This is a genomic window from Pedobacter jamesrossensis (genome assembly GCF_042650905.1).
Lineage (GTDB): Bacteria > Bacteroidota > Bacteroidia > Sphingobacteriales > Sphingobacteriaceae > Pedobacter > Pedobacter jamesrossensis.
This window is the reverse complement of record NZ_JBHSBY010000030.1, coordinates 115,343-172,591: the sequence shown is the minus strand read 5'-3', so window position 1 is coordinate 172,591 and position 57,249 is coordinate 115,343. Positions and strand designations below refer to the sequence as shown.

Here is a 57,249-nt window from a genome sequence, read left to right as displayed (position 1 = left end):
CCATAAAAGATCGCCTGTTGTACCATTATTTAGCGTTAGTGTTAAAGTTCCAGTACCTGTTTTCCCTCCAAAGCCACCGAATAATACTGCTGAAGCAATAGCACCAGCTTCCGATTTTGTTTGTTCCGTTTCAAAACTGCCACCTAGCACCCCATCTACACCAAGGATTTTAGCGATTTCATCTTTTGTCGTTTCATCTAATTTATCAGAAATACCAGCCTTTTTTAATAAAATATTCGTCTTATCTACATCCTGAAATTCTACCGTATAATCTTTGCCTTTCCTCAACAAGAAAGTATACATGCTAGACTGAATAGACTTTGACATTGTTTTTTCTTGATCTCGGTTTGCTTCTGCGTTAAATCCTTTGGGTTGTTTTTTGTAAGTAATTTTAGTGTTAAACGGTAAGATTGCAACAGTTTTGTGGTTTTTAATTTCCGATGATAGCTTCGGGCTTTCGAAAATTTGTTTTTGTGCATTGGCACTGAATCCTAATGCTATGATTAGGAGTGAGAGAATTGTTTTTTTCATTTTTACAGTTATATAATTTGATTTAAGCAGACAATATACATAAAATAGTAAACGATAGAGGTTGCTCCTGTTCTTCATTGTTGTTCAATAAAATAAAAAACAAATAAAAATTGGCAACATATAAGTTATCTAAAAACATAGAGGCCTTTTTACTTTCTACTTACCAAGCTTAATTTAGAACCGCTTAATTTTACACCATGAAAGTAGAAATCTGGTCGGATGTAATGTGTCCGTTTTGCTATATCGGTAAACGTCATTTTGAACAGGCAATTGAAAAATTGCCGTTTAAGAATGAAATTGAGGTGGATTGGAAAAGTTATCAGCTTAATCCAGAATATCATAATACCAATAACGAAACGGTTTATGATTACTTATCAAGAAGCAAGGGAATGCCAATTGAGCAAGCTAAACAGATGACGAAGCAGGTTTCGGATATGGCCGCTAATGCTGGCTTAACAATCAATTTCGATACAAATATTCCTGCCAATACTTTCAATGCACACCGTTTGATTCATTTAGCAGCAAAACATGGTTTGCAAGATTTAGCCGAAGAAAAATTTTTCGAAGCGCACTTCGTAAGAAGTCTAAATATTGGCGAAGAGTCTGCTTTATTAGATATTGCCGTAGAAATTGGGTTGGACAAAGCTGAAGCAGTGCATGTTTTAAAAGGGAACGAATTTGCAGAAGCGGTTCGCTATGATATTTATGAAAGCCAGAATTTAGGCATTCGTGGTGTTCCCTATTTTGTTATGGATAGAAAGTTTGGTGTTTCGGGCGCTCAACCCGTTCAGGCTTTTACGGATGCTTTAACACAAAGTTTTACCGAATGGAAAGAAGCTCAACCAAAAACAACATTAACTTCATTAAACAAAAATAATGATGCTATTTGTGATGAAAGTGGTTGTGAAATATAACTTTTACCAATCATTTCGAAGTTATATCGAAATCATTTCCCCTTCAGCGGCGTTAGCAAATATTCTAATCCGTTAACCCGGATTTCGAACATAGTTGCCATTAAATCGCCTAATTTTCCTTTTGGGAAACCTTTATCCTTATACCAAAGCAAATAACTTTCGGGGATATTGCAAATTAAATAGCCTTTATACTTACCATAAGGCATTTGCATTTTAACTAAGTCGAGGAGTAAAGTTGGATCGAGCATTAAATAATAAAATCTAAATAATTTTCTTTGTTAACTATGGTAAACACAGCATTAGGATAATTTTTTGCAAAAAAACCAGGAATTTTCTTTTTTTGATTTCCCCACTTAAAATCTACTGCATTAATTTGTTCGTTTTTAACTTCTATTAAATCAATATCTTGTTGATCGTAGGTTCTCCAAAAATAATATCTTGAGTTTTACTGTTGGTAGTTCATTTTTTTTATACGCTCACTAAAACAATAATTTTCCCACAAAAGACCTTGATCGTTACGAAGTACTAAAAGCCTAAAATCATTTATAATAGCGTTACGAATGCCGTTATCATAAAAATACCATTTAGATGATTTGGTTACTTCTTTTCGCGAATTATTGCTATATCCGCCAACTTTATAAATGATAAATACTTTCGAGAGTAAATCTAAATAACAATCGACCGTATTTTTGCTAATTCCTAGCTTTCGCGAAAGTTCATCAATAGAAACTTCTGAGCCTACCTGAAAAGCAATTAATTTTAAAAGCTCGAAAAGTTTTGCGCTATTTTGTATGTTTTCATACATCAAAATATCTTTTAGCAAGTACGTTTTACCAATTCCGTTAAGTATTGTGCTTTTTCTATTGTTGTATCCAAATGAAACAATTCTGGGTAAGATCCAAAAATCAATCTATCTTCAAGACTTTGAACGGTTTGCAAACCGTTTTCAACCTCTTTTAATTCTAATTGCGCTATCGGATAAAGATAATACGTTAAACTTCTTCCTGTTAATGGTTCTCCCGTTTGATTGGAAAGATCGAAAGCTGATGATCCGCTAGCAATGATGGTTAAATTTTTAAAAGAGTCGATTAATAACTTTAAAATTTTACCAATTTCTGGAATAACCTGTGCTTCATCAATAATTAAAAGTTGGGCGTTGCCTAAAACTCTTTTGTAGTTGGCTACAGTTCTTGTAGCAAGCAAAGCTTGTATGTCTTGGTCTTCTCCGTTTAAAAATAGATGTTCAATATTGGTTTCTTTAACAATATCTTCTATGAACCAGGTTTTTCCAACTCGCCTTGTTCCAAAAAGTAAAATAACTTTGTTTTTACCAATTTTACTTTTGATAGCTGAACTTAAATATCTTGGTATTTGATTTTCCATCTTTGTCAAATATAAGATAAATGGTTAATTCGGTCAATCAACTGACTGAATTAACTATTTTTAATCGATTAGCTCTAAAGTTTCAATTGCTTCTTCAACCGTATTTATATTTTCGAAAGCGATACGTAAGGTATTTTTAACTTCTTTAAGGTTACACATACGTGGATGATTTTGAGCAAAAGTTAAAATTTTGGTGAACGTGTTGGAGTCGAAATAAGCTGATTGTTTATCGCTTAAGAAATAACCACGTAAACTATTTTTCTTAAAACTGATTTTCTCAAATCCTAATTTCTTCCCTAACCATTGTAAACGCACAACACTCAACATCGTTTTTACCTGGGGTGGAACCGGACCAAACCTATCTGCTAAGTGCTTTTCGAAAACGGCTAATTCCGTTTCATCACTTAGTTTTGAAAGTTCTGTATATAAGTTGTAACGCTCTGTAATATTGGTTATATAAGCATCAGGAATGTACAACTCTAAATCGGTGTCTACCTGCGTAAAACCAACAAATGGGCGAGCAGTTTCGTTTTCAAACAAACCTTTAAACTCAGCTTCTTTCAATTCCTGAATGGCTTCATCTAAAATTTTATGGTACATTTCGAAACCAATTTCGGCAATGAAACCGCTTTGCTCTGCCCCTAATAAGTTTCCGCTTCCGCGGATATCTAAATCTCGCATCGCTACATTAAATCCACTACCTAAATCAGAAAATTCTTCAATCGCACTTAATCTTTTTCTTGCTTCTGATGTTAAGGTAGAAAGTGGAGGAGATAATAAATAACAGAAAGCTTTCTTATTACTTCGCCCAACTCTACCACGCATTTGGTGCAAATCGCTTAAGCCAAACATGTGTGCATGATTGATGATAATTGTATTGGCATTAGGAATATCTAAACCAGCTTCGATAATCGTCGTTGCAACTAAAACATCTTTTTCGCCGTTGATAAAATCAAGCATTACGTCTTCCAAAGCATCCCCATCTAACTGACCATGAGCCAAACCAATTCTTGCTTTTGGAACTAATTTTTGTATCAATCCACCCAATTGCATTAAATCGTTAACTCTGTTGTGCACAAAGAAAACCTGTCCTCCTCTGTCCAATTCGAATTGAACCGCTTCTTGAATTAATTTATCATTAAAAACATGAAGCTCTGTATTTACAGGCTGGCGATTTGGTGGAGGTGTACTAATAATAGATAAATCTCTTGCACCCATTAACGAAAAGTGTAACGTTCTCGGAATCGGCGTTGCAGTTAAAGTAAGCGTATCAACATTTACGCGAACGGCTTTTAAGCGTTCTTTTGCAGTAACACCAAATTTTTGCTCCTCATCAATAATCATGATGCCGAGGTCTTTAAACTTAACATCTTTGCTTAGCAAACGATGTGTTCCAATTAGAATATCAACTTTTCCGGCGGCAGCTTCTGCAAGTGTATCTTTAATTTGTTTATTGGTTTTGAAACGATTAATGTAATCTACCGTAACCGGGAAATCTTTTAATCGCGAAGAAAAAGTTTTAAAATGCTGAAGTGCTAAAATTGTTGTCGGGACTAAAATTGCTGCTTGTTTACCTTCGGCAACCGCTTTAAATGCTGCTCGAACAGCAATTTCTGTTTTCCCGAAACCAACATCACCGCAAACCAACCTGTCCATTGGGTGTGGCGATTCCATGTCCTTTTTAACATCCTGCGTAGCTTTCAGCTGGTCTGGCGTATCTTCATAAATAAAGGAAGCTTCTAACTCTGTTTGCAGGTAACCATCGGGAGAAAATGCAGTTCCCGCTTGAGTTTTACGTATGGCGTAAAGCTTAATTAAATCGCGGGCAATGTCTTTAACTTTTTTTTTTGTTGTCTTTTTTAGCTTATCCCAGGCATCGGTTCCAAGTTTGTTCATTTTTGGAACACCACTCTCTTTACCGCTGTATTTCGCAATTCGATTAAGCGAGTTAATGTTTACGTAAAGCAAATCATTATCTGCATAAATCAGGCGTATCATTTCTTGGGTTTTACCGTTCACTTCAACCTTTTCAAGGCCGGCGTATTTGCCAATTCCATGATCGATATGCGTAACATAATCGCCCGATTTTAATTCACGCAAATCTTTAAGCGTAATCGCCTGGCTTTTTTGATAACCTTTTTTAAGCTTGTATTTGTAGTAACGATCGAAGATCTGATGATCGGTATAAAACGCTGTTTGAATTTGAGGATCTACAAAACCCTCACGCAACATGCTATTAATTGGGGTAAACTTAGCTGTTTTATCAATATCATCCAAAATGGCGTATAAACGTTCAATCTGTTTTGGCGAATCGGTAAAAATAAAGTTAACAACCCCTATCTTTTCATTCTCTTTTAAGTTGTGAATGAGTAGGTTAAAGTCTTTATTAAAGGATGGCTGCGGTTTGGTTTCGAATTCGAAACGGTTTTCTGTTTGATAAAAAAACTGTTTGCCAAATTCTATAATCGGGAAATCCTGAAGATGATCGCCAAGTAATTTCTCATCGGTGAAAGCAAACTTAGGGTCAATCCATTCTGGATTTTGTGTTTTATCGGCAAGCGATAAAGCTTTCCAAAGTTCTACAGCTTTTTTATAGCCGGCTTTGATGATATCAAGCGTAAACTCAACATCTTTAAACCAAAGCTGTGTATCCTGATCGATATAATCTAGAATACTGATGTTGCTTTCCGTTAAAAACTTTGCCTGTACGTTAGGTACAATGGTTAAAGATTTTACATCCGCAACCGAAAGCTGACTTTCAATTTCAAAACTGCGAATACTTTCAACCTCATCGCCAAAAAACTCAATCCGGTAAGGTAAATCAGAAGAGAAAGAAAAAATATCTACAATGCCTCCACGGATAGAAAACTGCCCAGGTTCGTAGACAAAATCCCTTCTGTCGAAATCGTAATCAATTAAAAACTCATTTATAAAATCAATACCTAGTTTTGCACCAAGACTAATCTCTAGTGTATTTTTCTCTAAAGCGGAGCGATCGATAACCTTTTCAGCAATAGCTTCCGGGTAAGAAACAACAATTTTTCCATATTCCGAATCGTGATTTAGTTCGTTTAAAACTTCGGCACGAGCCAGTACATTTGCAGTATCTACTTGAGTAAAATCGAAAGATTTTCGGTAAGAAGAGGGAAACAGTAAAACCTGTTTGTCTAGAATGCCCTCCAAATCAGATTGAAAATACGCTGCTTCCTCCCTATCTGGCAGAACGAAAAACAAAGGTTTATGCAATAGAAAGTATGATGAAAGGGCTACAATGGCATCTGCAGAGCCCACCAATCCCTTTAATTGTATTTTCGGGTTTTTGGTGCTGTTTAACGCTTTGGTAAATTCGGTTACCCTATCGTCGGTTTTGTATCGGTTTATTAAATCGCGAATATTCAAGGTGTAAAAATAAGCTTATCTTTTAATATTAACCTGCAATTTGTGTAAAGGTTTTTTTAAGTTTTACACCCCATTGAAACTTAAATGTTAAATGCTTTTGTTTGGCTACCTTAGCAGTAATTAATTCAATATTATTATTTGTTGGATTTATAAAGCTGCTTGGTCGAAATATTTGTGCCTTTCGTCGAGTAAAAGCATATTTGCGTAACAAAGGTTTGTTTATGGCCTCTAATCAATATAAAAAGCAAAACGATGAAATACATTAAAAGCTTTCCACTAGAACTATTCTTCTGGGTTACGGCTTTAGTGTTGTTGGCAACTTCTAATGCTCACGAACATCATTTTACACTTTGCCCGCTAGCCAATTTAGGTTTTGAGAGTTGGTGTCCGGGATGTGGTTTGGGAAGGTCGATAACCTACATTTTTCATGGCGAATTTGCCGAAAGTTTTTCAGCACATTGGTTCGGTTTTCCGGCTTTGCTAGTTATAGGATATAGAATAATTACGTTAATAAAATACAGAACAAATAAAAAGTACACAACAATAAACACATAAAATCATGGATATATTTCAATCACCTCTTATGTCGTTACCAGGTATAACGCCAGAAGAATACTCATACTTACAACAAGCAACAACAGGTTTAACTGAGCAACAACTGCGTAATTTCTTAATGGTTTACAGCAGTAAAAGAAAAAACCCTTCAGATATGTTAATCTTTTGTTTAATCGGGTTATTTATCGTTCCGGGTTTGCAAAGATTTATCATCGGTCAGGTTGGAATGGGTATATTATATCTTTTTACAATAGGTCTTTGTTTTATCGGTTCCATCATGGATATTGTTAATCATAAAAATCTTGCCTTCGAGCATAACCAGAAAATGGTTTTCGAGAGCTTGCAAATGGTAAGAATGGGTGGGTTTCAATAATTAAACATATTGGTAACATCAAAACTTACAAAGTCTAAAAAAGCTAAGCGCCGGAGGAAGACTTTGTAAACACTAACATTTTTAGAAAAGCAAAGACAGAACCTTTTTTATCGTTCTTCCCGCTATACATTAGAAGTCCGCACCCGATGAAAAATCGGGTTTGCGGGCTTTTTCATTTTTATCGGGTTTAGTCACCAAGTTTATACAATTTTAAGATAGACTTTACCAGCGCAGCTCAAATGTCAAACTATTTTCTACAGTTCCTTGCCTCTGGTTTCTTAAACGGAGTTAAACCTCCAATGACGAGACTTCAAACCCTCGTGAAAATCGAGCTTTCATTTTCAAGTCAAAATGTGCAATAAAATTCCTTAAATTGCATTAACCTAATCCCAAAACCAACCATGAAACGTATCTTACCATCGCTGATTTTGCTTGGCGCAATTTCGGCCTGCAACAATCCCCAAAAAGACAAAATGGAACCGATAAAATGGCCAGACGCAAAGCCACCAGTGGCGGAAATTATACCGCATAAAAGAATAATTCACGGCGATACCGTAGTAGATAATTACTACTGGATGATTGATTATTTTAAAAAAGGACCCGATAGTACTAAGGTTGTTGATTATTTAAAAGCCGAAAACAAATACTTAGATAAGATGATGAGTGGGACTGATAAGTTTCAGGCAGATCTGTTTAAGGAAATGAAAGGACGGATTAAAGAAAAAGATGAATCTGTTCCTGTTTTTAGAAACGGATTTTTTTACTACACCAGAACTGAAGATGGCAAACAATACTTTAAATATTGCCGAAAAAAGGGAAGTTTAACTGCTCCCGAAGAGGTTCTTTTAGATGTCGACGAAATGGCTAAGGGTCACGCTTATTATAGCGCAACTGGTTTTAGCATTAGTCCTGACAACAAATTGCTGGCCTTTGGTGTGGATAAAGTTTCTCGCCGACAATACACCATTAACATTAAAAACTTAGAAACAGGAGAGATTTATAAAGATGCAATTACCAATACACAAGGCGCTGTAGCTTGGGCCAATGATAACAAAACATTCTTTTATACTTCAAAAAACCCGATCACTTTATTAAGCGAAAAGATTAAAAAACATATACTTGGTACCGACGCTAAAGCTGATGTTGTAGTTTACAATGAGAAAGATAACACTAATTATATTGGTGTAGGTAAATCTAAGAATGATAAATACATCTTCATTTCATCAGCGGGAACATTAACCAATGAATTTAGAATGATTGATGCAGATAAACCAGAATCACCATTTAAAGTTTTCTCAGCACGTTCCAAAGATGTTTTGTACGATGTTTTACCTGTTGATGATAAGTTTTACATTAAAACCAATTGGAATGCAAAAAATTTCCGTTTGATGGAATGTCCGTTAGATAAAACGGAAAAGGAAAACTGGAAAGAAGTGATTCCAAACCGTAAGGATGTTTTATTAGAATCTGGCGAGGAATATAAAGATTTTCTGGTACTAACCGAACGTAAAAATGGCTTAACAGAAATGCATGTGCTGAAAAAAGATGGTACAGATTACTACATAAAATTCGATGAGCCTGTTTATGCCGCAGGCATTGGTGCCAACCCTGAATATAGCAGCAAAACCCTTCGTTATTCTTACACATCTTTAACCACTCCAATTTCTACTTACGATTACGACCTGGATAAAAAAGATAAAAAACTGATGAAACAGCAGGAAGTTGTTGGCGGTTACGACCCGAAAGATTATGTTTCGGAACGTGTTTTCGCTACAGCTAAAGATGGCACTAAAATTCCAGTTGCTTTGGTATATAAAAAAGGATTAGAGAAAAACGGAAAAGCACCTTTATTACTTTATGCTTATGGGTCTTATGGTTCGAGCACAGATGCAACTTTCTCATCTCCCCGCTTAAGTTTATTAAATCGTGGCTTTGTTTTCGCAATTGCTAATATTCGTGGTGGTGAAGAAATGGGGCGGCAATGGTATGAAGACGGCAAATTGATGAAAAAGAAAAATACTTTTACCGATTTTATTGCTGCGGGCGAATATTTGATTGAGCAAAAATTCACATCGAAAAACCATTTATATGCCCATGGTGGCAGTGCTGGCGGTTTATTAATGGGGGCGGTTGTTAATATGGCTCCCGATTTATGGAATGGCGTGATTGCCGATGTTCCTTTTGTTGATGTGGTAAATACCATGCTGGACGAAAGTATACCGCTGACCACAAATGAATTTGATGAATGGGGAAATCCAAAGCAAAAAGGTGCTTATGATTATATGAAAAGCTATTCTCCTTACGAAAATGTAGAGAAAAAAGCCTATCCGAATATGTTGGTTACAACAGGTTTGCATGATAGTCAGGTACAGTATTTTGAGCCTGCTAAATGGGTTGCCAAATTACGGGCGATGAAAACCGATAAAAACGTTCTGTTGCTAAAAACAAATATGGAATTTGGTCATGGAGGCGCATCCGGGCGTTTCGATTATTTGAAGGACGTATCGTTAAGATGGGCATTTTTGTTTGCACTTGAGGGTATAAATAAATAATTATACTAAAACGGGTTAAGTTTGAAAAACTTAACCCGTTTTATTCATATAAATTGATTTCCGTTTTACAATTGCAATATTCTAATACGGGGCTTTATAATCAATTAGCTGTATCTTTGCCTCCCAATGGAATACAATGTTCATACTTTACCCAACGGCATTCGCATACTGCATGTGCCATCGGCCTCAGCTATATCACACGCTTGCATTATCGTTAATACGGGCTCTCGAGATGAACCTGAAAATAAAGCTGGTTTAGCGCATTTTATAGAGCACTTAATTTTTAAGCGTACCAAAAAGCGTAGTACAAATCAAATTTTAAATCGCCTGGAAAGTGTAGGGGCAGATTTAAATGCTTACACAACCAAAGAATACACCTGTGTTCACGCTTCTTTCTTAAATCCCTATTTGGATAGAACTTTAGAGCTTTTTAATGATATTATTTTTCATTCTACTTTCCCGGAAGAAGAAATGGATAAAGAAAAAAGCGTCATTTTGGATGAAATTGCATCTTATTTAGACCAACCGGAAGAGGCCATAAATGATGATTTCGAGGATATGCTTTTTGCAGGGAATCCGCTTGGTAATAACATTTTAGGCACAACAGATTCGGTTCAGAATTTTACCCGTGAGGATGTAATTAATTTTAGAAAAGACAATTACCGCACAAATGAAATCGTAATTGCTGTTTTAGGAAACTACACCTTAAATAGTGTTGTAAGCAAAGGCACCAAGCATTTTGCAGGTGTTGAAGAAAACACGCCAAGCAGGGAACGTGTAAAACCTAAGGTTCTAAAACAATCTAGCACCACAATTTATAAACCAATTACACAGGCACATTGCATTTTAGGCACACAAGCTTATTCAACTTATCAACAAGAAAAAGTAGCTTTAATGCTGTTGAATAACTATTTCGGCGGTAACGGAATGAGTTCGGTTTTAAATCTTCAAATCAGAGAAAAATACGGAATTGCCTACACTATTGAGTCTAACTTTTCGCCCCTAAGCGATACCGGAACTTTTTCCATCTACTTCGGTACAGATAAAGAAAAGCAAAACAAGGCGCTTTCATTAATCTTTAAAGAGATTAAAAAACTAAAAGAAAAACCATTGAACGAACTTCAATTACAGAAAGTAAAAAACAAATTTATTGGTCAGATTGCTTTAGGCGAGGAGAATAGAATAGGACTGATTATTTCGATGGCAAAAAGCTTAATCGACCATAATAAAATTGATTCTTTAGAAACCGTTTTCGAGAAAATTAATCGCGTAACTACAACTCAAATGATAAACGTTGCCAACGAAGTTTTAGACATAGAAAAGCTAAATATCTTTACATTCTCCCCAATAGAGGAATAATTCTTATTTTTGCACCAAAATACTTATCGTTAATTTGCGATTCTATATGCTTTCGTCATTGCTTGTTACCTCGCAATGACGGCCGAAATAAAAACATACAACACAATGAAATTACCAATAGTTGCTTACGGAGACCCTGTTTTAAAGAAAGTAGGAGCCGATATAGATAAAGATTACCCTGAATTGAAACAGTTGATTAACGACATGTTCGATACTATGTATTATGCAAATGGTGTTGGCTTGGCAGCTCCGCAAATTGGCCTTCCAATTCGTTTATTTATTGTTGATACAGGTGAAGATGAGGATGGAAACCCGGGCTATAAAAAAGTTTTTATAAATGCAAAAATTTTAGAAGAAACTGGCGAGCCCTGGAGTTTCAACGAAGGCTGTTTAAGTATCCCTGATATCCGTGAAAATATCATGCGCAAACCAAACATCAAGGTTAATTATTTTGATGAAAACTGGATAGAGCATACAGATGATGTTGATGGAATGTCTGCCCGTGTTATTCAGCATGAATACGACCACATTGAAGGCAAATTATTTACGGATAAAGTAAGTGTTTTACGTAAAACAATGCTTAAAAGTAAGCTTGATGCAATCTCTAAAGGAAATATTAAAACAGATTACAAAATGAAATTTCCAAATAAGAGTAAGAAAAGATAGTGGTTGATGGAAAATGTAAGGGGGAAAATGGAAACGTTTTCCCTTTTTTCTCTATCATTATTGAGAAGAGGCACGAAAAATGTCAGGCTAATTATCGCTTCGCTGTTTATCGCCATCAAAAATTTGCTGCATTAGTTTACCCCAAGCAAAAGGATTTAACAATGGGTTTGTTTGAACCATATTTTTGTTAATCATCCTATCGAAATTATATCGATAATTCTGACTTCCGATTTCTCCGGCATCGCGTGGAAGCGCTTGAATTAGGCCATTAATGGACGAGCGTGAAAGATTCTTTTTTGCAATAGCTAAATCATCATCGGCCAGCTTCATAGAAAGAAACTCACGGGTAAACTCTTCGGTAGTTGCCCAAGGAAAAACACGCACAGTAGGCAAATTAATTACTTCTGCCCTTAACTTAACCATAATAGTATATTTACTATCTGGAGTACTAGTTGGAATAATGGTAGAAAATTTCTTGTAACCAATTGCGGTAAACAGAATTGTATCACCAGGATTTACAATAAAAGTAAAGTAGCCACGGTAATCGGCGCCTACTCTTTTACTTTTGGCCGAAAGATTAGTAATGGTGACATATGGAATCACATTGCCACTATCAATATCGGTAATAATACCCGAAAATTGGATAAGTTTTTCCTTATCGGTTTTTTGTTGGCCAAAAGCGGTTACTGATAGTATAAGAAAAAATAAGGCAACACAATATCTCATTAAGACAAAAGTAATTTTAATAATAAAACTTCGGTGTTAAATATTGTTAAAGCTAATCTTGCTCAGCCATGTTAACCGCAACTACCGATGTAATTGTTGGAACTGCCTTCATAATTGCCTGCTCAATACCCGATTTCATAGTCATGAAACTCATCGGGCAAGAACCGCAGTTACCTAAAAGCTTAAGCTTAACCACGCCTTCTGGTGTAATATCTTCAACAGAAACATCACCTCCATCAGCTTTTAAATATGGCCTTATAGTTTCCAATGCCTGTTCTACTTGCTCTGTTAAATTCATTATTTGCTTTTTAATTTATAAAAATAGTAATTTTTTAGCAATTCGCCATTTGTGCATTGTTTATGGATATCTGCTGTGCAATTTTACTTGCAATATCTCCAAAGATAACATCCAATAATGGATTTTGGTTTAGTGCTGCCGGTTTACCATTATCTCCAGCTTCTGCAATGCTTTGAATAATTGGAATTTCGCCTAAAAATGGAACATCAAATCTTTCAGCAAGCTTAGTGCCGCCACCTTTACCAAAGATGTAATATTTATTCTCGGGTAACTCTTCTGGCGTAAAATATGACATATTTTCGATTACACCTAAAATCGGAATATTGATTCCCGGCATACGGAACATAGCCAAACCTTTATGTGTATCGGCCAAAGCAACCTGCTGCGGCGTTGTAACCACAACTGCTCCAGAAATTGGAAAACTTTGCGTAATGGTGATGTGTATATCGCCTGTGCCTGGAGGTAAATCAACGATTAAATAATCTAATTCGCCCCAATTTGTATCGTTAAATAGTTGTTTTACTGCGTTAGATGCCATTGGCCCACGCCAAGGCACAGGTTGGCCTGGGTCTGCAAAAAAGCCTAATGAAAGTAGCTTAATACCATATTTCTCAATTGGTAATATTTTAGTTTTACCATCAGCTGTTTCTTCTGCTCCCGGTTTTGCATCAACCAAATCGAACATCGTTGGTACCGAAGGGCCATAAATGTCCGCATCAATTAAACCAACTTTTGCCCCATCTTTTGCTAAAACTACAGCTAAATTACTTGCCACTGTAGATTTACCAACACCACCTTTTCCTGATGAAACCAAAATGATGTTTTTGATGTTATCCAATGATGATGAGTTGGTTGGCTGCGTAACTCTCGAGGTTACATTAATGTTTACCTCTGCTTCTGCAAGCACAAAATGCTTAATTGCATTTGTGCAGGCATTTTTCAACATATCCTTCATAGGGCATGCTGGTGTAGTAAGTTCGAGTGTAAAATTTATTTTAGAATCAACTATTTGTAAATCCTTAATCATGTTTAGTGTTACCAAATCCTTTTTAAGATCTGGGTCTTCTACATTTTTTAGGGCATCTAAAACTTGTTGCGGGCTTATCTGCATTGTATTAATTTAAATTCAAAATTAACAAAACATAGCCATAAATACTTTTATTTAGGCTTTTAAACTGTAATTTTAACACGAAATAAACATTTAATTGTTACGTTTAAGCAATTAACCATTTTAACACTATATGCGAATACCCAAAATTAACGTCCCAAAAAAATATTTAAAAATAGGAGCCTGGGTTTTAGGCGTATTTTTTATTGTTTGCATTGCGCTCGGAGCGGTAGCATATAGCAAAAGGGAAGCGCTTTTAAAGAAAATGGTTGCAAAGGCAATTGCCAAAGCAAATAAAGATTACAATCTAGATGTTAAAATCGGCTCTGCCGGATTTACTGGGTTAAGTACGGTAAAAATGACCGGAATATCTGTTGTTCCTAAAGACAGAGATACACTTGCCAACATTGGAGAACTTAGCATTGGCGTTAAATTATTTCCTTTAATTTTTGGTAACGTTAAACTTGCAGAGGTTAAACTTAATGACGGCTTTGTGGGTATTGTTCTTAAAGATTCTACAACTAACATCGATTTTATTCTAAAAAGAAAGAAAAAAGATAGTACCGAAACTAAAAGTAAAGTAAACTTATCAGAAATAGCCAGCAATTTATTAAATCAGGTTTTATACAAAATCCCTGATGATATGGATATTAAGAACATGGTTTTTAAGTTGAATGATAACGATACGGCCAAACTAAGTTTTGCTACCGTAGCAACTATAGATGGTGGAGATTTAAAATCAACAATCAATGTAAACAATGGAGAATCTACCTGGCATTTTGATGGCTATGTAAATCCGGGGAGCAAAGAATTAAGCGTTACTGCTTATGCCGATGGAAAGAAATTAGAATTGCCTTATCTGAACAATAAACTTCATGCAAAGCTAAGTTTCGACACCCTACAAACCGAATTAAAAAACGCCAAATATAGTGGTGATGATTATAAGATTTCAGGCTCATGGTCGGTTAAAAATATGCTGATTAACCAGCCAAGAATTGCCAGTAATGATATTATTGTTCAGAGCGCAAAACTTGATGCTGATGTTTTAGTTGGGCCGAATTATATAGCGCTTGACAGCAGTTCTACCGCTTATTTAAAAAATGCATCTATTCATCCTTACATAAAATATACGCTGGGCAAAAACAAAGTTTACGAACTTAAGCTTAATGCAGAAGAGCAGGATGCCCAATCAATTTTCGATGCTTTTCCGCAAGGCTTATTCGAATCGTTAGAAGGTTTAAAGGTTCAGGGAAAGATAAAATACAATCTTAATTTTCATTTAGATACTGCAATCCCCGACAGTGTTCGTTTTAGCTCTACACTAACTCCAGTTGGTTTCAAAATTTTAAGGTGGGGTAAAACCGATTTACAGAAAATTAATACTCCGTTTGTTTATACGCCTTACGAATACGGTAAGCCGATGCGTGATATTACGATTGGCCCATCAAATCCAAATTTCACACCATTGAGTGCTATTTCTAAAAATTTCATTAATTCCGTTTTAACAGCAGAAGATCCATCATTTTTTACCCATAATGGTTTTGTAGAAGAATCAATAAGAAAATCTATTGCAGTTAATTATAAGGAAAAGAAATTTAAGCGTGGTGGCAGTACAATAAGTATGCAGTTAGTTAAAAACATATATTTAAGTCGCCAAAAAACCTTGGCCCGCAAAGCAGAAGAGATTTTAATTGTATGGTTAATTGAGCATAATCATTTGGTAAGCAAAAATAGAATGCTCGAAGTTTACTTTAACATAATGGAGTTAGGGCAAAATATTTATGGTATTGGTGAAGCCTCCAGATATTATTTCGGAAAACAACCTGCTGATTTAACTATAGGCGATGGACTTTTCTTAGCGAGTATTGTTCCAAAGCCCAAAGCATCGATGTACAAATTTATGGCTGATGGAAGTTTAAAGCCCTATATGTTTAACTATTTCAGATTTATGGGCAATATTATGGCTAGAAGAGGCTTAACACCTTCTGATACTTCTGGATATGGTTTTTACAATGTTCGCTTAAGAGAAGGCTTACGCCGATATTTGGCACCTGATACAGCGGTTATAGATACGGCTGTATTCGATGATGAAGATGACAATGATGGCGCACCAGTTGTTATGCAGGATAAAAGCAAAAGCTTATTTGATAGAATTTTCGGTGGCGTGAAAAAAGATACAACTAGCAAAATTTCTAAACCCAGCGATACCGCGAAAACTAAAAAGCAGTTAAGACAAGAGCGGAGAGAACAACGAAGAAAGGAAAAAGAACTCGAGAACGTACAATAATTCAGTTTTCATTCACCGTTTTCAGTTTTATATAAATAACGTACAACGACCAAGCATGCACAAAATAAAAGTAGAAGATAGAGAGTTCGAGATTTTTTTAGAAAACGAAACTATAAATAAACGAATTCGCCTTCTAGGTATTCAAATTAATGTAGATTATGAGCAAAAATGCCCATTATTTATTGGGGTACTAAATGGAAGTTTTCTGTTTATGGCCGATTTAATTAAAGAAATTGATGTGCCTTGTGAGGTTGCTTTTATGCGTGTTGCGTCTTACGAAGGAACATCAAGCTCGGGTAAAGTTAAAGAGCTAATTGGTTTGCCAGATGATATCGAAGGACGAGACATTATCATCGTTGAAGATATTGTTGATACAGGCTTAACCTTAACACACATCTTAAAAACGATAAAAGAAAAAAATCCATCATCTATAAAAGTAAGTTCTTTATTGCTGAAACCTGCAGCTTTAAAATACGAGATTGAAGAACTTGAATACATTGGCTTTGAGATTCCTAATGAATTTGTTGTTGGCTATGGTTTGGATTATAATGGCCTTGGAAGAAACTTAACTGATATTTATAGAGCAACAGAATCATAATTTTTGAACTGTATTAATTTATTTTTCGCACCTTTGCTTCATAATTTTCTAGCACAATGACCATACACAAAGAAGGCTACACAACTATAGCTTTAAGTATATTATTTATTTTCATTATTAATGCATTTGTAGATTACAAGTATTACGATGTAACCTGGTTACGTTGGTTTGTTTATATATGCTCTGCTGCACTATTTATTATTGTTTTACAATTTTTCCGTAACCCAAGCAGAACTTTTTCTTCTGGCGATAATTTAGTTATTTGCCCTGCAGATGGAAAAGTTGTTGTTATCGAAGAAACCAATGAAGGTGAATATTTTAAAGACAAACGCCTGCAAGTTTCAATTTTTATGTCGCCAGTAAATGTGCATATCAATAGAAACCCAATTTCTGGAGTTGTTAAATTTTTTAAATACCACCCCGGAAAATATCTTGCCGCTTGGAATCCAAAATCTTCTACCGAAAACGAGCGGACCACAACTGTTGTAGAACATAAAAGTGGAACGCCTGTATTATTCCGTCAAATTGCTGGTGCTTTGGCTCGCAGGATTGTTTGGTATGTAAAAGAAGGCGATCAAGTTGTTCAGGCGGAACAATTCGGATTTATTAAATTCGGTTCTAGAGTTGATGTTTTTCTTCCTATTGGAACAAAAATAAATGTCCAGCTAAATGATGTAGTTAAAGGTGGAATTACAACTTTAGCAACTTTAAGCTAAAGGTTATAAATTATAAAAAATGGCGATTTGGTTTATTCCAAATCGCCATTTTTTTGAACCATGATTATTGCGTTTAACCGTTATGGCTGAAATTTCGCTAGTCCATAGCATCATTACCAACTTCTTTATCACTTACCGAAGTAGGTTTGTCGCTTATTAATCGCTGTGTAGGATAAGCAAAATCAGATTTATTTCGCATTACGATATCCATAATCTCCAGGTTTATTTCTTGCCTAATTTTAAGATACTCACTAAAAGTAAGCGTCGTTACAAAATAATTCACCTCCACATTTAAACCAGAATCACCAAAACTTTTAAATGACGCGTTGCCATCATCGTTAGTTCCTACATGATTATTTATATAGTTTTCAATTTCAGCAATAATTTTTCTTAATGATTCTGAGTTAGTTTCGTAAGTAAGGCCAATAATGAAGGAAACTTTTCTGGAGTTTCTTAAAGATAGGTTTTCTAAAACGCCGTCAATCATTCCACGATTTGGTATCGTTGCCATTGTTTTTTCGGAAGTACGTATTCTTGTACTCCTAAATCCAACCTTTTCAACTGTTCCTTCAACGCCATCTACCTTAACCAAATCGCCAACAACAAAAGGCTTATCTAAAAAGATGGTAAAAGAGCCAATTAAATTCTCTAAACTCTCCTTGGCAGCTAAAGCAATTGCAATACCGCCGATACCCAATCCAGTTATCAGCGTTAAAACATTTACTTCGAAAACAAAGCCTAAAAGCGTAAAAAAGCCAATAAATATTACTATCGTTTTGAAGAGTTCTTTTAGAAACGGAACGAGTTGGTCATCCGATTTATTGTCCGTTAGCGATGCCTTGTGCAGTAAAACATGACTTATAAAATCGATAATTCTTAGAATAATCCAAAAAGTAGACAGGATAATCATAAATAGAAATATCCTATCGATACAATCTCCTATACTAACTGGAATTTTCTCTTTAACCTTTCCTACAAGCTTACTATAATGGAATATATCAACCTCTAAAGGATGTTTTAACTGATTAATAGAAAGATATAATGTTGTTAACAGAATAAAAATTTCTATCGGCTTTATTAATAAAGAAACAAAAGCTTCATCATGAGACTGGTTTGAAAAGCGCTTAAAAAGCTTAAATAAAAGTTTGCTTAAAAGTCTGGAAACAATTCTTTTAAAAATTAAACCGATAAGAAGTATTCCGCCGAAAAGGCAGTAGGCTCTAACCGAGTTGCCCCAAAAAATCTGTTCGAAAAATGCTGAATCTAACATAAATAACAAAATAAGATATTTATAATCTATTTACAATATTAACATAAGCATATCACAGGCTAAAATCTGTAAACAAAAAAACCTCCACGATTTAAATCGTGGAGGTTTATATCTAGTAATAAAGAATATTATTTTCTTAAAGATTTAATACGAGCAGCTTTACCAGTTAGAGCACGTAAATAGAACAATTTCGCTCTACGAACTTTACCATAGCTATTCACCTCTATCTTCTCTATATTTGGAGAGTTTACAGGGAAAATACGCTCTACACCTACACCGTTGCTCATTTTACGAACTGTGAAAGTTTCGTTAGCACCTGCACTGTTGCGTTGAATTACAACACCTTGGTAAATTTGAATACGTTCTTTATTACCTTCGCGAATTTTATAGTGTACGCTCACTGTATCGCCAGACTTGAACGCAGGAAAATCTTTTTTCGCGATGGCCTGCTCTTCAACAAATTTTACTAAATCCATGATTTTAAGCTATTAAATCGATATTTCAACCCGTGAAATTCGGATTGCAATATTAGGGATTTTTTTTTAATTAAAAAAACTAATTTTATTTTTTCCACAATCTTTTAGAAATCCACATTAAGATAATGTAAATGCTTCTATTCCAAAAGGTCAGGTCTGCGGATTTTAGTTCTTTCTAACGCCTGTTCATGGCGCCATTCGTTAACTTTCGCTTCATGTCCGCTTAATAAAATGTCGGGCACTTTATTTCCCCGCCAGTCAGCCGGGCGTGTGTAAACTGGAGCATCTAACAGCTCTCCCTGAAAACTATCAGATAATGCAGATGTTTCATCGTTTAAAACGCCTGGGATTAAACGAACCACGGCATCTACCACAATCGCAGCGGGCAGTTCTCCGCCGCTTAAAACGTAGTCGCCCACCGATATCTCTCTGGTTACAAATATGTCGCGTATGCGCTGATCTATACCTTTATAGTGGCCACACAAAATAATAATGTTCTTCTTAATTGATAATTCGTTTGCCGTACTTTGATTTAAAGTTACCCCATCTGGGCTCATAAATATAATTTCATCGTATTCTCGTTCCGCTTGAAGCTTTTCTATGCAAGCCGCAAAAGGTTCGATACTCATTACCATACCACTTCCACCGCCGTATTGATAATCATCAACACTTTTTTGTTTGTTGGTAGAGTAATCTCTTAAATTATGAACAACAATTTCAGCAATGCCTTTTTTTTGCGCCCGTTGTAAAATAGAATGGGCAAATGGGCTTTCTAGTAAAGCAGGTAGAACGGTTATAATATCGAAACGCATAAAGCAAAGATAATTTTTTATTTTTCAAGATAAACATCCAACAAACCTTCCGGCAAATCGAGCGTTAGTACTTTTTCCTCATCATCAATTTCAACAATAAAATCTTCATTTAAAGGGAAAAGGATTTCTGTTTCTTTGTACATAACCGTAGCCACAAATTGTTGTGGGTATTCGTTTACCTCCAAAATCTCTCCAAGCTCGCCTAGTTTTTCATCTACAGCTGTAAACCCTTTTAAATCAGTATAGAAAAATTCATCCTCATCACGCTCTGGTTTTTGAGCAATGGGTAAATATAATTTCTTCTTTAACAAAGGCTGGGCTTTATCAATGTGGTCAACATCATCAAAATTAAAATAACCAGTTTTATTAACTTGTAATTTTGCCGAAGCCACAAAGTAAGGCACAAGCTTACCGTTCATATCAGCAAAAACGATATCGAATTCGAGTTTTTCATAGTCATCAAATTCAAAGAATACCTGAACTTCACCTTTTAAACCCCTAGTTTTTGTAACGTAACCTACGTAAAATGCTTCTTCGTGTTTCATATAACCCCAAACCCCTAAAGGGGCTTTATTGTTGTATTGCTGTCACCCTGAATTTATTTCAGGGTCTTCATACCAAAAAGATGCTGATATAAATTCAGCATGACGAATGTATATATCCAATTCCTTTTAAATAAAAATAGCGTTCCGAAATTTCGGAACGCTATTTTTTGCAACAAAATAATTTAAATTATTCTGCGCCTTCTTCTTTAGTAGCTTCTGCTGCAGGCGCTTCTTTAGTAGCTTCTGCTGCAGGCGCTTCTTTAGTAGCTTCTGCTGCAGGCGCTTCTTTAGTAGCTTCTGCTGCAGGCGCTTCTTCAGTTGCTTCAGCCTCAACAGCTGGTGCTTCTTCTTCAGCAACTTCTTCTGCAACTGGTGCATTTTTAGCTGCGATTGCTGCTGCTCTATCTTCTTTTTTCTTAGCTTCTGCAACTAATGCTGCTTTACGGGCATCTGCTTTAGAAGTAGCTAAACCTTCTGATTTACCAGAGATTTTACCAGCTTTAGCATCAACCCAAGCAGTGAATTTCTCATCAGCTTGTTCTTGCGTTAAAGCACCTTTTTTAACACCACCCTCTAAGTGTTTTTTGTACAAAACACCTTTGTAAGATAGGATAGCACGAGCTGTATCAGTTGGCTCAGCACCACTGTTTACCCAAGCTAAAGTTTTTTCGAAATTAATTTCGATGGTAGCAGGATTGGTGTTTGGGTTATAAGAACCTAAACGCTCAATAAATTTACCATCACGTGGAGAGCGAGAATCTGCTACCACAACGTGGAAAAAAGGTTTTCCTTTTTTACCGAATCTTTGCAATCTGATTTTAGTTGCCATTTTCTTTTGTATTTATGTATTCAACATAGTTCCCGGAGCTGCATGCTGCGGGGCTGCAAAGATAACTAAAATACTGTAAATTAAAAACATAGTTTAATTTCTTTGTTTTAAAGATATTTGCGCCTTAATATTTGCAGATACAAAATGAAAAGAATTGCTATTGATATGGATGAGGTTATTGCCGATGTAATACCTAAATTTATTAACCTTTATAACCGTGATTTTGGCATTCCCCTCGATTTGGTTATCGAGCCAGGCAACGAAGTTTTTAAACAAGTGCCACAAGATGTTAACCAAAAATGGCTCGAATACATTAATGAAAAAGGCTTTTTTCGTGATTTAGCCGTAATTCCCGATAGCCAGCGGGTAATTAAAGCATTGCAAGAAAAGTACGATGTTTACATCGTTTCTGCCGCCATGGAATTTCGAAATTCTTTAGAAGATAAATACGATTGGCTGGCCGATCATTTCCCCTTTATAGATTGGCAACACATTATGTTCTGCGGAAATAAAATTGTAGAAGTAGATATATTAATAGACGACCGGATTAAAAATTTTGTAAACTTTAACGGCCGTCCGCTTTTATATACTTCGCCACATAACCTTTTAATTACAGAATACGAAAGGGTAAATAGTTGGGAGGAAATTGCTGGTTTATTACTTTAAAATATTTAGAAAGTCTGCGTTCAGCTTTTTATCTATGCTTAGCTGAACTTTTGGCTAAACTTTTTTTGCTACACTTAAAACTTCCGAAGTCTTTATCTAAAGCTTGGAGGACTTCGGAAGTTTAATTATCCTAAAAAGCCATGGTTCGTGTCTCCACGAACCAAACAGGTAAATACGGCAATTCTTCATTCAGTTTTTTGAGTTTAGTTAACCGCAAAGGTCGCCAAGTTAACCGCAAGGAACGCGAAGACTAAAAGCTTAAAAATTAAATTCGCCAACCAAGTTTCCACTTTTATTATCGGCCGACATTGGTAATACAATTACTTTTCTCTGTTGTTTTCCGGTTGCGTAACGGGTGTAAATCTCGGCGGTTACTGTAGTTGGTCCGCTGATGTTAATCTGCCTGTCGCCATAGTAATTTACTTCAATTTTGTATTTACCTTTTATTGCTTTCTTAATCATAAACTGCTCCGGACCATAGCCTTCAGTAAAGTCATTACTAATCCGACCACCAATTTTGGTCCTTGGATTACTATAATAACCTTTTTCGCCTGTTGGGTCGGTTAGCCACAAATCAATATCGGTATCATTTTTATTCCAGTTTAAAACCACCCGAACATCAACAGGTAATGGCATAATTAGCCTTCTATCAATTCCTTTTGTACTTAGCTTACTCCCGTGTTTTGTTATTAAGTTATTAATTTCTGAAATAATAATTTCTTCAATTCCCTGGTCTCTATCCGCAGTTTGATTATTGTATGTTTGGGTTAATACCTTATATAGATTATCCAAAGCTTTCTGATATTGGCCCGCATCAGCTAGTGCTAAAGCATAATCACGGTAACTTTGAGCATCCATTGGGCGCCATTGCAAAACCTTTTGCGTAATAAAAATCTCTTCGCTGTAGTTGCCGTTTTGTTTTAATTTGTAAGCTAAGGTTTTGTACAAATCGGCATTCTCCAAATCTAAATCAGCAATGCTGCTTAAAATAGTTAAAGCCCTTACGCTATCTTTTTGCTGATAAAACCAATTGGCTACATCGAAATAAAACATTGGCGTACTAATGTAGTTGGGGCGCATTTTTAGATAAGCCTGATAAGCGCTATCTGGTTTACCCGATAGGTTTTTCATGTAATCTTTATCGCTCTTAAACTCTGGAATAATTATGTCTGGCTGCTTTTCTACTAAAATTCTGTTACTTGTTAGAATTTGAACACCAGCAACTTTTCCCTGCAAAGATTTATTCATTGCCATAGATCTAACTGTTGAAATAGCAGCTGTGGTTTCTCTCCTTCTTTGTACAGTAGAGCCTACAACTACAACTTCGTTTAAAGCACTTTTATCTTCTGACTCCTTATTATTATTATTATTTGCTAAAGGTCTTGGCATTACTACCGGACTTGCTTGCGGCAGTGGCGGTGTGTTAACAGCCATTCTATCTGCTACCTGGGTAGTATTGGCAACTCTCATTTCCTCTACAACAGGTCTTGGATATTCTTCCCTTTTCTTTACCGGGTTTTTAATTGCAAAATCAGTATTCCACCAGGTTTTTAAATCTTTTGTCATATCAACCGCAGCGTTTAACAAATCTGTTTTGCGCTCTAAAATATCAATTCTACGTTGCTTTAAAACGGCATCATAAGCTTGTCGCAATTCTGTTGGAGGTGTAATATCATAGCGTAAATAATCATCCAAATTTTCTAAAACAATTAAGCTTGTATTTCGAGTTACAATACCAAATTGCTTGCTCAAAATGCTAATATCATCCTTATTAGCTTCATACTGAATATCCATTTCAGATATTTTTTTCTGTGCCCAAACCCTGCTTATATCAATACTGCTTAAGGTATGTTCTGTGGCATTTAATCGGATTGGCTGTTCTGTTACAACCGTATTTCCATAACCAAATTGGAGTACAAACTCAGTATTTAAATTATTTAATATTCCGGCTAGTGAAAAATTACCATTTACATTTACGTGCATTGATGGATAAGTTTGGCGAACATCAGCGCCATTTTTAATACCAAGAAATTGCAAATTTTCCTGACTTAATTGGTTAAAAGCATCGCTGTTAGAAATTGAATTTAAGTTTACAAACTGTCCACCAGTTTTTAAGCTTATGTATTTTAAAGTGCTGTAATCTGCCTTTAGTGAAGAATTTATGGTATGAACAGGTTTATTTATTTCAATTGAATTTCTGCCAAAAGTTGATAAACCATCGCTAAAGAAAATATATTCTTCTGCCAGAAAAGAGCGAGAGTTGACTGCATTAAAGTTTGTTCCACCATCGTAAACAATTTTCTCTAATCTATCTTTTAACGCTGTCCAATTTCCGTTAGAAATAGTGAAAGTACCAGCATTTTTAAAACCATTATTTAGCAAGCCTAATTGTATTGTTAGGTTTTGTTTTTTCTTAATGATTAAATCCAAAAGCGCTAATTCCTTTTTGATGTCGCGTTGCAAGCCACTTAATGATGAATCCCAAATTAGGCCAATTTGGTTTGACCATTGGCGAGGTCTGCTTACTGATTTTGGAAAAACATTCACTAAAAAATAATATCCGTTTGATGCTTTTTGCATTTGCACTTCGGGCAAGTCGTTTCTTTTTGGGAGATTTATAGTCAAACCAATTTTTGGTTGATAATTTGTTTTATTAAACTCGCCAACGTACGTATTTCCTTTTGCTTTTAAATCAAAACTTCCATCTGGTTGTTCGCCTAATTCTGGTTTTAAAATGCTTTCGTAAACTGTTGTTTTTAAAGAAAATTTTTCAATTGCTTGGTTATAATCTAAAGGTAAATGGTAGCGTAAAAAGTTTCCGTTATTGAAATTAAGTTCTTCTTCGTAACCTACAATTATCGTTCTGCTTCCATTTGCAGGTAATGGATATATTCTTGTTCTAAAGTTATTCCCTTCTACTTTTTCGAGCAAACCTGGGTCAATCCGGCGGCGCTCTATGCTTTCAAAAACTTCGGTGGCTTTGGCTTTTTCTACCGGAACCGCTTCACGCATTTTGCCATTAATATCTAAAGCATAACGGCTAATGCTTACGCCTTCGGGCATTGGAAAAGTTAATTCTCCTTCTAAAGTTCTACTGCTACTGTTATTAAAAGTCATCGTCATCACGGTGGTTGCAATGTTGCCTGTAATTTGCACATCGATGTTTAACTTTTTGAGCTTTACTGCATCATTTTGTTGATTACTTTCTGCTTGCTGAATTTTAAGTACTGGCATTTGCCCTTGAGCAAAATTTGCAAGTATTAATAGAGGGAGGATGAGTAAGGTTTTAAATAGTTTCATAACATTCGATTTTAATAGTGATGCAAAATTTGGAAAGATTGCATAAATTTATTTTTGACCGATGTGGGTAACGCCTCAAATAGCAAGACAAGACTGCGTTAAATAAACTGATAGAAATGAAGCCCGATTTATTGGCAGAAACGCATAGCAGGACTATAGAATTAATGGAAATACAGAACTTTATTTTTAGAAAAAAAAATTGTAACATTTTATAAAAAACACATTCTAAATATTTAAAAAAACTGAAACTATGTTAGTAACCACTACGCCTACGATTGAGGGCAGAAAAATTATAAAATATATTGGTTTGGTTACAGGCGAAACCATTATTGGCGCAAATATTTTTAAAGATTTATTTGCTGGGATAACGGATATTGTTGGTGGTAGATCGAGTTCTTACGAACGCGTTTTACGCGAAGGAAAGGACACTGCCGTTAATGAAATGCAACAGTATGCGGCCGCTTTAGGCGCTAATGCAATTGTTGGTGTAGATTTAGATTACGAAACTGTTGGCAGCGGCGGAAGCATGCTGATGGTTAGTGCAAATGGCACTGCGGTTGTTTTAGAGGATTAAGAAATTGCTTAACGCGAAAACTAAGCAAAAAAGAAAGTCATTCCGGTGCGGGAATGACTTTTCTTTTTTATAATGAATTTAGCTAAAACGAAAGAATATCGATTAGTTTTATCCAGGTAGAGCTTACTTTTTCTGCGTTAATGTGTTTAATTGCATGGTCGAAAGGCGTAAAAATCATTTCTTTATTAACCTGTCCGGCCATTGCGTTTCGCTCTCCTTTTATTAAACCTTCTACTGCCGAAACACCTAATCTGCTAGCTAAAACTCTATCCATACAAGTTGGTTTACCGCCACGCTGAATGTGCCCCAAAACTGAAACTTTTGTATCGTAATGCGGATATTTTGATTGCAGAATTTCGCCAACTTTAAATGCTCCACCTGCATCATCGCCTTCGGCAACTATAATAATTTTCGATGCTTTATCTTTACGGCTGTGTTCTAATTTATGAAGAACATCTTCTACGCCCATGTTCGCCTCTGGAATAAGAATGGCCTCGGCGCCAACACCAATTCCACTTCTTAAGGCAATAAGCCCCGAATCTCGCCCCATAACTTCTACAATGAAAAGTCTGTCGTGAGATTCTGCGGTATCTCTAATTTTATCAACAGCATCGATAACGGTGTTAATGGCAGAATCGTAACCAATTGTAAAATCGGTGCCCGCTAAATCATTATCAATTGTCCCTGGCATACCAACAATCGGGAAATCATGCTCGGTTGCGAATACATTAGCCCCGGTAAAAGTTCCATCGCCACCGATAACAATCAGCGCATCAATATTTCTACCTTTTAAATTATCGTATGCTGTTTTTCTACCTTCAACTGTTTTGAAAGCTTCACTACGGGCTGTTTTTAAAATTGTGCCCCCACGCTGAATAATGTTTGCAACGGATTTACGATCCATTGGCATACAATCATCATTAATAAGGCCTTCGTATCCGCGAATAAAGCCTGTTACTTCAATATCATAATAAATTGAGGCTCTTACAACAGCCCTTATTGCGGCATTCATGCCCGGAGAATCCCCCCCGGAGGTTAAAACACCAATGTTCTTTATCTTATTCATTTGTTTGTTTCTTAGCAAATTCTGAAAGTCCTTTATCCAGATATTGCAAATATTTTTCTATACTAAATTCCACTCCAATTGGAGGTGAAACTAATTCTTTTTCATCGGTGCCCAAAAGTACATAATATGGTTGCGAAATTGTATTAAATCTTTCGGCTTGTAAATGTTTGAATTTTTTACCTACAGTATTAACTTTAGTTTCTAAAACTTTTGAATCGAATTGCTCAGGTTCAGGCAAGGCAGTTTTATCATCAGTATATAAAGATACAACGATGTAATCTTCTTTTAATCTTTTAAGCACACGCGGATCAGACCAAACTTTAGCTTCCATTTCACGACAATTTACGCAGCCATGGCCAGTAAAATCTAAAAACAATGGCTTTTTAACTTCTTTAGCGTAAGCTAATGCTTCTTCGTAATCGAAGAAACCATCTATATTATGTGGGATATGCAGAAATTCTGAATACTTTCTTTTAGCATGAGCAGGAGCAGATACTTGATTTCCTGAACTACTTTCTTGCCCAATAACAAAATCTTGCGTAGATAATGGTGGAACTAAGGCACTAACAGCCTTTAGTGGAGCACCCCATAAACCAGGAATTAAATAAAATGCAAACACGAATGCCGCCCCACCCATAAATAATCTTGGAATTGATATATAAGGCAAATCACTATCGTGAGAGAATTTTATTTTACCCAATAAATAAAATCCTAAGATAAATGCGATTACAATCCATATAGCAATAAATACTTCTCTATCTAAAATTCCCCAGTGATAAGCCAAATCTGCCGTTGATAAAAACTTTAAAGCCAACGCGATTTCAATCAACCCTAAAACAACTTTTACTGCATTTAACCAGCCGCCTGATTTTGGAAGAGAGGTCATCCAGCTTGGGAAAATTGCAAATACAACAAATATTAATGCTAATGCCAGCGAAAAGCCAAACATGCCCATAATTGGCGCCAAAAAGCCTCCAGTTTGCCCAACGGTTACAAGAAGCGTTCCTATTAATGGTCCTGTACAAGAAAACGAAACAACAGCTAAAGTTGCTGCCATGAAAAAGATGCCGGTCAATCCTTTCGAATCAGACTTTGAATCCATTTTATTTACGAAAGAACTCGGTAACGTAATTTCAAAGGCCCCTAAAAACGATATCCCAAAAATTAAGAGGATAAGAAAGATAAATACATTAAAAAAGCCATCGGTTGCGAGTTCATTTAAAGCACTTGCCCCAAAGATTAATGTAATTAGCAGGCCTAAAACAACATAAATTACAATAATTGAAACTCCGTAAATTATTGCGCCCTGAATTCCTTTTCCTTTAGTTTCTGCTCTTTTTGTAAAATAACTTACGGTTAATGGAACCATTGGAAATATACATGGCAGTAAAAAAGCAATTAAGCCTGCAACAAAACCAGCTGCAAAAATAGAAAGTAATGTTTTTGAAGAACCTTCTGCTGGCTGAGCTTTTTCTAAAGTAGCGCTTGTTGAAACAACCTCTTTAGCAACAGAGTCTTTTATCTTACTATTCGCAGCACTATCTTGTGCAGAGCCAACTTCGGTAAATACTAGATCATCAGGAGGAGCCGTAGCTGTCGTGTCCTGAGCTACAACAGCATAGCTTTTAACAGCTGGTAATGCGATAAACATGGCCGCTATTAAGGTGAATAATAGGAATTTTTTCATTTGTGTGTTTTGAGGCGGTGAAATTAGTAATAATTTTATAAAGGCTTGGCCTTTAAAGCTGTTAACAGCATAGATTTTACTTTAAAAAGAAAGAGTCCCGAATTTTCGGGACTCTTTTAAATGTTTTAATTTCAACTACTTAACTGGGATGCTAAATTCAATCTCTTCTGGCGGAAGACATTGCCTATCATTACAAGTCATGAATTCGACTTTACCTTTTACAGCTGTAACGCCTTTATTTAACTTTATCTTTTGCTGAAAAATCACTTGATTTTCGAAATAGCTTACATTCATTTTGAAAGTATCTTCATACTTTACAATTGCTTTTGGTTCTGCAGTTTTACCAACCAAGCTAAAATCTTTTGATGGAGAAAAACTAAATGTTGTTTTAACTGGCCCACCACTTTTAACATTTTGAGAGTAAATATGCCATTTGCTATCTATAGATGCCTTTAAATATAAAACAGCTTCTGTTTTACTAGTTTTCTTTGCTACATAAGACCAAGTTACAGGCTTCTCAATTTGCGCAAATGCGCCTGCAATGGTAAATAGTACCAATGACAATACTAAAGTGATTTTTTTCATTATGTGTTTATTTTGTGTGTATGTATTCTATTTCCTTAAAATTGAATTTTACGGTTTGTTTGTCAATCGCCATTATCAATAGGCCACTATCTTCAATTCCTTTAATTATACCTTCAAAAACCTGACCATTTTGAAGGTAGCTTGCCGGAGAATTAAAGTTTAAAAGCCTGTTAAGGTAATTGCTTTGTAAAAAACTGTATCGTTCTGATTTCAAATTTAAATAGTATTTCTCCATATAAACGAATATTTTTTCCGTTACAAGCTCTAATTTTACTTGTTTGTGTAAAATTTGAAAAACAGATGTTGCCTTATTGGCCAACTCACCGTTAAACTGCTCTTGGTTAATGTTTAAGCCAATGCCAACTATCGCAGATTTTATGGTAGAACCTGTCAGGGTATTCTCTATTAGTATGCCACCAAGTTTCTTCTTATTGTAATAAATATCGTTGGGCCACTTAACTTTAACTGGCGAAGGTAGAAAATCTGATAGCGCTTCAGCAACGGCTAGGCTAACTGCCATATTTAAATAAAACTGCTTATTTAGTGGCAAGAACGATGGTTTTAAATAAATACTGGTACTAATATTCTTCCCCGATTCGGTTTGCCAAACACTTTCCTGCTGTCCTCTTCCGGCAAATTGATTGTCTGCCATAATTACAGTTCCTTCTGGTAATGGCTCGGAATTTGAAGCCAGAATCTTTAAATAGTTATTAGTAGAATCAACTTCTTTTAATTTGATGAAATTTTGACCAACAAATAGTGTCGAAAAAGTGTTATTTTGCAAGTGTTGAATTTATATTATTGTAATTCCAAAAATAAAGCATTTTAATGGTAAAAAAGAAAATAGTAGCCCTTTCTACATACCTTTCTGAGTTAGCCGTATACGGTATTCAAGAGAAAAAAGGAGAAGATATAGTGCGGTTGGATCTAAAAAATATTCATACATCTGTAGCTGATTATTTTATAATTGCGAGTGCAAATTCGGCAACGCAGGTAAAAGCTATTGCTGATAGTGTAGAAAAAGAAATATATAAAGCCACCCAAGCAGACCCACGACATAAAGAAGGTTTTGAATCTGCCGATTGGATAATTTTAGATTATTTTGATGTGGTTGTGCACATTTTTAAAACCGAAAAGCGCCACTTTTATGGCATTGAAGAATTATGGGGCGATGCTGAAAGCACAAATTATCAAAGCGCATAGCCAAACCACACCTTTTGAAAAAGACAAATGAACGATCAAAATACAAACGAAAACAAAAAACCAGGGAAAAAATTACCAAATATCCCTAAGAAGCCACTTAAAGGCTCAAAGTTTAATATTTTTTGGGTTTATGCCGCAATTATACTTGCTATTGTTGCTGGCAACTATTTCTTAACTTCCGATGGAAGTAAAGAAGTTTCTTACAGAACTTTCGAAACTCAAATGTTACTTAAAGGAGATGTAGAGAAAATTATTTCTTACAAATCCGACGATATTGTAAAGGCAGAGGTATACATAAAAAAAGATAGCCTAAACAAACCAGAATACAAAGCATACAAAAGCACTAGCAATTTTAATGCAAATACAGGACCTACTGTTTATTTTGTTGCAGGTTCGCCAGATGCGTTGGACAAGCTTTTATCTGATTCTCAAAAAAATATCCCTGAAGGTTCAAGGATTTTGGCACAGCCAACTACAAGGAACAATCCTTTAGCAAGCTGGTTTTTAAGTATCATTTTACCGGTATTACTTTTAATCGGTTTCTGGATTTTTATGATGCGTCGTATGGGCGGTGGTGCTGGTGGTGGTGGTCAGATTTTCAGTATCGGAAAATCTAAAGCAACCTTATTTGATAAAGAAAGCCAGGTAAACATTACTTTTAACGATGTTGCAGGCTTAGAAGAAGCCAAACAAGAGGTTATGGAGATTGTCGATTTCCTTAAAAACCCGAAAAAATATACAAATCTGGGTGGTAAAATTCCAAAAGGCGCATTGCTTGTTGGTTCTCCTGGTACTGGTAAAACTTTATTAGCAAAAGCTGTTGCCGGCGAAGCTCAGGTTCCTTTCTTCTCTTTATCAGGGTCTGATTTTGTGGAGATGTTTGTGGGCGTTGGTGCATCTAGAGTACGCGACTTGTTTAAACAAGCTAAAGATAAAGCACCATGTATAATCTTTATTGATGAGGTTGATGCTATCGGTCGTGCTCGTGGAAAAAACAGTGTAATGGGTGGTAACGATGAACGCGAAAACACATTGAATCAACTGTTGGTTGAAATGGATGGTTTCGGAACAGATTCTGGAATTATCATTCTTGCGGCTACTAATCGTCCGGATGTATTGGATTCAGCTCTATTGCGTCCAGGTCGTTTCGACAGACAAATTTCTATCGATAAGCCAGATTTAGTTGGACGAGAGCATATTTTCAAAGTTCACTTAAAACCAATTAAAACCTCAGAAGAGGTCGAAGCGAAAAAATTATCAGCTCAAACGCCAGGTTTTGCTGGTGCAGAAATTGCAAATGTTTGTAATGAAGCTGCGTTAATCGCCGCTCGTAAAAATAAAGAATCGGTTGATATGCAAGATTTTCAAGATGCTATCGACCGTGTAATTGGTGGTTTAGAAAAGAAAAATAAAATCATTTCACCAGAAGAAAAACGAATTGTTGCTTACCACGAAGCTGGTCATGCAATTGCTGGTTGGTTCTTAGAGCACGCAGATCCTTTGGTAAAAGTATCTATTGTGCCTCGCGGGGTTGCCGCTTTAGGTTACGCTCAATATCTACCAAAAGAGCAGTTTTTGTACACAACAGAACAGTTAATTGATGGTATGTGTATGACAATGGGTGGTCGTGTTGCAGAAGATATTACTTTCGGTAAAATCTCTACAGGAGCTCAAAACGATTTGGAACGTATTACAAAACTATCTTATGCGATGGTTAGTATTTACGGTATGAACGAAGCCGTTGGAAATGTTTCTTTCCACGATCCTCAAAACGAGTATAATTTTAACAAACCATATTCTGAGAAAACTTCAGAATTAATTGATGTTGAAGTTCGAAAATTGATTGGCGATGTTTACATCAAAACCAAACAATTATTAATAGATAAGAGAGATGGTTTAGAAAAATTAGCTCAAAAATTATTAGAGAAAGAGATTTTATTCCAAGCCGATTTAGAGGAAATCTTAGGAAAACGTCCTTTTGATACACGCACCACTTACGATGAGTTTGTTAACGGAACAGGCGATCAAGCTCCTGCTGCCGAAGGCTTAATTCACGATGGGGTTGGTAGTCCAGATATCAATAACGAAGTTACTGGTCTAAATCCTAGCTCAGAAAAAGAATAAATATTAAATGATATTAATATATTTGAAACCTCGGGTGTAAAAAATCCGGGGTTTTATTTTTTTAAGCAATGAGGGATAATACAACAGCAAAAGAACAAATGCTAAAAAAGATACGGAAAGCGCTTTTAGAGAAGCGTGAAAATCCTTATCCCAATTTAGAAGATAGTTCGTTGTATAAGAAAAATGTAGATGAGCTTGAGGTTTTATTTGCCGAGCAATTAACTGCTGTATCTGGTAATTTTATCTTCTGTGAAGATGGAATAGATTTTATTGAGAACATGCTGCAGCTTGCTGATAAGTTTAAATGGCGTAAAATCTATTGTTGGGAGCCAGAATTACAAGAATTTTTATCAAAGTACGAATTCCCTTTTTATCAAACCGACAAAGATTTTGAACAAGCCGAAGTTGGTATAACGATGTGCGAAGCATTAATTGCCAGAAACGGAAGTGTGATGGTTACTAATGAGGGAGCGGCAGGAAGAAGGTTAAGTATTTTTCCACATCATCACATCGTTATTGCCAGGACAAGTCAATTAGTATTAGATTTGAAAGATGCCTTTCAATTGCTAAAAAACAAATACGGAAATCAGATTCCTTCTATGATTAGCAATATAACAGGGCCAAGTCGTACAGCTGATATCGAAAAAACATTAGTCTTAGGAGCTCATGGTCCTAAAGAGCTTTTTGTTTTTCTTATTGACGATTTTTCTTAAATTATTTCCATTTTTAATTTATAAACCATATTTTTATACTACATACCGTTTTAGTATGCGGTATTATAATTATGAGCGCAACAATAAATACAGTTATTATCGGTACAGGAAGCTATATTCCTGAAAATATTATTTCCGGTAATGAATTTTTAAATTCAACGTTTTTCGAAAATGGAAATCGTTTAGAAAAAGAAAACTCTGAGATTATTCAGAAGTTTTCAGAAATCACTGAAATTGTTGAGAGACGTTATGTTTGTCCTGAACAGTTAAGTAATCACATCGGCGCAAAAGCTGCCGAAAAAGCCATTGAAAATTCGGGAATTGATAAAGAAACTTTAGATTATATTATCTTTTGCCACAACTTTGGTGATATTCCATTGAATAGTAACCGAAGTGATATTTTACCTTCATTGGCTTCAAAAGTTAAACAACAATTAGGCATTAATAACCCTGATTGCGTTGCATATGACATCATCTTCGGATGCCCGGGCTGGGTTCAAGGTACTATTCAAGCTGATTATTTTATAAAAAGCGGTGATGCAAAGCGTATACTGGTTATTGGTGCAGAAACGCTCTCTCGTATCATTGACCCACACGATAGAGATAGCATGATATTTTCTGATGGTGCAGGTGCTGTGATATTTGAAGGCGTTTCTTCAGAGGGTAAAAATGGTATTTTGGCACATAAAACAGAAACTCATGCGGTAAACTATGGCAATCTGTTAACTATGGGCAAAGGTTCTCATCCGGAAGAAACCACCGGTAATTATTACCTTAAAATGAATGGTCGTAAACTTTACGAGTTTGCCGTTATTCAAGTTCCTCAAGTAATCAAAAAAGCCATCGATAAAGCAGGTTTGTCCGTTGAAGATGTTAATATTGTTTTTGTTCATCAAGCCAACGGTAAAATGGATACGGCGATAATGAAGCGTTTATTTAAGCTTTATGATTTAGATACGGTTCCAGAAAACCTGGTTCCAATGACGATAAGTTGGCTTGGGAATAGCTCCGTAGCTACCGTGCCAACCCTGTTAGACTTGGTTTTAAAAGAACAAGTTAAAGGTTATAAAGTTAAAAAAGGTGATATAGCCGTTTTCGCCTCAGTTGGAGCGGGTATGCACATTAATGCTTTTGTATATAGATTTTAATTAAGGTCAGTTTATTCTTCTTAAACCCGCCTTTGCCTGGCTTTCAATACTGGTTTCGTATTCATGGTTTTTCATGCCGATAGCAGTATCGTAAGCCTCTTTAGCTTTTGACTTATTATTTTTTTTCTCATAGACCTTACCCATTTGCAACGCAGCATTGGCAGCAAAATAATATTTCAAATTTCGTCCTTGATTTATGGTCGATTGATAAAAAGCAAGCGCTTGATCGTCTTTCCCCAAATCATCATAAATTCTGCCCATGCGGTAATTAAACTCTGTTTTATCTTTATCTGAGCTATAATCTGCCGCTTTCTTATTATCCAGCAATTGAGCGGCTCTTGTTAAATAGCCGCCATCAAATAAAAGCCTGGCCTTAAGCAAATCTATAGGAGGCACTGGTGCTGATGCTTCGTTCTGAGCTTGCTTATCTTTTTCATTATAGGTGTAACCAGAATTGATAGCCTTTGTTATGTAGCTCGTATAGCCTGTTCTGTCTCCTTTTAAGAGCGAAATCCAGCCGAGGTGAAGATTTGTGTCTTTAATATAGTTGACGCCTTTATTTGTTTGCAAAAAACGGTTGAAATAAGACGATGCGCTTAAATCTAGCTTATTTAAATGTGCAATTCCTTCCAAGTAATCTAAATATGGAAATGACTGGTAGGTTGCGCCTTCTGGTTTTTTAGATAAAATATTAATTGCTTCATCATTATGAGCAGTTTTTATACAAACATAACTTTGCAAGTAGGATTTTAAAAGGCTGCTATCTGCAATTCGTTCTGTATATTTTATGGTTTTTGTATAAGCAGATGGACTATGGGCCACATCAGCTAACACATACGCATAGTAAAAAACAACTTCATCATAAAATGGCTCGTAAGTAGATTTAGGTAGATTATCTGCAAGCTTTTCGAACATATTTAATCCATTTTGAAGGTTTCCTCGAATACCAAAAGTAGATAATGTGCTTTTCAAAGCGCCGTCTGGCAGATTTCCTAGCACAGCATTTATCAGCCCAAGTCCTTTCATATTAAGCTGGAAATTCGGGAATTTTTTTACGTTATCCTGCAGCATATTATTTGCTTTTCGTATTTCCATGGCGGCATTAAAATATTCTCCGTAACGACCTCTAATCAAAGCCCACTGTAAATTTATTTCTGCCTGAGCGTATAAATAGTATGGAGAAGTTTTATCATCATTACTTATTTTATCCAATCTGGATGATTTGTTTGCCTTCAATCTATCAAAATCAGATTTACTATCCGATGTGATTAGCGTAAAGTAATCTACGTAATTCTCTAGCAAAGGAATAATAGAATTGTTAGGTCGAAGTCTTTTCTCGGTTGAGATATATGCTTTAGCGTTACCCAGCTTTAATTCGAAAATACTTCTGTAAGCATTAAGGCAGTTGGTATTGAAATCGAAATTGGCAAAAGATGACAGAGGAGATATAAGGGTGAAGAGCAGGAAGGTAGCGATAAATCGTAAGCTTTTAATCATTTTATAATCGTATCGAGGGTTTTATGTTAAAATTTACGCAAATACTGTACCTCAATTAAATAACACTCTACAATTAAGGTAAAAATAGGATGCTGGATTTAATTTCACTTAAAACAAAAAGCGGTCACGAATTTTTCGTGACCGCTTTTAAAATATTATTTAAATCTCGATTAAGCTTCTGCTACTTCTACAGTTAAAGCTTCATCAACCAAAATACGTCCACAATGTTCGCAAACGATAATTTTTTTACGTTGACGAATATCTAACTGGCGTTGTGGTGGAATCTGATTGAAACAACCAGAACAAGAATCGCGATCGATAGTTACAACAGCCAAACCGTTAACTGCATTTTTGCGTAAACGTTTGTAAGCAACTAATAAGCGTTCTTCAATTTGAGGCTCGGCTTTATCTGCTTTCTTTTGTAAATCCTGCTCTTCTTTTTCAGTTTCTGCAGTAATTACATCCAGTTCAGATTTTTTAGTTTCTAAATCTTTCTTTCTGCCATCTAGCTCCGCTTTAGCAGCTTCGTAAATTTCAGTTTTAGAAGTAATTTCAAAACCGTGCTCTTTAATTTTCTTTTCAGAAACCTGAATATCTAAACCTTGAATTTCAATTTCTTTAGTTAAAGCATCGTATTCACGGTTGTTTTTAACTTCTTTTAATTGAGTTTCGTATCTTTTGATTGCAGCTTGTGCATCTTTGATTGTGTTTTTACGGGTTACGATTGAATCCTCAAGATCATCAAGCTCAGCTTTGATTTTTGAAATTCTAGTTTCTAATCCTAAAACATCATCCTCCAAATCGGCAACTTCCATTGGTAACTCGCCACGTACCTGACGTATTTTATCAATTTTCGTGTGGATATTTTGTAATTCGTATAAAGCCTTTAGCTTTTGTTCTACGGTTTGTTCCATTAAAACAAGTAATTTATGGGGTTTGTATTTTGCTCCGTTAAACGGATTGCAAAGTTAGTAAATTTTTTCTGAATAATTTCAACCAATAAATTTGATGTAAATTGTTCAGTTTCAAAGTGTCCGATGTCTGCAATCATAATTTTTTCTTCTGCGTCGAAAAACTCATGGTATTTAAAATCGGCAGTAATAAAAGCATCAGCACCTGCAGCAATAGCTTCCTTTAACAGAAAACTTCCCGAACCACCGCAAACTGCAACTTTTTTTATTCTTTTAGGTAAAATGGAGGTGTATCGAACAACTTTAGCCTGCATTTTATCTTTTACCATGTGCAGAAAATCGTATGCTTCCATATCATATTCCAACCAGCCTAACATTCCAGAGCCAACTTGCTGATGCTTATTCTCTAAATTATAAATATCATAAGCTACTTCTTCGTAAGGATGATTTTCGAATAATGCAAGTAAGACTTTTCGTTCTTTCTGAACCGGAAAAATTACTTCTACCCTTAATTCGGCTTCGTGATGTTGCACTCCTTTTTCGCCAACGAAAGGATTAGCCCTTTCATTAGCCTTGAAAGTTCCAAAACCATCGGTATTAAAACTTGCTTCGCTATAGTTACCAATATTGCCTGCACCAGCATAAAAAAGTGCAGAACGCAGTTGCTCTGCTTGCGCATGTGGACAAAACGTAACCAATTTTTTTAATAATCCGGATTTTGGTGAAAGCACTTTTATACCACTTAAACCAAGTTTTTCGCAAATTTTTGCGTTTACACCTGTATGTACACTATCTAAATTGGTATGTATTGCATATAGCGCAACATTATTTTTAATCGCTTTTAGTACGACACGCTCAACATAATTCTTTCCGTTAAGTTTTTTTAACCCCTTAAAAACAATCGGGTGATGGGTAATTATCAGGTTACAGCCTGTCGAAATTGCTTCGTCAACTATTTTCTCTACACAATCTAAAGCAACAAGAGCAGCACTTATTTCCATATTTGGATCGCCAACTATTAAACCAGAATTGTCGTAGTCTTCCTGATAATTTAAGGGCGCAATACTTTCGAGGTAGTTTGTTATTTCTGATAATCTCATGCTATAAAGATATAGATTTTGATGTTTTTGTTTGAAGAGAAAATTTTAAGTTTTTTTTGAAAACGTAATTGCCATTGCCAAATTCTCCTACTTATTCATAAAAGGGTTTGCACCAGTTCATATTTTGAAATATTACCATTTTAGCAAAAATCTACTAAGTCTATTGATAATGATCTGAATTAAAAAAAATGATGTTAAATTGCCGCTATAAAATTGTTACAGAATAATAATGAAACTGGGTTACAAAAAAATAGTGGTTAAGGTTGGTTCGAATGTGATTACACAAACGAACGGGCTTCCAGATGATAGCCGAATTAATCACCTTGTTAATCAATTAGCCGAAATTAAAAAACAAGGTATTGAAGTAATTTTGGTTTCTTCGGGTGCGGTTGCCGCTGGAAGAAGTTTAATTAAAGTTTCAGAAAAGCAGGATGCTGTAACCACAAGGCAATTATTAGCCGCCATTGGGCAGGTAAAGCTAATTAATACCTACTCAAATTTCTTTGCCGAGCATAAAATAAAATGTGCACAGGTTTTGGTAACAAAGGAAGATTTCCGCGATAGAGCGCATTACCTGAACATGAAAAACTGTATGCAAATTTTGCTGCAGAATGATGTTATTCCGGTGGTAAATGAAAACGATGTGGTTTCTGTTACCGAGTTAATGTTTACCGATAATGATGAACTGGCAGGGTTAATTGCCTCCATGTTAAGTGCTGATGCGCTGATTATTTTATCAAACGTAAATGGTATTTATAACGGAGACCCAAAAATTGACGGCTCAGCGGTGATTGAAGAAATTTCTGGTTCGGTTGCTAATTTAGCTTCATTTATTCAAACGGGTAAATCACAATTTGGTCGTGGTGGTATGATTACAAAATCGACCATGGCACAGAAAGTGGCTAAACTTGGTATTACCGTTCACATTGCCAATGGAACAAAAGATAATGTATTAACGGAATTGTTCGATCAGGAATTAGTGCATACCCGTTTCGTTCCCGGAAAAATTAAGTCGGGCAAAAAGAAGTGGATTGCACACTCTGAAACAGCAGCTACAGGAATTGTAAAATTGAACGATGGTGCAAAAACGGTACTCACATCGGGCAGAGCAACAAGTTTACTTCCCATTGGGATTATAGAGATAAAAACCGAATTTTTAAAAGGCGATATTATTAAAATCATCGGAGAAGATAATCAGCTTATTGGTTTAGGAATTGCAGAATACGGCAGTGAGAAAGCTCGAGAAAGAATTGGACTGAAAAAGCAAAAGGCATTAGTTCATTACGATTACTTTTATTCCGCGATATAAAAGAATTAACCGCAAAGAAAGCAAAGGAAAAGGCGCAAAGAAATGCAAAGCTATTATCTTAATTTCTCTGTGAAAAACTCGGCGTTTCTGCGGTAAAAAAAACTTAAGCAAATCTGCATCTAACTTGGCGTTCTTTGCGCTATCCTTGGTGTCCTTTGCGGTAAAAAAAAACAAAAATGAACTACTTAACATACTTCGAAAACGCTAAAAAAGCTACCAGAGATTTAATCCTTCTATCAAAAGAAAAGATAAATCTGGTACTTTCTGATTTGGCTTTGGCTTTGGTCGAAAATACGACTGCAATTCTAGAGGGAAACGAAAAAGACCTGGCAAAAATGCCGATAGAAGACCCAAAATATGACAGATTAAAACTCACAGTAGAAAGAATAAAATCTATTGCTGCTGATATAGAAAGTGTAGTTGGTTTGACAAGTCCGTTGGAAGAAATTTTATCAGAAAAGACTTTAGATAACGGATTAAATCTTAAAAAAGTTCGTGTTCCACTTGGTGTAGTTGGTGTAATTTATGAGGCTCGTCCAAATGTAACGGCCGATGTTTTTTCCCTTTGTTTTAAAACAGGAAATGTTGCTGTTTTAAAAGGCGGAAGTGATGCAGAGTTTTCAAACCTAGCCATCGTTAAAGTAATTCATAAGGTTTTGCAAGAGCATGAAATTAATCCTGATGTTTTAACTTTATTGCCTGCAGATCGTGCCGCAACCGAGGCTTTGCTAAATGCCAGAGGCTTTGTAGATGTATTGATTCCTCGAGGCAGTCAATCGTTAATTAATTATGTTCGCGAGCAAAGCAAAATTCCGGTTATTGAAACCGGAGCAGGAATTGTTCATACTTACTTTGATGAAACTGGCGATTTAGAAAAAGGTAAAGCGATCATTTTTAACGCAAAAACCAGAAGAGTAAGTGTTTGTAATTCTCTGGATTGTGTGTTGGTTCATCAGGATAGATTAGGAGATTTAGCCGAACTTTTATCGCCTTTGGCATCGGGTGAAGTAGAGCTTTTTGCCGATGAAAAAAGCTATGAAATTTTAAAATCTTCTTATCCATCTGTATTGTTAAATTCGGCAAATCCACAACATTTCGGAACGGAGTTTTTATCTTTAAAACTTGCTGTAAAAGTTGTTGAAAACTTTGCTTCAGCTTTAAATCATATTGCAGAATATAGTTCGAAACATAGTGAGGCTATTATTTCTGAAGATGAAGATAACATTACTAAATTTCTAAATCAGGTAGATGCCGCTGCGGTTTATGCAAATGCTTCAACTGGTTTTACGGATGGCGCACAGTTTGGTTTAGGTGCTGAAATTGGGATCAGTACACAGAAACTTCATGCCCGTGGTCCAATGGGTTTAGAAGAATTAACAAGTTATAAATGGGTGGTGAGAGGCGATGGGCAAGTGAGAAAATAAAGCCCCACCTAAATCCTCCCGTGAGGGAGGCCTTTAAAAACAAGTTTTATAAACTTTGCTAAACCCCCTCCGGGGGTTGGGGTTTAAATCTCAAAAACTTCTCCTCGTTCCGGTATAGCTACATTAAAACCATCTTCTTGCAAAGCGGCAGCTAAAGCTTTTAAACTAACATCTTCGCCATGAACCAAAAACACCTTTTTCGGTTGGCCGGTTTGTTTAACCGTCCGTACCAAATCATTGTGGTCTCCGTGGCCACTAAGTAAATCTGTTTTGCGAATGGTGGCATAAACCATCATTTCGCGGTCTTTAATGCGCACAATTGGCGCACCGCTAAGCAATTTATAACCAAGCGTTCCTTTGGCGCAATAACCAATAAAAAGAATGGTGCAATAATAATTTTGAATGTTATAATACAAATGGTCTTGAATACGGCCACCCTCTAACATACCCGCCGAAGAAATGATGATGCAAGGGTCGAAATAGTTAGAAACATCCTTACTTTCTTTCATGGTTTGCACATAGGCCAAATGCTCAAATTCAAACTCATCGCCCATGGTTTTGTAAAAATCCTTAGCCTCCTGATTAACCAGATTATGGTGTTTTCGGTAAACATCAGTGGCATGTATCGCCATGGGGCTATCAACAAAAATCTGGATTGGCGGCAATAATTTTTTAGTGAAAATTTGGTTCAAAGCAAAAACTAGCGATTGCGTTCTGCCGATGCTAAAAGCAGGAATAATTAATCGGCCAGGGGTTTTAATACAAGCTTCTTCAATCTCCTTTACCAATCTTTCCTCCAGCGTTTGGTCTTTGGTATGGTAGCGACCGCCATAAGTAGATTCGCAAACCAAATAATCAACCTCAGGTATCGGTTCTGGTTTTACCAAAACGGGATAATTTTCTCTGCCAATATCACCTGAAAAGGCAATTTTCTTCTCCTCGCCATTATCGTTAATGGTTAAAACTGCCGCTGCGGCACCCAATAAATGCCCCACCGGAATAAAAGTTAAACTAATATCGCCATTAATCCGGAAAGGTTTGTCAAAAGCAATCGTAACGAAACGGTCGATGGTATCCATTACATGTTTGTGCAGATACAAAGGTTTTGGCCCACTGAAATTGCCGCGTTTGGTACGTGGTTTTCTACTCTGTTTGCGTAAAAAAAGCTCTACCGAATCAAATAATAATATCGAAGTTAAGTCGGCAGTTGGAGGCGTACAGAGCACTTGTCCGTCAAAACCAAAGCGAACCAACGTAGGCAAATTGCCAGAATGGTCGATATGTGCATGGGTTAAAATCACTAAATTTATACTCGCCGGGTCGAAAGGAAATTGCTGGTTTTCTTCCTGAAAGGTTTCCTTTTCATAATCCAATCCGCAATCTATCAATATCTTATAATGCCCAACTTCGAGCAGGTGCATACTTCCTGTTACCTGTTGCGCCGCACCCCAAAACGTTAACTTCATCTTCTAATCTTTCGGTAAATAGTTTGGTGTAAAGTAATACAAATGATGGGATTTTTAAGCAGTAATACGTAATTTTTTAGTTATTAGTCATTTTCATTTCTTCGTTTTGCACCGTTAATTAATTGGCTTCTGGTCTCTTCACTGTATTCCGTCAAATCTTTTTCATTTATTATTTCATCGGCCAGTAATCCAATTAGTGTTCCATAAAACCACGAATTTTTCAATCCATCATAACGCCGGGCAATATGCTTATCGAAATCTTTAACAGCGGTAAATAATTCATAATAACTATCACGGTGGTCGGTTTGTGGTTCACTTTTCCATTTTTGAAGAATTTGATTAAATACCTCCATTTCCTTTGCCAATTCTCTTTGTAAAGCGACAGCAAAAATATTTCTGGCAATCCTATTTTCAGCTTTTGTTAATTCCATAGTTAAAGTTATTTTCTTTTTTTTGGAAAGCAAAATCTGTATCCTTTTTGTTTGGACTGGTCCCGCCCCCATTGCAAGTCCGTACCTCGGCTTAGGGGCTTTTCATCGGTCGGGTTAGGTGGCCGAGATAATATCACTATTTTAGCTAATAAATCAGATTGTAGTGATCGGGGTTAAAAACCGCTATTTAATGCTGCCAATCATTTCCAAAAAACTATAAAAGTTAATTTGTGCTTTCTGGCAAAGCCTTATCTTTACAGAAAAAACAACAACGATGCAAGAACCATTCGATATAGAAGTTGGCCCGGTAAATTATTCGGTTTTTCCAGAAGGAAACGACTCATACACCATTTTTAAAGATGGAAAAGAATACATTCAGATTCAAAAAGATACCTCGTCTATTTGGCTGAAAATGGATTATAAGACTGAACTTCCAATTTTTGAGGAAGATGAAGAAGTGAATGCAATTGGACAGGCAATTGAAAAATATGTGCCTGAAGAAGAGGACGAAGAAGAAGAGGAATTGTAGAAAAAAATCAATGTTGGTTGCTTTTTAGCAACCAACATTGATTTAAATTAAATCAGTTTTAATAGTTCTTCGGCTACTTTTTCCGATGACGCTGGGTTTTGGCCCGTAATCAGTAAACCATCTACAACAGCATAGGGATTCCAATCTTCTATCTTGGTATAAAACCCACCATTTTTAACCAACATATCTTCTACCAGGAAAGGTACCACATTGGTTAATTGTACAGCCTCTTCTTCTGTATTGGTAAAGCCGGTTACGTTTTTGCCTTTTACTAAATACTCGCCATTTACTTTTACATCTTTTAACACGCCTGGTGCATGGCATACAAAAGCAACAGGTTTATTTGCTGTGTAAAAATCGACAATTAATTTTTGAGAAGTTGTGCTTTCTGCTAAATCCCAAAGTGGCCCGTGACCCCCAGGGTAAAATACGGCATCGTAATCTTCCATATTTACATCTTCCAGTGGCATTGTATTCTTCAATTTATCTAAAAGAACAGTATCTTTATCCATTCTTCTGGTGGTTTCGGTTTGGAAAGTAGGGTCTTCACTTTTAGGGTCGATAGGTGGCTGACCGCCTTTAACTGACGCCAACACAACTTCAATATTTTTATCTGTTAAAGCATAATATGGTGCAGCTAATTCTTCTGACCAAAAACCTGTTTTTAAACCTGTGTTTCCTAATTCGTCGTGACTCGTAAGCACGAATAATACTTTCTTATTCATATTTTTTATCCTAAGTGTACAACAAAATTATAGCTATTATGTTCGACAGCATAGGATCTAAATCACAGAATTTTTGTGCGCTGAATCACACTTTTACAGAAAGCCTGCTTAGTGTTTCTCTCGAAATGCCTAAGTAAGCTGCAATGATGGTTTTAGAAACTCGTTGTCCGAGTTGTGGGTATTGATTTGAAAATTGTTCAAAACGTTCTTTAGGACTGGTGGAAAGCAATGATAAAATGCGTTGCTGCAAGGCAATATATCCATAACTGTTTTTTACTCTAAAAAAGTGCTCCATTTTATGGTTTTCGCTGCAAATTTTGTTTAAGTTCTCTCTGGAGATAGAAAGGAGTTCTACGTTTTCTAAGCAGCTGATATTTGTAATCGATTTAGCATTTTGGTAGAAAGCTTTGAAATCAGAAATCCACCAGTTTTCCATGGCAAATTGGATGATGTATTCTTTCCCATTTACATCTGTAAAAGTGGCTTTTAAAAGCCCTTTGATTACGAAATACATGTATTTAACATGTTCATCTTCCTGAATTAAATATTGATGCTTTTTGAGGTGTTTGATTTTGAAATGTTCGTTAATATGTTCAAACTCATCATCGGTAAGGGAAACGATTTCTTCAATGTGTTTTCTTAATTCAGCACTCATTCGATAAAGCTAAATAAATTCGGAATGAGTTTTTTGGTTTTTCGCGGTAAATTAAAATTATAAAACAGAAAAGTCCCGATTTGGTCGGGACTTTTTCTGTTGCTTTAAAAAATATTACCTTGTACAGTTGGCCGTCCAATTACCATTCGTATTTGAAACACCAATTTTTAAGGTACTGGCATCTATCGTTATACCGATAACGCCTGTACCAACACTGATGTAAGTATTACCACTTTCTTGAAATTTTACACCCGTGATATCGGGAATATTGTTTCCAAAAAAGAAACTGTAAGTATCATTAACCTTTGTAACTGTTACTTTTCCATCTGTACTGTTGATTTGAGTTGTTCCTTTGCTGTAAGTTACTGTTCCGTTATAAGTGCCTACGAAGAAATCTCTATCTGCCGGGTCGGTATCTTTTTTGCATGAAACCATTACTGTTAATGCTATTAAAAGCATGCTGAAGATTTGAACTGTCTTTTTCATCTTGTTGTTTTTCAATTTTAAAATCTGCTGCGGTAGACAACAGATCTGGTTAGTAAATGTAACAGCCACATTACAACGACTGTGCCAGAAGACCAAATTAACTATGAAAAAGAAACCTTATGTACTACGGATAAATACGTGATTTTTTATATAAATATGCTGTAAATCAGTTAATTAATAATTAATTTGATTTTTTCCTAATCAGTTTCTTAAAAGAGTGAACCCAAGAAAAATTTAGCGGCTTTAAAAAATTAAAACTGTTTAGTTTCGAAGAATATTTATAATGATTTTCCTTGGCTTTATAGTGCAGAAACTTTTTCCGCAAGTTCTTCGGTCATTTCATCGAGTGTAAATAACCTATCCCAGGCAAGCTTTTTCCAAACTGTTTTGGGTTTATTGGTTTTATCGTCAAACATATTTCCGCCAGAGGTTTCGCTTTTTTTACGGGTAGAAAAGTTAAGGCTTATAATATCTTCTTCTCCAGAAGAACGGCTAAAACTTTTCGTATCGCAACCTATAAGTTCGAATTTTTGGTTTTGAAACCTAAAGGTATAATCCATATTAGTAACTCCGTAAGAACCACAACTTAGCCAATATTGATAGCTTAAAATTAATGCACCATTTTTTATATTTATGGCACCAGTTTCTTGCAATGGGTCGGCAAGACAAGTAGAAACTGTATCATTTTCTGTCGGAATAAATTTTGTGTTTTTAGCTTTAAGCTGATAGCCTTTTGCCATTTTAAAAAGCACCAAAATCATCCGTGGGTTAACATTTAATTGCGCTCCACCCATGCCATCATTTTTAATAATATTTTTAGGATTAGTGTTTTGGATAATTATCACTTCATCAGCCATATTATCTTTATTTAAGTCGCCTTTGGCACTATAAATTTGTTTCCATCCTTTCGGGATAAATAAATTTGCAGTGGCTCCGGTTTGTTGAATAGCTGGATTGTCACTTTGTGCAAATAAATTAAGTGATGTTAAAGAAAATAGCAGAACTAAAATTTGTTTCATTTTTTTGTATAGTTAGATTGGCCACTAATATCAACAGATTCGCCTAAAAAATGTGGTTTTCTCTTTCTGAGCACATCGAAAACAGACTTTGTAATGGCCAAATATTCGCGGAAGCCAACATATTTGTAACCTTGGTAACTTCCATTATTGGCTACATACCCAAAAGATTTTATGCCTAAATTATTGCCAATGTAAACCGCTCTGTTTAAATGATATTTTTGCGAAACCAAAATCGCCGTATCAACCTTAAAAATTTCTTTTGCTCGGTACATGGTCGAGTAACTATCGAAACCAGCATAATCTAAATAGATTTTGCTGGTATCTACCCCGTTTTGATAGCAATATACTTTCATAACGGTGAGTTCATCGTGTTCATCATCTCCGTTATCTCCGGATAAAAGCAGTTTTTGCACTTTATTGGCTTTGTATAATTTAATGCCAGCATCTAATCTATCTTTTAAATATTTACTTGGTTTATCGCCGTTTATGCCTGCACCAAAAATGATGGCAATATTGGTTTTGGGTACATCTTCAACATTGTTGTAAATAGATTTTTCGGTTAACGATTTTACCCGCAGGTTGGTAGAAAAAATTACCGCCAAGCCAAATAACCCAAAAATTAGTATGCCTTTTATAATTTTCGATTTCATTGATTTTAATTTAGGCTTAAATTAAATAATGTTTTAATACGAAAACAAACAACTTATTAATTATTCGTTTTCGAGGTTGAACTTAAATTCTTTTTAGAAGCCTATTATAGTCGCAATAGTTATTTTTTATTTGTGGTTTTCGCTATCTTATTTTCCTTTTCAGACGCTTGTAAAAATGTTTTTGCATTAAGGGGTGTTATTACCTTTTTGCCTGTTTTTTGTTCCAATGCTTTTCTGGCATCACCTGCTATAGTTCCGCCTTGTTGGGCAACTTTTGCATTTTCTTCAAAGGTTTCGGGATTTGTAGCTTGTGAAATATCTTTAGAAGAGGCTTCGGCTAGCATATTTAAAATCAGTTCGGTGTTGGTCATGTTATCACGAAGATTTTCTTTTTTAAGTCCCTTTAAAATTTTGTATTCTTTTGTGGTTTTGCCAGCCCAAGCTTTAGTAATAATATCTGTTAAAGTAGCAAACTGAACGCCTTCTTTTAATCCTCTTTTTTTCCATTCGTCGGTTAACTCTTTTCTTATTTCGATGCTTTTTAGGCGTTGATTAATCCAGTTTTCAGAATAGCCCAAACTTAAGTATTGCTCCAAAGCCCTGTCAATAGTAAGTTCTGGGTCTTGCATTTCGTCTAAGCGCTCAGTTGCTACTTGTGCCAACCAAATTTTAAAAGGCTCTGCTTTTGGTGATGGAATAGACTGAATTAAGCGAAACAGTTGTTCGGTATCTGCAACATCGGTTTTGTAAAACTTGCCATCAGCAGATTGTAATTTCAGTTGTCCGATTTTTTCGGACAACTGACTTCCTTCCTTTTTGAGCTTGGCTTTAAGGTCGCTCCAGTATTTTCTTGGGCGGTCGGTATCGGTTAATGCTTCAATTACATCAATTAAAGAAAAATACCATTTTTCCTGTTCCTCGTCCCAATGGGTACGAACCTGTTTTTGCTCAAATAATTGAATAGCGTTTTCTTTATTCATAATTCTATGTTTTTCCGGTATGGCTAATTTACAAAATTGTAGAACCTTAAATTTTTAATATTTCAACAATTGTTTACACCATTTTTAATTTATTCGGGCAAGCCTTGAGTTAATATCTCATAAGCATCAATCATTGCTTTTTTAACGCATTTCATTTCTAGCATTTTACTTTCTGCATTGTCTTGCCATTGGTATTTGGCTATGCCATTTTCATCCAAATATTCTAGCAAGAGCAAACAATCTTCAGTTTGCTTATTTAACAAAGTGCGCATCCTTATGGAGTATCCGCGACCAATTTCGAGCATCAATTGCTGATAATCTACACCTTCGTAGGTAAATAAATAGAAAATACATTTATCATTTTCGATGTTTGAGATGACGTTGTTCGTTTTCACTTCATTAAGCGAAGCCAATTTGGCAAACATCTCTTTTAAGCGTTGAGGAAAATCAGCATATTCAAACTTCGCCTTCTTATTATGGTCTATGAGCGATAAACCATCCTGTACAACGCTAATGGCGCTATCAGTTAAACCTTCTACACCGTACTCGTTAATTTCTACGTAATCATCCAAAACTATATCAGACAATCGGTTGGTTGATGGAAAATAATTTTTTACATAAATGGTGCTTCCATCGGTATCTTTTAAAATGGAATTTAGCATTATCGATTGCCCTTGATTACTGATTACCGCTTCTATGCCTCCAAATTTTTCGATATGAAAATCCATATCATCAGCATAAACCAGCCAAGCCGTGGTGGCACCTTTTATAAAGAGTTCGCCATGGTTGTAAACGCCCAAAGTGTATCGCATTGCAAGCCATCGCCAATATAATGTACGTTGCCAAATAAATGGATATTTACCGTTTCTACATTGCCCAAAACAATTAAAGCAGGCGAATTATCGGTATCGCAAGCTAAAATATACTTGTCGGTTTTTAGGTTTTTGAGGAAGATAAAGCCGAGAATGAAAACATCAGAATTTTCTTCGGTGCTATAATCCAAATCGAGTTTTTCGAGTGTTACATCTTCTTCCGTCAGTAAGAAAAAACAATTTTCTTGGTAGCTAGGAAAACGCCAAGTATCTTCAAAAACGTTGTAAATTTGCTCGCCTTTAAAATCGGTTAAATTACCAATTAAGGCATCGGCCTCTGCCAAATTAATTACTTTAAAAGTGATGCCTTCAAATACCATTTCGGTAAATGGCAATGGCTTTGGATTAGACTTTTTATCGGCAATTTCTTGTTGATTTTTGAGGGTTTCTTCTTTTTCTTCTAAATATGACTTATTGTGATAAGCAACTCCCAATTCGATTTTTGGATACCATTTTAGGGCTTCTTGATAGTGCTTCCAATCGTATAAAAATACCTGTTCTAAGCTACTGTGACTTCTGTATCTATCGGTTGTTAACTCTTCTTGACTAGAATTATAATAAAGTATTGGGAAAGTAGCTTTATAAATTTAATTAGGCCTGAAATAGTATTTTCTTGCATCAAATTCATCGCCTTTTATTTCTTTGCCAATATCTACACTTCCGGGCAAATCTCTGGCGCCATTTATTCTTACACTTATGATATAATCGCCATACCAAAAACCATTTTTATCGCTATCCCAATAATCGTTGTATTTTTCTTGCACTACTGGCGTGGCTAAATAACCTAATAAATCTTCGCATTTTACGGTAGTTAAAAACTGCAGGTAAAAATAATGGCCTCGCTCTGCGTGAAGCAAAACAGCTGTCCAAAATTGTTGCAGGGCTATTAAAATTTCTTTTGGCGTATCGTTTTCTAAAGCACTAAAAAATTCTTGTTCTGGTAAGGCTTTGCAAACGGCACTTAAAGTTTCGGTAGCACGTTTTAAAAATCCACCACTTACTTTTCTACATTCGATATAAAATTTCAGACCACTAATGTGTGTAGCCAAAATATAATCTACTTCATCGGTTTTGGTTTGGCAACTTAACGTTATCGAATAGCCATTCCATTCAAAAACTTGTATGGCATCCTCTTTATGTAATCGGGCAATTTCGAAGAGCTTTTTAAAATTGGGTATTTGCTGTTGAAACTCTGCATAGTTAGTAAAAGTTTCATTGCTAAATTGCTTAGCGATGGCATTGAGCAATTGTTGCTGTTTTTCTGCTTCGCTAACAATTGTAATTTCTGTTTGCAGGATGTTTTTGTTCGCTACTAAATGCTCAATAAAAGCCTGTCGGTTTAGCCATTGTGCAAAACTAAAAACATCTGCTCTGTCAATTTCGTCTATTTCCTCGATAAGTTCAGGTACAAATATGGCTTTGGGTAAAGTTGGCTCGTAATTGTCTTCTTCGTTATCTTCCTTTATAAAATATTCGGCTACAATTTCTTTTTCATATTGATAATGATACTCTTCGGTTGCGATAAAAACTTTGGTTTTGAGTTCGCCATGCACTATCAATTCGCCGTGATTGTAATGCCCCCAAAAACATTCGTTTACGGTTAAGTTTTGGGCGATGTAAATTTCTTGTCCGCCAACTACAAAATTATTTACCGTGGCGTTGCCTAAAACCATAAGGCCTGTACTGCCATCGGTTCCGTAATTGTAAACGTTGTTTGCGGTAAAGTTTCCTTGCACTAAAATAAGCATCAAAACATTTTGCTTTAAGTACGTTTCATAATCAGCAAAACGATTTTTAAAAGGAATTAAAGGTGCTCCAAGGTCGAAGTTTTTGGTTTCAAAATCGCCTTCAATGTGCAACACATATTCCTCGTCCATTTCGTTATTGTTGACATTGTTTCGCATCACAATCCAACAATCTTGTGGTAAAAGGTGCTTAATTTCTTTTATTTTTTTGATGTTCATAGGTATCCCCAGTTAAAATAAATTGATTTTATAATTGCCAAAGATGTTTTATTTATAAAAAGTTATTGTAAACTTTTTAATTAATCCTAGGGATGGATTTAATAAGCGAATTGCGTTTTAAACGTACAAAATAATTTTTTTAGAATGGGATTTTAACTTTTAACACTACTTTTTATTTTTCTCGTACAAGGCTATACATTTAGTTTGGTAATCGAAATTAATGGCATCGCTATAAGTTTCCAAATATGTTTTTGGGTAAACAATTTCGGCATTAATTACAGGCATTTTTACAACTTTACCCTTAACGCCTTTTTTAAAAACACCAACATATTTATGTGTTAGCAAATTTAAGGTAGAAGTACCTGTTTTTTCTCCAGGGAAATCGCCCCGTAAAATATCGTCAGTTCGTCGCATTTGTACCAACTGCATTTTTTTAGCGGTTTTACTATACTCGAAAACACTCACAAAAGCCGAGCGGTCGTAATCGTTCCAAAACTCAAAACCTCTTTTGGTTGCCACTAAGGTATTGCCAAAATTTAGGTATCTAATTTCTTTACTTTCTATGCGTTTGTATTTTTGGGTCGATAACCAAAGTACTAAAATATCTTTATCGCTATCAATAAATATGCTGTCTTTTTTCAAATCGCCATCAAAATCTTTTACAATTTTACGAGTGGTTTGGGCAAAAGAAGTCGTTGTTATCATGAATAAGAAAAACGCGATGTAATATTTCATATTTTAAATTTTATTTGGGCGTTCCCCAAGGGTCGGGCTATGCGCTACAATCTTTTACCCCTAAATCCCCTGAAGGGGACTTGGATAAAAGGATTTTCGCTTCTATCCCTAACGCAAACCACATGATGCACCCCCGATTAAAAAAACTAATTACTTAAGCAATTTTACAATCTCTTCAGAATTATTTTCCCTTGCTATTTGTATCGGTTTTTTTGTCTACGGATTTGTTAATCAAATCTTTAACCATTTTTACCTCGTTTTTTTTAATGGATAATTTTTTTCATGTCAAATCAATATTATTTAAACTTTCATGTTCAGCTTATCGAAATATAGAATAGATGATTAATATATCCTTCGATAAGCTACCGATATAAAATCGGCACACCTCTGGATGACAAATGTCTCTAATTTTCTTTCCGTTGTTTAACCACAACCTTTTTTACTTGCAGAAATTTACTCCCATTCCATTTGTAGTAACGGATGACTTTATGGGTAATTTCCATTATAATTTCTTTGTTCTTATCTTCAATAAAATTACCATCGACATCAGTTTTTCCTTCAGCATCTTCTTCAATAACTACTACAAGCTGCTCAATCGGTATGCCGCAATCTTTAGGGTATGGAATTGTTTTTAAAGTTCCAGTATAACTGTCTAACATATTTTCGCTATCGCCATTCTCTACCAATACAACCTTTCCTTTGGCAAATTTTAATGGCAAGTAAACTTTTGTAGTTTCGTAAAACCCTCCTTCGCCAGTAGAGCTAGCGCTGATAATTTCGCTCATTTTTCCACTCGCATGAGCAACAAAAACATTTCCTTCGCTTTCTGGGCAGCTCTCGCCATGGTGCCAATATAAACGCAATAAATTTGGCATATTATTAAACGCATTATTGTTAATACTTGTTAAGTAAAAATGATTATAGAAATTAATAGCACTCATATTCAAATCGTAAGTATTTACACTTTTTACCTTTTCGTAATTTAAATCGGTAAAGCGATTTACAGCATTTAGTCTAAACCTTGGCATTTTTAAATCAGCATCTAACAATGGACTTTCTGTTAAAACAAAAGACAGGTTTTCTGTTTCTGAACGACTAACTACCGTACCATGACTGATATTTTGCTCGAGAATGTAACCTACTTTATTTTTGTAAACCCCTGGCGTATCTCGCATTTTGTAACTTATTTTCACCCAGTTGTCCTTAGTTTTAGGATTTGTACCTTCTTTTAAATAGGTAACATCAGTAAAATGTTCAAGCTTATCAACTTGCTTTGCCTGCAAATCTGGTAGCGCAAACACCAATATGTTTTTATCTGCTGTAGTTCTCGCAGGTGTTTTACCTTTATCGAAAAAATCATCAATTCTATCGTAATTATTAGGGCAATAAGCCTGCATGAAAGAAGTATCAACTGTTATTTGCTGAGCTTTAGCTTGCTGGCTTAGCGCTACAAAGGCTATAAAAATTATAAGATTTTTCATGGCTAATTATTACAATTTTCTGTAAACAAAGGTTTGCTATCTATTGCAAAAGGAATGATTGCTTTATTTTTTAGCGGAAGAATATTAAATTGATAGATAATATTCTTTTTGTTATAGGCATCGTCTGTATCAGGTTTATATTCTTCGCCTTCGGTATAATTAAATAGGTTTACGTAAGCATTTTTCTTGTCATCAAATTTCCAATTCAATTTATCGCTTACGTTTTCTTTGCTACTGCTGTAAAAGGGATTGTAAAAAACCTTATCGGTTGAGCGTGGTGCATTTACAATTTGTGTAATAAACTCAAAATTTTCGCCTTTAGTTGGAAGTGGATATTTTACACTTCCTTTATCTTCATCGTATTTAAAAAATAATTTTCCGTCTTTTATCTTGGCATAAAAAGGCCTTTTTGCCCTGTCATCTGGGTTATAAAAAGCAACAAAATCATTGAATTTTTCTTTATTATCGAAAGTGTAAATATTGCGTTTAGCATTGGGATTGCTTTGTTTATCATTAAAATCACTACTCTGGTCTGAAAAAGAAATTTGCTCAAAAAAACCATCAAATTTAGTTACAGAAGGGTATTTTACACAATTTGGACTAGGATTGAAAACTCTTTTTAGGATTGGTTTTTCATTTTGTTTTTGCCCTAAACCTATAAAAGTAGAATTTTCCTCAAAGCGTTGAAAATAAACGCGGGTTTCGTTTTTTAAATCGTTGTTATGTCTGCCATAAATGTAAAAATGTTGAGCATCTACATCGGGTGTAAAGGTAACCACATCGCCATTAACAGACCAATTGCCGACCAAAACACCACCAAAAAAAGCAACTACAAATTTTTTATTTTCCATCACAAAATAAGTGGTGCCACCTTCTGGATTGCCACTACTGCGTTTGTAAACACCTGTAATATTTTCTTTTTGTGCCATGAGATTGATGCTTAATAACATTAAAATTAATAATGAAACATACCTTTTAAAGTTCTTCATGTTTGCTTTTTTTAATTAACTGATACCCTTTTAACCCAATGAGCGAAATGGTAATTAATATAAAAACATCTGCCAAATAGGGCAATATGCAATTATCGCTGAAATGTTTTTTGTTAACAAAATCATCGTAAAGGGCTTCCTCTGTAACCAATTCTGATGGGTAATTAGCAGGCATATCCTGCATCCCCAATGGGGATTTAAAATACACTTGAAAACTTGGCTTATACTTAAAAAATGTGCTGTGTCCGCCAAATTCGTCATCGGCTTTTATACCTACAAAAAGCCAAGTAATTAGAATGGATAATAGAATTACGATATTTAAGTTTATGATTTTCATAAACTTAAATATTTTGGGTTAGCTCTTCCTTTTTAACAAGCAATGTAAAAAGCGTAGCTAAAACGAAAAATATACTACCTAAAATCATTACAGCACTTTTCATAAACTCGAAAAAATAACCAACATATTCTTTAAAACTATACGCTTGAAATGCGGATATAATCGGTTCATCAACTATGTTTCCAATTACCCAAATTAATAAGCTAAAAAATAAAAATGGAACTAAAAATCTAAATACAAAATGAGGGGCAATTATTTTTGCACTTTCTAAAACAAGCAAAAGATAGCACCAAACCACAACGCCAATAAACACACCTGGTGTGACAAAAAATAAAAATAAACCACCATAATTATTAAATTCTGGCAAAGTAAAAATTACAAAGAGGTAAATTATTGTAAAGATTAGTGCTATAAGTAAAGCTCTGCCAATGGGCAATTTTTGTTTCATATTATTTACTTTTTGGTTTAATCACATAAAACCCTGTTCTGCCATTGCCTAACAATTGTAAATTACTTTTAGGGTTGTTATACATTTTTAATTCTCTGTAATAGCAGGTTTTCTTATCTTCATTAAACCTCATTTCGTGTTTAAAATTTAGGGTATCATTCCCAATTTTTAGGTTAACGAAAGCTTGCCCGAACCAATCTTTAGTTATTTGGCTAGTTTTATGAAAGTAAACTACCTCAAAATTGTTTTCGGGTTTACCTAAAACCTGCTCGCCTTTCAATTGATTTGGAATAGTATCGGGTTCATTAATTTCTTCGTAATCTTTAAGATTGGCGCCGTAATAAGCATACCATTTATCGTTAATTAAAAGTAAAACCTTGTCAATTTCACTTTTCCATTTGGGGTCATCGTTTTTCCAAAGGTAATTGTGCCCAATAAATTTTCGTGTTTTAGCTTCGCTGTTTAGCTTAAAAAACTGATTAAGCATTGAAGCGCTATCTAATTTTAAATCGTAATTGATGAGAATATACTTGTGTTTTGCTGTATCGCCATTTAAGGCCCACTTGAGGTAATAATCTTGATGTACCAAATAGCCTTTTAAAAACCCATTAGGATATTCATCAGTTTTGTAAATCAAACTATCGGCAAGTTTACCAGCGCTGTCTATTTTGTAATAAATATTTTTTGGCCTATTGCTAAAAGCAGATGTAGCATGAATAATAACAAAATTATCGGCAAATATTGGCTGTTCGAAATACAGGTTATTTAGCTCGCCATTAAGTACCTGTTTAAGCTCGAAATGCTTTGAATTTACACCGCTATGTATACTCTTATATTCGTTATATTTTGCTGGAATATTGGGCTGACTAATGAAATTTCGGAAAGCATAACCATATGCAATTGTGAGTACGAAGCACAAAATAAGAATAGCCAGTAAAATAATATTTTTCTTATAAACACTCATTTTGATGGGATATGGTAAACCAATTCCCTAATATATCCATTAATTTCAAAGTAATTTGAGTGAATTATTATTCGTGAGCGTTAGTTAGTCATTTGCTAGTTGCAGATTATTATTCGTGGGGTTACTCAAATCTCATTATCCTTCTTCATAACTTTCAGGCTGATAAGTTACTCTTGCAAAATTTTTAGTTAGCAACTCTGTTTCTACTACTCTCCCACTTTCAAATTTGAGAATTTTCTCTCGCCATATTTCATTTTTCCGGTAAAACTGATTGTCGATTTTCAGAAACTGATGGTCTTTTTCTATCACATGATAAGCGTAATCAAGTTCCTTGTCAATACGTAACTCGCCTTCCAAACATTTCTCTGTAAACCACAAATTAACCTGAAAAGTATGATTGGTGTTATTTGTAAATTGATAATCGCGGTAATTGTAAAAAACCGTTGCACCACTGCCAAAAGGCAAAACCCGGCCATCATCTGGAAATGGATCGAATGAATGATGATAACGCTCTGTAACCGTTAATGGACTATGGATAACCAACCAGTGAATGAGGTTAGAAATCTGACAAATTCCACCACCAATACCTGCTCTGGCTTCGCCGAATGATAATTCCATACCGGATAAATAGCCTTTGTTTTTAGTTGGTAAACCTACCAATTTGCAAAACGAAAAGGTTTCACCGGGTTTAATTAAAACACCATCGATATTTTTAACTGCAATTTTTAAATTGGTAACCTTGTTAATTTGAAGTTGCGCATTGTTATCGCCCAGCTTTTTCAGTAAAACGGATTGATGTTTTTTAATTCGATTAGAAAGTTTAGCTGTAGAGCGGTTTTTAGCATATTTTTTGCCATCTGTATACCATTCGGCAATGCGTTTTAACCGCCTTGCCCAAACCGCTAAAAAATAAAGTATAGGATGACGCTGGCTTAAAAGTGTTCGTGGTTTCAAATTATGTTATTTTGTTAATCGCTTCACTGCCATCGTGGCTGTTACCTTTTCCTTGATAATGTTTTTTAAAATCACCCCTTCTTTTTATAACTTTTAACCTTTACTGATTTTCCGTTTTCTATTTTATATTCATCGTAATGCGTATAAACATCATCTTCATAAACCCTTTGTTCTTTCGTTAAAAAAAGCCATCCACTTTGCCATTTATAATAAGTTGTTCCCTCATTTCCGCCACCATCAGCATCATATTTATAAATTTCCTTTTTTTCGGCATCGAAGAATAAAACACCCAATTCATTTAGCCTTTTGTTTTTAAGGAAGCCTTTAGATTTCACATCATGGATAAAATAAATGTAGCTATAATCGTTTTTAGTCATATCTGGATAATAGATTGGCACTTTAATATCTAAGTAACCATCAAAATTTACGTCTTCCAATTCTATTTCATCTTTAACCAAATCATATTTACTAAATTCGCCAAGCGACCAACGAGCACTTTTATTTACATTGATACGAACAGTAAGCAGATTAAAATATCGCGAAGCATTTTCGGTAATATTCTCATAGTTGGCTTTGTTTTTTACCATAATAAACTCAAAACCCAACGGATTAAAAGCCGATAAATTTTCACGACACTTTAGTTTTACAACTAACGAATTTGCTGCATTGGGTGTTTTTTTACCCCAAGTACCAGACAATGAAGTTTGTGAAACATAAGCCATTCTAAAATATCCGGTGTTTTCAAATTTGCCTTTTTTAACATTGTGCGCACTTTCAGTAAGCAGTAATTCGCCATCTTTTAAAGTTCCTTCTAAATAAATAAGATTATCGTGGCCGCTTTTAACATAATAGTATTCACC

General features: G+C 35.3%; 58 protein-coding genes (2 of these 58 only partly in view). 18 read left to right on the top strand and 40 right to left on the bottom strand.

Going from position 1 to position 57,249, the window contains the following annotated elements:
* Window positions 1–531, bottom strand: partial view of a hypothetical protein gene (locus ACFOUY_RS05485; protein WP_378959470.1) — the 5' portion only. 102 nt of this gene lie to the left of the window's left edge; 531 of the gene's 633 nt are visible here — the first part of the coding sequence; the start codon lies at window positions 529–531; the stop codon falls past the left edge of the window.
* A gap of 197 nt (window positions 532–728) precedes the next feature.
* Between ACFOUY_RS05485 and ACFOUY_RS05480 the strand changes: the two genes are divergently transcribed.
* A complete protein-coding gene (locus ACFOUY_RS05480; RefSeq protein ID WP_378959469.1) occupies window positions 729–1,445 on the top strand; it encodes a DsbA family oxidoreductase in 717 nt (238 codons plus the stop codon).
* Between the two features lie 32 nt (window positions 1,446–1,477).
* On the opposite strand, the gene ACFOUY_RS05475 is transcribed toward ACFOUY_RS05480, so the two are convergent.
* The 4 genes from ACFOUY_RS05475 to mfd all read right to left on the bottom strand — a co-directional run bounded on the left by ACFOUY_RS05475 (window position 1,478) and on the right by mfd (window position 6,227).
* The gene (locus ACFOUY_RS05475; protein ID WP_056086366.1) at window positions 1,478–1,693 is read right to left on the bottom strand and encodes a DUF3820 family protein; all 216 of its coding nucleotides are present in this window, start codon (window positions 1,691–1,693) and stop codon (window positions 1,478–1,480) included.
* Between the two features lie 197 nt (window positions 1,694–1,890).
* Window positions 1,891–2,250, bottom strand: a complete 360-nt coding sequence (locus ACFOUY_RS05470; RefSeq protein WP_378959468.1) for a DUF4143 domain-containing protein — start codon at window positions 2,248–2,250, stop codon at window positions 1,891–1,893.
* A gap of 11 nt (window positions 2,251–2,261) precedes the next feature.
* A complete protein-coding gene (locus ACFOUY_RS05465) occupies window positions 2,262–2,828 on the bottom strand; it encodes an ATP-binding protein (RefSeq protein ID WP_378959467.1) in 567 nt (188 codons plus the stop codon).
* A gap of 60 nt (window positions 2,829–2,888) precedes the next feature.
* A complete protein-coding gene (mfd, locus tag ACFOUY_RS05460) occupies window positions 2,889–6,227 on the bottom strand; it encodes a transcription-repair coupling factor (protein WP_378959466.1) in 3,339 nt (1,112 codons plus the stop codon).
* A gap of 252 nt (window positions 6,228–6,479) precedes the next feature.
* On the opposite strand from mfd, the gene ACFOUY_RS05455 reads away from it, so the two are divergent.
* The 5 genes from ACFOUY_RS05455 (at window position 6,480) to def (ending at window position 11,732) form a co-directional block, all read left to right on the top strand.
* Window positions 6,480–6,782 (top strand): DUF2752 domain-containing protein, encoded by a 303-nt coding sequence (locus tag ACFOUY_RS05455; RefSeq protein ID WP_378959465.1) that lies wholly within the window; start codon window positions 6,480–6,482, stop codon window positions 6,780–6,782.
* A gap of 4 nt (window positions 6,783–6,786) precedes the next feature.
* Window positions 6,787–7,155 carry a TM2 domain-containing protein gene (locus ACFOUY_RS05450; protein ID WP_378959464.1) on the top strand — a complete coding sequence of 123 codons (369 nt, stop codon included), beginning with the start codon at window positions 6,787–6,789 and terminating at the stop codon, window positions 7,153–7,155.
* A 401-nt stretch (window positions 7,156–7,556) separates the two neighbouring features.
* Window positions 7,557–9,707 carry a S9 family peptidase gene (locus ACFOUY_RS05445; protein ID WP_378959463.1) on the top strand — a complete coding sequence of 717 codons (2,151 nt, stop codon included), beginning with the start codon at window positions 7,557–7,559 and terminating at the stop codon, window positions 9,705–9,707.
* Window positions 9,708–9,833: 126 nt separating this feature from the next.
* Complete coding sequence (locus ACFOUY_RS05440) at window positions 9,834–11,066, top strand: M16 family metallopeptidase (RefSeq protein ID WP_378959462.1); 1,233 nt, start codon at window positions 9,834–9,836, stop codon at window positions 11,064–11,066.
* A gap of 105 nt (window positions 11,067–11,171) precedes the next feature.
* Window positions 11,172–11,732 (top strand): peptide deformylase, encoded by a 561-nt coding sequence (gene def, locus ACFOUY_RS05435; RefSeq protein WP_378959461.1) that lies wholly within the window; start codon window positions 11,172–11,174, stop codon window positions 11,730–11,732.
* Between the two features lie 87 nt (window positions 11,733–11,819).
* Here def and ACFOUY_RS05430 read toward each other — a convergent pair whose 3' ends face one another.
* The 3 genes from ACFOUY_RS05430 to ACFOUY_RS05420 are packed head-to-tail and all read right to left on the bottom strand — an operon-like array spanning window position 11,820 to window position 13,867.
* Window positions 11,820–12,458 carry a peptidase associated/transthyretin-like domain-containing protein gene (locus tag ACFOUY_RS05430; RefSeq protein WP_378959460.1) on the bottom strand — a complete coding sequence of 213 codons (639 nt, stop codon included), beginning with the start codon at window positions 12,456–12,458 and terminating at the stop codon, window positions 11,820–11,822.
* Window positions 12,459–12,510: 52 nt separating this feature from the next.
* The gene (locus ACFOUY_RS05425) at window positions 12,511–12,756 is read right to left on the bottom strand and encodes a NifU family protein (RefSeq protein WP_378959459.1); all 246 of its coding nucleotides are present in this window, start codon (window positions 12,754–12,756) and stop codon (window positions 12,511–12,513) included.
* A gap of 34 nt (window positions 12,757–12,790) precedes the next feature.
* The gene (locus ACFOUY_RS05420; RefSeq protein ID WP_378959458.1) at window positions 12,791–13,867 is read right to left on the bottom strand and encodes an Mrp/NBP35 family ATP-binding protein; all 1,077 of its coding nucleotides are present in this window, start codon (window positions 13,865–13,867) and stop codon (window positions 12,791–12,793) included.
* A 130-nt stretch (window positions 13,868–13,997) separates the two neighbouring features.
* Here ACFOUY_RS05420 and ACFOUY_RS05415 point away from each other — a divergent pair, with 130 nt between their 5' ends.
* The 3 genes from ACFOUY_RS05415 to ACFOUY_RS05405 are packed head-to-tail and all read left to right on the top strand — an operon-like array spanning window position 13,998 to window position 17,465.
* On the top strand, window positions 13,998–16,151 hold the full coding sequence (locus tag ACFOUY_RS05415) for a transglycosylase domain-containing protein (protein WP_378959457.1): 2,154 nt from the start codon (window positions 13,998–14,000) through the stop codon (window positions 16,149–16,151).
* Between the two features lie 55 nt (window positions 16,152–16,206).
* Window positions 16,207–16,749, top strand: coding sequence for a hypoxanthine phosphoribosyltransferase (hpt, locus tag ACFOUY_RS05410; protein ID WP_378959456.1), 543 nt, complete (start codon window positions 16,207–16,209; stop codon window positions 16,747–16,749).
* 56 nt (window positions 16,750–16,805) lie between these two features.
* Window positions 16,806–17,465 carry a phosphatidylserine decarboxylase family protein gene (locus ACFOUY_RS05405; protein ID WP_378959455.1) on the top strand — a complete coding sequence of 220 codons (660 nt, stop codon included), beginning with the start codon at window positions 16,806–16,808 and terminating at the stop codon, window positions 17,463–17,465.
* A gap of 97 nt (window positions 17,466–17,562) precedes the next feature.
* Here the strand turns inward: ACFOUY_RS05405 and ACFOUY_RS05400 are convergent, their stop codons facing one another.
* The 5 genes from ACFOUY_RS05400 to ACFOUY_RS05380 form a co-directional block, all read right to left on the bottom strand.
* Window positions 17,563–18,735, bottom strand: coding sequence for a mechanosensitive ion channel family protein (locus ACFOUY_RS05400; protein ID WP_378959454.1), 1,173 nt, complete (start codon window positions 18,733–18,735; stop codon window positions 17,563–17,565).
* 128 nt (window positions 18,736–18,863) lie between these two features.
* Window positions 18,864–19,211 carry a 50S ribosomal protein L19 gene (rplS, locus tag ACFOUY_RS05395; protein WP_378959453.1) on the bottom strand — a complete coding sequence of 116 codons (348 nt, stop codon included), beginning with the start codon at window positions 19,209–19,211 and terminating at the stop codon, window positions 18,864–18,866.
* Window positions 19,212–19,348: 137 nt separating this feature from the next.
* Complete coding sequence (gene trmD / locus ACFOUY_RS05390) at window positions 19,349–20,023, bottom strand: tRNA (guanosine(37)-N1)-methyltransferase TrmD (protein ID WP_378959452.1); 675 nt, start codon at window positions 20,021–20,023, stop codon at window positions 19,349–19,351.
* A gap of 17 nt (window positions 20,024–20,040) precedes the next feature.
* Window positions 20,041–20,568 (bottom strand): ribosome maturation factor RimM, encoded by a 528-nt coding sequence (gene rimM / locus ACFOUY_RS05385; RefSeq protein ID WP_378959451.1) that lies wholly within the window; start codon window positions 20,566–20,568, stop codon window positions 20,041–20,043.
* Window positions 20,569–20,755: 187 nt separating this feature from the next.
* The gene (locus tag ACFOUY_RS05380) at window positions 20,756–21,397 is read right to left on the bottom strand and encodes a 30S ribosomal protein S16 (protein ID WP_378959450.1); all 642 of its coding nucleotides are present in this window, start codon (window positions 21,395–21,397) and stop codon (window positions 20,756–20,758) included.
* A gap of 144 nt (window positions 21,398–21,541) precedes the next feature.
* Between ACFOUY_RS05380 and ACFOUY_RS05375 the strand changes: the two genes are divergently transcribed.
* A complete protein-coding gene (locus ACFOUY_RS05375; protein ID WP_378959449.1) occupies window positions 21,542–22,063 on the top strand; it encodes a 5' nucleotidase, NT5C type in 522 nt (173 codons plus the stop codon).
* Window positions 22,064–22,321: 258 nt separating this feature from the next.
* On the opposite strand, the gene ACFOUY_RS05370 is transcribed toward ACFOUY_RS05375, so the two are convergent.
* A complete protein-coding gene (locus tag ACFOUY_RS05370; protein WP_378959448.1) occupies window positions 22,322–25,363 on the bottom strand; it encodes a VIT domain-containing protein in 3,042 nt (1,013 codons plus the stop codon).
* 250 nt (window positions 25,364–25,613) lie between these two features.
* Here ACFOUY_RS05370 and ACFOUY_RS05365 point away from each other — a divergent pair, with 250 nt between their 5' ends.
* Window positions 25,614–25,937 carry a heavy metal-binding domain-containing protein gene (locus ACFOUY_RS05365; RefSeq protein WP_378959447.1) on the top strand — a complete coding sequence of 108 codons (324 nt, stop codon included), beginning with the start codon at window positions 25,614–25,616 and terminating at the stop codon, window positions 25,935–25,937.
* Between the two features lie 82 nt (window positions 25,938–26,019).
* Here the strand turns inward: ACFOUY_RS05365 and pfkA are convergent, their stop codons facing one another.
* The 4 genes from pfkA to ACFOUY_RS05345 all read right to left on the bottom strand — a co-directional run bounded on the left by pfkA (window position 26,020) and on the right by ACFOUY_RS05345 (window position 30,059).
* Entirely contained in the window at window positions 26,020–27,003 is a 984-nt protein-coding gene (gene pfkA, locus ACFOUY_RS05360; RefSeq protein WP_378959446.1) for a 6-phosphofructokinase, read from the bottom strand.
* A complete protein-coding gene (locus ACFOUY_RS05355) occupies window positions 26,996–28,690 on the bottom strand; it encodes a protein-disulfide reductase DsbD family protein (protein ID WP_378959445.1) in 1,695 nt (564 codons plus the stop codon). The genes pfkA and ACFOUY_RS05355 overlap by 8 nt, the downstream gene beginning before the upstream one ends.
* Before the next feature lie 135 nt (window positions 28,691–28,825).
* The gene (locus tag ACFOUY_RS05350; protein WP_378959444.1) at window positions 28,826–29,275 is read right to left on the bottom strand and encodes a protein-disulfide reductase DsbD domain-containing protein; all 450 of its coding nucleotides are present in this window, start codon (window positions 29,273–29,275) and stop codon (window positions 28,826–28,828) included.
* A 7-nt stretch (window positions 29,276–29,282) separates the two neighbouring features.
* Window positions 29,283–30,059 carry a biotin--[acetyl-CoA-carboxylase] ligase gene (locus tag ACFOUY_RS05345; protein ID WP_378959443.1) on the bottom strand — a complete coding sequence of 259 codons (777 nt, stop codon included), beginning with the start codon at window positions 30,057–30,059 and terminating at the stop codon, window positions 29,283–29,285.
* Window positions 30,060–30,103: 44 nt separating this feature from the next.
* Here ACFOUY_RS05345 and rsfS point away from each other — a divergent pair, with 44 nt between their 5' ends.
* The 4 genes from rsfS (at window position 30,104) to ACFOUY_RS05325 (ending at window position 34,463) form a co-directional block, all read left to right on the top strand.
* Complete coding sequence (gene rsfS, locus ACFOUY_RS05340; protein ID WP_378959442.1) at window positions 30,104–30,478, top strand: ribosome silencing factor; 375 nt, start codon at window positions 30,104–30,106, stop codon at window positions 30,476–30,478.
* Between the two features lie 27 nt (window positions 30,479–30,505).
* Entirely contained in the window at window positions 30,506–32,602 is a 2,097-nt protein-coding gene (ftsH, locus tag ACFOUY_RS05335) for an ATP-dependent zinc metalloprotease FtsH (RefSeq protein WP_378959441.1), read from the top strand.
* A 68-nt stretch (window positions 32,603–32,670) separates the two neighbouring features.
* The gene (locus ACFOUY_RS05330; RefSeq protein ID WP_378959440.1) at window positions 32,671–33,315 is read left to right on the top strand and encodes a LutC/YkgG family protein; all 645 of its coding nucleotides are present in this window, start codon (window positions 32,671–32,673) and stop codon (window positions 33,313–33,315) included.
* Between the two features lie 71 nt (window positions 33,316–33,386).
* Window positions 33,387–34,463, top strand: coding sequence for a 3-oxoacyl-ACP synthase III family protein (locus tag ACFOUY_RS05325; RefSeq protein ID WP_378959439.1), 1,077 nt, complete (start codon window positions 33,387–33,389; stop codon window positions 34,461–34,463).
* Window positions 34,464–34,469: 6 nt separating this feature from the next.
* On the opposite strand, the gene ACFOUY_RS05320 is transcribed toward ACFOUY_RS05325, so the two are convergent.
* The 3 genes from ACFOUY_RS05320 to ACFOUY_RS05310 form a co-directional block, all read right to left on the bottom strand.
* Window positions 34,470–35,960, bottom strand: coding sequence for a tetratricopeptide repeat protein (locus tag ACFOUY_RS05320; RefSeq protein WP_378959438.1), 1,491 nt, complete (start codon window positions 35,958–35,960; stop codon window positions 34,470–34,472).
* 170 nt (window positions 35,961–36,130) lie between these two features.
* Complete coding sequence (locus ACFOUY_RS05315; RefSeq protein WP_378959437.1) at window positions 36,131–36,874, bottom strand: zinc ribbon domain-containing protein; 744 nt, start codon at window positions 36,872–36,874, stop codon at window positions 36,131–36,133.
* On the bottom strand, window positions 36,874–37,971 hold the full coding sequence (locus ACFOUY_RS05310; RefSeq protein ID WP_378959436.1) for a Nif3-like dinuclear metal center hexameric protein: 1,098 nt from the start codon (window positions 37,969–37,971) through the stop codon (window positions 36,874–36,876). Before ACFOUY_RS05310 ends, ACFOUY_RS05315 begins: the two co-directional genes overlap by 1 nt.
* A 229-nt stretch (window positions 37,972–38,200) precedes the next feature.
* Here ACFOUY_RS05310 and proB point away from each other — a divergent pair, with 229 nt between their 5' ends.
* The gene (gene proB / locus ACFOUY_RS05305) at window positions 38,201–39,280 is read left to right on the top strand and encodes a glutamate 5-kinase (RefSeq protein ID WP_378959435.1); all 1,080 of its coding nucleotides are present in this window, start codon (window positions 38,201–38,203) and stop codon (window positions 39,278–39,280) included.
* Between the two features lie 176 nt (window positions 39,281–39,456).
* On the top strand, window positions 39,457–40,704 hold the full coding sequence (locus tag ACFOUY_RS05300; protein WP_378959434.1) for a glutamate-5-semialdehyde dehydrogenase: 1,248 nt from the start codon (window positions 39,457–39,459) through the stop codon (window positions 40,702–40,704).
* Window positions 40,705–40,787: 83 nt separating this feature from the next.
* On the opposite strand, the gene ACFOUY_RS05295 is transcribed toward ACFOUY_RS05300, so the two are convergent.
* Both ACFOUY_RS05295 and ACFOUY_RS05290 read right to left on the bottom strand, forming a co-directional pair.
* Window positions 40,788–42,170, bottom strand: a complete 1,383-nt coding sequence (locus ACFOUY_RS05295; RefSeq protein WP_378959433.1) for an MBL fold metallo-hydrolase — start codon at window positions 42,168–42,170, stop codon at window positions 40,788–40,790.
* A gap of 83 nt (window positions 42,171–42,253) precedes the next feature.
* The gene (locus ACFOUY_RS05290) at window positions 42,254–42,601 is read right to left on the bottom strand and encodes a hypothetical protein (RefSeq protein WP_378959432.1); all 348 of its coding nucleotides are present in this window, start codon (window positions 42,599–42,601) and stop codon (window positions 42,254–42,256) included.
* A gap of 274 nt (window positions 42,602–42,875) precedes the next feature.
* Here ACFOUY_RS05290 and ACFOUY_RS05285 point away from each other — a divergent pair, with 274 nt between their 5' ends.
* Entirely contained in the window at window positions 42,876–43,130 is a 255-nt protein-coding gene (locus tag ACFOUY_RS05285) for a hypothetical protein (RefSeq protein ID WP_378959431.1), read from the top strand.
* A gap of 47 nt (window positions 43,131–43,177) precedes the next feature.
* Here ACFOUY_RS05285 and ACFOUY_RS05280 read toward each other — a convergent pair whose 3' ends face one another.
* From ACFOUY_RS05280 to ACFOUY_RS05200, 17 genes are all read right to left on the bottom strand, one after another.
* Complete coding sequence (locus tag ACFOUY_RS05280; RefSeq protein WP_378959430.1) at window positions 43,178–43,855, bottom strand: type 1 glutamine amidotransferase domain-containing protein; 678 nt, start codon at window positions 43,853–43,855, stop codon at window positions 43,178–43,180.
* Between the two features lie 85 nt (window positions 43,856–43,940).
* Window positions 43,941–44,510, bottom strand: coding sequence for a Crp/Fnr family transcriptional regulator (locus ACFOUY_RS05275; RefSeq protein WP_378959429.1), 570 nt, complete (start codon window positions 44,508–44,510; stop codon window positions 43,941–43,943).
* Window positions 44,511–44,624: 114 nt separating this feature from the next.
* Window positions 44,625–44,996, bottom strand: a complete 372-nt coding sequence (locus ACFOUY_RS05270; RefSeq protein ID WP_378959428.1) for a hypothetical protein — start codon at window positions 44,994–44,996, stop codon at window positions 44,625–44,627.
* A gap of 299 nt (window positions 44,997–45,295) precedes the next feature.
* Window positions 45,296–46,015 (bottom strand): hypothetical protein, encoded by a 720-nt coding sequence (locus ACFOUY_RS05265; protein WP_378959427.1) that lies wholly within the window; start codon window positions 46,013–46,015, stop codon window positions 45,296–45,298.
* A complete protein-coding gene (locus ACFOUY_RS05260; protein WP_378959426.1) occupies window positions 46,012–46,665 on the bottom strand; it encodes a SanA/YdcF family protein in 654 nt (217 codons plus the stop codon). The genes ACFOUY_RS05265 and ACFOUY_RS05260 overlap by 4 nt, the downstream gene beginning before the upstream one ends.
* A gap of 119 nt (window positions 46,666–46,784) precedes the next feature.
* On the bottom strand, window positions 46,785–47,645 hold the full coding sequence (locus ACFOUY_RS05255; RefSeq protein ID WP_378959425.1) for a BRO-N domain-containing protein: 861 nt from the start codon (window positions 47,643–47,645) through the stop codon (window positions 46,785–46,787).
* Window positions 47,646–47,734: 89 nt separating this feature from the next.
* Window positions 47,735–48,457, bottom strand: coding sequence for a hypothetical protein (locus tag ACFOUY_RS05250; protein ID WP_378959424.1), 723 nt, complete (start codon window positions 48,455–48,457; stop codon window positions 47,735–47,737).
* Window positions 48,412–48,951 (bottom strand): hypothetical protein, encoded by a 540-nt coding sequence (locus ACFOUY_RS05245; protein ID WP_378959423.1) that lies wholly within the window; start codon window positions 48,949–48,951, stop codon window positions 48,412–48,414. The genes ACFOUY_RS05250 and ACFOUY_RS05245 overlap by 46 nt, the downstream gene beginning before the upstream one ends.
* A gap of 153 nt (window positions 48,952–49,104) precedes the next feature.
* Window positions 49,105–50,481 carry a hypothetical protein gene (locus tag ACFOUY_RS05240; protein WP_378959422.1) on the bottom strand — a complete coding sequence of 459 codons (1,377 nt, stop codon included), beginning with the start codon at window positions 50,479–50,481 and terminating at the stop codon, window positions 49,105–49,107.
* Between the two features lie 165 nt (window positions 50,482–50,646).
* Window positions 50,647–51,216, bottom strand: coding sequence for a hypothetical protein (locus ACFOUY_RS05235; protein WP_378959421.1), 570 nt, complete (start codon window positions 51,214–51,216; stop codon window positions 50,647–50,649).
* A gap of 404 nt (window positions 51,217–51,620) precedes the next feature.
* On the bottom strand, window positions 51,621–52,697 hold the full coding sequence (locus ACFOUY_RS05230) for a hypothetical protein (protein WP_378959420.1): 1,077 nt from the start codon (window positions 52,695–52,697) through the stop codon (window positions 51,621–51,623).
* Between the two features lie 2 nt (window positions 52,698–52,699).
* Window positions 52,700–53,686: a hypothetical protein gene (locus ACFOUY_RS05225; protein ID WP_378959419.1), complete on the bottom strand. Its 987-nt coding sequence runs from the start codon at window positions 53,684–53,686 to the stop codon at window positions 52,700–52,702.
* A complete protein-coding gene (locus ACFOUY_RS05220; protein WP_378959418.1) occupies window positions 53,673–54,023 on the bottom strand; it encodes a hypothetical protein in 351 nt (116 codons plus the stop codon). The genes ACFOUY_RS05225 and ACFOUY_RS05220 overlap by 14 nt, the downstream gene beginning before the upstream one ends.
* A 4-nt stretch (window positions 54,024–54,027) precedes the next feature.
* On the bottom strand, window positions 54,028–54,471 hold the full coding sequence (locus ACFOUY_RS05215; RefSeq protein WP_378959417.1) for a hypothetical protein: 444 nt from the start codon (window positions 54,469–54,471) through the stop codon (window positions 54,028–54,030).
* A 1-nt stretch (window position 54,472) separates the two neighbouring features.
* Window positions 54,473–55,435 carry a hypothetical protein gene (locus tag ACFOUY_RS05210; RefSeq protein WP_378959416.1) on the bottom strand — a complete coding sequence of 321 codons (963 nt, stop codon included), beginning with the start codon at window positions 55,433–55,435 and terminating at the stop codon, window positions 54,473–54,475.
* 135 nt (window positions 55,436–55,570) lie between these two features.
* The gene (locus ACFOUY_RS05205; protein WP_378959415.1) at window positions 55,571–56,389 is read right to left on the bottom strand and encodes a VanW family protein; all 819 of its coding nucleotides are present in this window, start codon (window positions 56,387–56,389) and stop codon (window positions 55,571–55,573) included.
* A gap of 71 nt (window positions 56,390–56,460) precedes the next feature.
* A protein-coding gene (locus ACFOUY_RS05200; RefSeq protein WP_378959414.1) for an XAC2610-related protein crosses the window boundary here: on the bottom strand, window positions 56,461–57,249 show its 3' portion. It continues 159 nt past the right edge of the window; 789 of the gene's 948 nt are visible here — the last part of the coding sequence; its start codon lies beyond the right edge, outside the window — the gene reads right to left on this strand; its stop codon occupies window positions 56,461–56,463.

Excerpts from the sequence above, each read along its gene's own strand:
- ACFOUY_RS05480 (WP_378959469.1), top strand. The coding sequence starts at position 729 with ATGAAAGTAGAAATCTGGTCGGATGTAATGTGTCCGTTTTGCTATATC.
- ACFOUY_RS05475 (WP_056086366.1), bottom strand. The coding sequence starts at position 1,693 with ATGCTCGATCCAACTTTACTCCTCGACTTAGTTAAAATGCAAATGCCT.
- ACFOUY_RS05470 (WP_378959468.1), bottom strand. The coding sequence starts at position 2,250 with ATGTATGAAAACATACAAAATAGCGCAAAACTTTTCGAGCTTTTAAAA.
- ACFOUY_RS05465 (WP_378959467.1), bottom strand. The coding sequence starts at position 2,828 with ATGGAAAATCAAATACCAAGATATTTAAGTTCAGCTATCAAAAGTAAA.
- ACFOUY_RS05455 (WP_378959465.1), top strand. The coding sequence starts at position 6,480 with ATGAAATACATTAAAAGCTTTCCACTAGAACTATTCTTCTGGGTTACG.
- ACFOUY_RS05450 (WP_378959464.1), top strand. The coding sequence starts at position 6,787 with ATGGATATATTTCAATCACCTCTTATGTCGTTACCAGGTATAACGCCA.
- ACFOUY_RS05445 (WP_378959463.1), top strand. The coding sequence starts at position 7,557 with ATGAAACGTATCTTACCATCGCTGATTTTGCTTGGCGCAATTTCGGCC.
- ACFOUY_RS05440 (WP_378959462.1), top strand. The coding sequence starts at position 9,834 with ATGGAATACAATGTTCATACTTTACCCAACGGCATTCGCATACTGCAT.
- def (WP_378959461.1), top strand. The coding sequence starts at position 11,172 with ATGAAATTACCAATAGTTGCTTACGGAGACCCTGTTTTAAAGAAAGTA.
- ACFOUY_RS05430 (WP_378959460.1), bottom strand. The coding sequence starts at position 12,458 with ATGAGATATTGTGTTGCCTTATTTTTTCTTATACTATCAGTAACCGCT.
- ACFOUY_RS05425 (WP_378959459.1), bottom strand. The coding sequence starts at position 12,756 with ATGAATTTAACAGAGCAAGTAGAACAGGCATTGGAAACTATAAGGCCA.
- ACFOUY_RS05420 (WP_378959458.1), bottom strand. The coding sequence starts at position 13,867 with ATGCAGATAAGCCCGCAACAAGTTTTAGATGCCCTAAAAAATGTAGAA.
- ACFOUY_RS05415 (WP_378959457.1), top strand. The coding sequence starts at position 13,998 with ATGCGAATACCCAAAATTAACGTCCCAAAAAAATATTTAAAAATAGGA.
- hpt (WP_378959456.1), top strand. The coding sequence starts at position 16,207 with ATGCACAAAATAAAAGTAGAAGATAGAGAGTTCGAGATTTTTTTAGAA.
- ACFOUY_RS05405 (WP_378959455.1), top strand. The coding sequence starts at position 16,806 with ATGACCATACACAAAGAAGGCTACACAACTATAGCTTTAAGTATATTA.
- ACFOUY_RS05400 (WP_378959454.1), bottom strand. The coding sequence starts at position 18,735 with ATGTTAGATTCAGCATTTTTCGAACAGATTTTTTGGGGCAACTCGGTT.
- rplS (WP_378959453.1), bottom strand. The coding sequence starts at position 19,211 with ATGGATTTAGTAAAATTTGTTGAAGAGCAGGCCATCGCGAAAAAAGAT.
- trmD (WP_378959452.1), bottom strand. The coding sequence starts at position 20,023 with ATGCGTTTCGATATTATAACCGTTCTACCTGCTTTACTAGAAAGCCCA.
- rimM (WP_378959451.1), bottom strand. The coding sequence starts at position 20,568 with ATGAAACACGAAGAAGCATTTTACGTAGGTTACGTTACAAAAACTAGG.
- ACFOUY_RS05380 (WP_378959450.1), bottom strand. The coding sequence starts at position 21,397 with ATGGCAACTAAAATCAGATTGCAAAGATTCGGTAAAAAAGGAAAACCT.
- ACFOUY_RS05375 (WP_378959449.1), top strand. The coding sequence starts at position 21,542 with ATGAAAAGAATTGCTATTGATATGGATGAGGTTATTGCCGATGTAATA.
- ACFOUY_RS05370 (WP_378959448.1), bottom strand. The coding sequence starts at position 25,363 with ATGAAACTATTTAAAACCTTACTCATCCTCCCTCTATTAATACTTGCA.
- ACFOUY_RS05365 (WP_378959447.1), top strand. The coding sequence starts at position 25,614 with ATGTTAGTAACCACTACGCCTACGATTGAGGGCAGAAAAATTATAAAA.
- pfkA (WP_378959446.1), bottom strand. The coding sequence starts at position 27,003 with ATGAATAAGATAAAGAACATTGGTGTTTTAACCTCCGGGGGGGATTCT.
- ACFOUY_RS05355 (WP_378959445.1), bottom strand. The coding sequence starts at position 28,690 with ATGAAAAAATTCCTATTATTCACCTTAATAGCGGCCATGTTTATCGCA.
- ACFOUY_RS05350 (WP_378959444.1), bottom strand. The coding sequence starts at position 29,275 with ATGAAAAAAATCACTTTAGTATTGTCATTGGTACTATTTACCATTGCA.
- rsfS (WP_378959442.1), top strand. The coding sequence starts at position 30,104 with ATGGTAAAAAAGAAAATAGTAGCCCTTTCTACATACCTTTCTGAGTTA.
- ftsH (WP_378959441.1), top strand. The coding sequence starts at position 30,506 with ATGAACGATCAAAATACAAACGAAAACAAAAAACCAGGGAAAAAATTA.
- ACFOUY_RS05330 (WP_378959440.1), top strand. The coding sequence starts at position 32,671 with ATGAGGGATAATACAACAGCAAAAGAACAAATGCTAAAAAAGATACGG.
- ACFOUY_RS05325 (WP_378959439.1), top strand. The coding sequence starts at position 33,387 with ATGAGCGCAACAATAAATACAGTTATTATCGGTACAGGAAGCTATATT.
- ACFOUY_RS05320 (WP_378959438.1), bottom strand. The coding sequence starts at position 35,960 with ATGATTAAAAGCTTACGATTTATCGCTACCTTCCTGCTCTTCACCCTT.
- ACFOUY_RS05315 (WP_378959437.1), bottom strand. The coding sequence starts at position 36,874 with ATGGAACAAACCGTAGAACAAAAGCTAAAGGCTTTATACGAATTACAA.
- ACFOUY_RS05310 (WP_378959436.1), bottom strand. The coding sequence starts at position 37,971 with ATGAGATTATCAGAAATAACAAACTACCTCGAAAGTATTGCGCCCTTA.
- proB (WP_378959435.1), top strand. The coding sequence starts at position 38,201 with ATGAAACTGGGTTACAAAAAAATAGTGGTTAAGGTTGGTTCGAATGTG.
- ACFOUY_RS05300 (WP_378959434.1), top strand. The coding sequence starts at position 39,457 with ATGAACTACTTAACATACTTCGAAAACGCTAAAAAAGCTACCAGAGAT.
- ACFOUY_RS05295 (WP_378959433.1), bottom strand. The coding sequence starts at position 42,170 with ATGAAGTTAACGTTTTGGGGTGCGGCGCAACAGGTAACAGGAAGTATG.
- ACFOUY_RS05290 (WP_378959432.1), bottom strand. The coding sequence starts at position 42,601 with ATGGAATTAACAAAAGCTGAAAATAGGATTGCCAGAAATATTTTTGCT.
- ACFOUY_RS05285 (WP_378959431.1), top strand. The coding sequence starts at position 42,876 with ATGCAAGAACCATTCGATATAGAAGTTGGCCCGGTAAATTATTCGGTT.
- ACFOUY_RS05280 (WP_378959430.1), bottom strand. The coding sequence starts at position 43,855 with ATGAATAAGAAAGTATTATTCGTGCTTACGAGTCACGACGAATTAGGA.
- ACFOUY_RS05275 (WP_378959429.1), bottom strand. The coding sequence starts at position 44,510 with ATGAGTGCTGAATTAAGAAAACACATTGAAGAAATCGTTTCCCTTACC.
- ACFOUY_RS05270 (WP_378959428.1), bottom strand. The coding sequence starts at position 44,996 with ATGAAAAAGACAGTTCAAATCTTCAGCATGCTTTTAATAGCATTAACA.
- ACFOUY_RS05265 (WP_378959427.1), bottom strand. The coding sequence starts at position 46,015 with ATGAAACAAATTTTAGTTCTGCTATTTTCTTTAACATCACTTAATTTA.
- ACFOUY_RS05260 (WP_378959426.1), bottom strand. The coding sequence starts at position 46,665 with ATGAAATCGAAAATTATAAAAGGCATACTAATTTTTGGGTTATTTGGC.
- ACFOUY_RS05255 (WP_378959425.1), bottom strand. The coding sequence starts at position 47,645 with ATGAATAAAGAAAACGCTATTCAATTATTTGAGCAAAAACAGGTTCGT.
- ACFOUY_RS05250 (WP_378959424.1), bottom strand. The coding sequence starts at position 48,457 with ATGCGATACACTTTGGGCGTTTACAACCATGGCGAACTCTTTATAAAA.
- ACFOUY_RS05240 (WP_378959422.1), bottom strand. The coding sequence starts at position 50,481 with ATGAACATCAAAAAAATAAAAGAAATTAAGCACCTTTTACCACAAGAT.
- ACFOUY_RS05235 (WP_378959421.1), bottom strand. The coding sequence starts at position 51,216 with ATGAAATATTACATCGCGTTTTTCTTATTCATGATAACAACGACTTCT.
- ACFOUY_RS05230 (WP_378959420.1), bottom strand. The coding sequence starts at position 52,697 with ATGAAAAATCTTATAATTTTTATAGCCTTTGTAGCGCTAAGCCAGCAA.
- ACFOUY_RS05225 (WP_378959419.1), bottom strand. The coding sequence starts at position 53,686 with ATGAAGAACTTTAAAAGGTATGTTTCATTATTAATTTTAATGTTATTA.
- ACFOUY_RS05220 (WP_378959418.1), bottom strand. The coding sequence starts at position 54,023 with ATGAAAATCATAAACTTAAATATCGTAATTCTATTATCCATTCTAATT.
- ACFOUY_RS05215 (WP_378959417.1), bottom strand. The coding sequence starts at position 54,471 with ATGAAACAAAAATTGCCCATTGGCAGAGCTTTACTTATAGCACTAATC.
- ACFOUY_RS05210 (WP_378959416.1), bottom strand. The coding sequence starts at position 55,435 with ATGAGTGTTTATAAGAAAAATATTATTTTACTGGCTATTCTTATTTTG.